Genomic DNA, 53,083 nt, shown 5'->3' on the forward strand with positions numbered 1-53,083 from the left:
GCTCACCGGGCGTGACAAGTACAAGATTTCGGGCAGCAGCGCCGGCAACGAGCCGATTGCCCCCGAGGCGCGTACCGCGCTGGTGATGCCGATCTGCAACGAAGACGTGCCGCGCGTGTTCGCCGGCCTGCGTGCAACGTTCGAGTCGGTGGCTGCCAGCGGCAACCTCGACCGTTTCGACTTCTTCGTGCTCAGCGACACCAACGACACCGACATCGCCGTGGCCGAGCAACAGGCCTGGCTGGACGTGTGCCGCGAAACCAAAGGCTTTGGCCGCATCTTCTACCGCCGCCGTCGGCGCCGGGTGAAGCGCAAGAGCGGCAACCTCGACGACTTCTGCCGTCGCTGGGGTGGCGAATACAAGTATATGGTCGTGCTCGACGCCGACAGCGTCATGAGCGGCGAATGCCTGAGCAGCCTGGTGCGCCTGATGGAGGCCAACCCGGACGCCGGCATCATCCAGACCGGGCCGAAAGCCTCGGGCATGGATACTCTGTATGCGCGCATGCAGCAGTTCGCCACCCGCGTATACGGCCCGCTGTTCACCGCCGGTCTGCACTTCTGGCAGCTGGGCGAGTCGCACTACTGGGGCCATAACGCGATCATCCGCATGAAGCCGTTCATCGAGCACTGCGCCCTGGCGCCGTTGCCGGGCAAGGGCGCGTTCGCCGGTGCAATCCTTTCTCACGACTTCGTCGAAGCCGCGCTGATGCGCCGTGCCGGCTGGGGCGTGTGGATCGCCTACGACCTCCCGGGCAGCTATGAAGAGCTGCCGCCAAACCTGCTGGACGAGCTCAAGCGCGACCGCCGCTGGTGCCACGGCAACTTGATGAACTTCCGCCTGTTCCTGGTCAAGGGCATGCACCCGGTGCACCGTGCGGTGTTCCTCACCGGGGTGATGTCGTACCTGTCGGCGCCGCTGTGGTTCCTGTTCCTGGTGTTGTCGACCGCGCTGCTGGCGACCAACACCCTGATGGAGCCTCAGTACTTCATCGAGCCGTATCAGCTGTACCCGCTGTGGCCGCAGTGGCACCCGGAGAAGGCCGTGGCGCTGTTCTCCACCACCATCGTGCTGCTGTTCCTGCCCAAGCTGCTCAGTGTCATCCTGATCTGGGCCAAAGGTGCCGTCGAGTTCGGCGGGCGGCTCAAGGTCACCTTGTCGATGCTGATGGAGATGCTGTTCTCCATGCTGCTGGCACCGGTACGCATGATCTTCCACACCCGCTTCGTGCTGGCCGCGTTCCTCGGCTGGGCCGCGACCTGGAATTCGCCGCAGCGTGACGACGACTCCACCCCGTGGGGCGAGGCTGTGCGCCGCCATGGTCCGCAAACCCTGCTGGGTATCGCCTGGGCTGGGCTGGTGGCGTGGTTGAACCCGAGCTTCCTGTGGTGGCTGGCGCCTATCGTTGGCTCACTGGTGCTGTCGATTCCGGTTTCGGTGATTTCCAGCCGTACCCGCCTGGGCCTGGCAGCCAAAGACGAGAAGCTGTTCCTCATTCCCGAGGAATACGCTACCCCGCAAGAGTTGCTGGCCACCGACCGTTACACCCACGAGAACCGCTGGCATGCCCTGCACGACGGCTTCGTGCGTGCTGTGGTCGACCCTCGGCAGAACGCCCTGGCGTGCGCCATGGCCACTGCCCGTCATGGCCAGGCGGCGCCGATCGAAGCGCTGCGTGCCGAGCGCGTGGCCAAGGCGATGGAAGTCGGGCCGAAAGGGCTGGACCTCAATACCCGCCTGGCCCTGCTCAGCGACCCGGTGGCGCTCACCCGCCTGCACGAGCAGGTGTGGGCCGAGCACAATACGGCGTGGATCGATGTGTGGCGTGCGTCGATCAAGAACGACCCGCATTCGCCGCTGTTGCCGCTGCACCCGGAGAATGAAGGCCAACCGGCACTCGTCGGCGCCTGATCGATTGCAATCGCGAGCTACGCTCGCTTCTACGATGAACACCCGTAGGAGCGAGCGTAGCTCGCGATGCGCCGCGCAAGCGGCGCTCGATTCTTCGGCCACAATCCGATTTTGGCCAACAAAGTCCCCCCCGGCTCTAGGTCCCCGAGCCGCCATGCGTTAGCATCCCATTCCGATACGACGCCTCGGCCAGTACGGCCGTGCCAATACAATAAGATTCGCTACTTTTCTTGCTAGGGGACTTGGTGATGATCAAGAAATACCTTTCGCGACTGCTGGTCGGTGTTACCGCCCTGGTCGCCGTGACAGCGGCCCAGGCCGGCGCCATCGATGATGCAGTCAAGCGCGGCACCCTGCGGGTGGGCATGGACCCGACCTACATGCCGTTCCAGATGACCAACAAGCGTGGCGAAATCATCGGCTTCGAAGTCGATATCCTCAAAGCCATGGCCAAGTCCATGGGCGTCAAGTTCGAGGCCGTATCCACCGCCTACGACGGCATCATCCCGGCCCTGCTGACCGACAAGTTCGACATGATCGGCAGCGGCATGACCCTGACCCAGGAACGCAACCTGCGTCTGAACTTCAGCGAACCCTTCATCGTGGTTGGTCAGACCCTGCTGATCCGCAAGGAACTGGCTGGGGAGATCAAGTCGTACAAGGACCTGAACAACGAGAAGTACCGCCTTACCTCCAAGCTCGGCACCACCGGCGAGATGGTTTCCAAGAAGCTGATCGGCAAAGCCAAGTACCACGGCTACGACAACGAGCAGGAAGCGGTGATGGACGTCGTCAACGGCAAGGCTGACGCCTTTGTCTATGATGCGCCGTATAACGTGGTGGCCGTAGAAAAAGCCGGCGCTGGCAAGCTGCTGTTCCTCGAAGAACCCTTCACCTACGAGCCGCTGGCCTTCGGCCTGAAGAAAGGCGACTACGACAGCATCAACTTCATCAACAACTTCCTGCACCAGATCAAGCATGACGGGACCTACGATCGTATTCACGACAAGTGGTTCAAGAACAAGGACTGGCTGAAGGAAATGGAATAAGGCCCAGGCCACAAGCCCGGCTTTATGACCCCGACGCGCAGGCAAACCCTGCGCGTTCGCATTTACGGAAGTACCCCACGTGATCAAACACAAGAAAGCCCAGTGGCCCTGGCATGGGCTGACGGCCCTGGTTTTGGTGGGCCTGGCGTTCAGCCTATATATGGCCACCTCGATGATTTCCTACGAGTGGCGCTGGAACCGCGTACCGCAGTACTTCGCCTACAAGGCCGAGGAAACGCAGCGCGCAGCCAATTACGGCACCGTGCAGGACATCGTCATCTCCGGCGATAACGCGCGCGTCACGCTGAAGGATGACAGCGGCGCGGAACAAGTACTCGATGTCGCCAAGGATAGCCTGCAACTGAGCCGTGGCGACGATGTTGCCGAAGGCGACGCGATAGGCGTAACCCGCCAGTGGGCAGCGGGCCCGCTGGCTTGGGGCCTGTGGACCACCTTGTGGATTTCGGTGGTGTCCGGGGCACTTGGGCTGGTGATCGGCCTGTTCGCCGGCCTGTGCCGGTTGTCGAACAACCCGACCCTGCGCGACCTGTCGACCGTGTATGTCGAACTGGTGCGCGGCACGCCGCTGCTGGTACAGATCTTCATCTTCTACTTCTTCATCGGCACCGTGCTCAACCTCTCCCGCGAGTTTGCCGGGGTGGCAGCGCTGGCGCTGTTCACTGGCGCCTATGTGGCCGAAATCGTCCGTGCCGGTGTGCAGTCCATTGCCAAGGGCCAGAACGAAGCGGCCCGCTCGCTGGGCCTGAACGCCGGCCAGTCGATGCGGCATGTCATCTTGCCGCAGGCGTTCAAACGCGTGCTGCCGCCGCTGGCCGGCCAGTTCATCAGCCTGGTCAAAGACACCTCGCTGGTGTCGGTAATTGCCATTACCGAACTGACCAAGAGCGGACGTGAGGCCATCACCACCTCGTTCTCGACGTTTGAGATCTGGTTCTGCGTGGCAGGCCTGTACCTGCTGATCAACCTGCCGCTGTCGCACATTGCCAGCCGGCTCGAGCGGAGGCTTGCGCAAAGTGATTGAAGTCCGTGACCTGCTGAAAGTCTTCGACACCCGTGGCCAGGTGGTACGGGCTGTGGATAACGTCACCACCCAGGTCGCCAAGGGCGAAGTGGTGGTGGTGCTCGGCCCATCGGGCTCGGGCAAGTCGACCTTCCTGCGCTGCCTGAATGGCCTGGAGCATTTCGACGAAGGCCATGTGGCCATCGACGGCCTGCAACTGGCCGACCCCAAGACCGACATCAACGCCTACCGTCGCGAAGTGGGCATGGTGTTCCAGCACTTCAACCTGTTCCCGCACATGACCGTGTTGGAAAACCTGTGCCTGGCGCAGAAGGTTGTGCGCAAGCGCAACAAGGCCGAGCGTGAAGCCAAGGCCCGTGCGCTGCTGGAAAAAGTGGGTATTGCGCAGAAGGCCAACGAATTCCCGTCGCGCCTGTCCGGTGGCCAGCAGCAGCGGGTAGCGATTGCCCGCGCCTTGGCGATGGACCCGAAAGTGATGCTGTTCGACGAGCCCACCTCGGCGCTCGACCCGGAAATGGTCGGCGAAGTGCTGGACGTAATGAAGACCCTGGCCCAAGAAGGCATGACCATGGTCTGCGTCACCCACGAAATGGGCTTCGCCCGCGAAGTGGCGGACCGGGTGCTGTTCTTCGACCATGGCAAGCTGCTGGAAGACTCGGCCCCGGCCGCCTTCTTTGCTGCGCCGAAAGACCCGCGTGCGCAGGCGTTCCTGCGCCAGGTATTGTGAAACTTAGTGAGCGGTAGAGTGTAGCCAACCCCGAAACTCGCTTCCTGCGGGTTGGCTATCTTGCTTACTCGTTGTTTGCAATGCAGCGGCTAAATGAATAATTGTGCACTCTGTGGCTTAAGTGATTTTTCTAATTGCTTTTGAAGCTACATGAGGATATTTATTTGTTAAATAGTCTAGGCGGTTGCGGGCTGCCTGGATTGCTATTTTATTCTGTTCAAGCTTCCACTTTGCATTCGAAACTTGAGACGTTGTTTGCTCTAGTTTTAAACGCGTGACCGTCAGCTCTTCAAGAGTGGACTCCAGCTTTCTTAATTTGGACGTATTATCGGCGTAGCCTGCGTACAAATAATTTGCCTTTAAGCCGTGTTTGCTGTGCTCGTAGGTGACTGTGCCGTCCATTTTGCTCATGGAGTCCATGAGTATTAACATTTCATCGCGTGTTGTATTAATATTGGTATTAACCGTTTCAATTTCCCTGGCTCTTTGAACATCTTTTCGTTTTTCGTTGCTGATGTTGAATTCTAAGTTTTCAGTGCTGTCTATGTGATATTTCAAGTTTTCTGAAGCCTTGACTAGCGCTTTTCCAGCTTTCCAATCCTTGTAGCGAGCTATAAGTCCACGGAAATTTCCTGAAGGATCATTATAGTTAATCGGGTCACCCGCAGTGTAAACGTATGCATTAAGGTTGCCGGCCACGAATATGCTGGCACGATCGGCTGAGATAAATCGCCTAAGATGGGGGCTGTACCCACGCTCGCCGCGGCCTAACAAGTACACGCCGAAAGCTTCAGGGTGCTCACCATTGAAGCCTAGTTCTATCGGTAACGATCCAATGGGGGTATTTCCATAAGCACAATACGTCACGCTGTTGATGGCTGAACTATTGCGTGAAGCCAGCACGGAGTTTGCTCTGTCGATAGCAATGAGATGGGGTTCGGCAGAAGGTGAGCTCCCTAGCTGGCACACCGGAGTGCTGGCCGCGTTAAGCATTCGTACTAAGCTACCAGGCACACCAATAACTGCGAGCCGATCATGCTCATAAAAGCGTAGCTGACGATTACCCATGAGATAACTTCCTATTGGAACTTGACCCCAAGGATGATGGCCGCAAGGTAGCCCCCGCAACTGGCAAAAATGCTAGGCTGACGTGAGGGTCGAGGGGCTGCAAAGCAGCCCCGTCCATCTCAAATGCTGAACCGCCCCACCATCCCCCGCAACTGCTGCCCCAACTGTTCCAACTCCCCACTCGAAGCCGCCGTCTGCTCACTGGCGGCACTGGTCTGATCTGATGCATCCCGCACACTGATGACGCTTCGGTTGATCTGCTCGGCCACCACGCTCTGTTCCTCGCTGGCCGTGGCGATCTGCTGGTTCATGCCCTGAATGCTCGACACCGTGTCGGTGATCTGGCTCAGTGCATCCCCGGCGCGGCGGCTCAGTTCCACGCTCTGCTCGGTCAGGTTCTTGCTGCTGTCCAGCAAGCGGGTCACTTCGTCGGTGCCGTTGTGCAGGCTGTCGATCAGCTGGCCAATCTCCTCGGTCGCTGTCGAGGTGCGTTGGGCCAGGCCGCGTACCTCGTCGGCCACCACGGCAAAGCCACGCCCGGCTTCACCGGCCCGTGCCGCTTCGATCGCCGCGTTCAGGGCCAGCAGGTTGGTCTGTTCGGACACCGACTTGATCACATCGAGGATGCTGCCAATCCGCTGGCTTTCGCCCGCCAGGTGCTGCATGGCCGTCAGGCAATGGTCCATTTGCATGGCCAGTTGCTCAATACGGCCGATGGCTTCGGCTACCACCTGGTCGCCCAGTTGCGCCTGCTGGTCGGCGTTGGTCGCGGCGAGCGAGGCCTGCTCGGCGTTCTGTGCCACTTCCTGCACGGTGGCACTCATCTGGTTCATGGCAGTGGCTACCTGGTCGGTTTCCTCACGCTGCTGGTTGATGCGCAGCTTGGTGTCCTCGCTGCTGGTCGCCAGCTGTGTGGCGGCCTGTGACAGCTGGCCGACACCTTGGTCGATGCCCCCGATCAGCTCGCGCAGGCTCAAGGTCATTTCGCGCATGCTGGTTTGCAGCTGGCCCATTTCGTCGCGGCGTTGCACGGTGTCAACCTGGCTCAGGTCACCCTTGGCGATGCGCGCGGCCACGGCCAGTGTCTGACGTAGTGGCTGGGTGATCTGCAGGGTAATCAGCCAGGCGGCTATCACCCCAAGCACCATGGCCAGCAATGCCACGCTGGTCAGCAGCGAGCGGGCAGCCAGGGCTTCGCTGTCCCGTTGTTCAACTTTGCGCCCGGCCAGTTCGACACTCGCCACGCCCAGCTCGTCGCTCATTTTTTCCATGTTGCCCTGCAGCTGCTCGGCGCGCACCGCTGCGCGGCGGTACTGATCCAGGCTGGCCCGGTACTTGGCCAACTCGACGCCGGGCTGCTCGGTCAGTGATCGTGGCAAGCTCAGCGGGGCCAAGGCCTTTAGCAGTTGCTCAAGGCTCTTGTCGGCGGCGTCCAGTGCATCGTCGCCGACCTTGGCGAACGCCTCGACGGGCGAGAAGGTGTAGGCCGGTACAAGGCTTTGCTGGTTGGCGCCTTCGACATAGTGACTGAGGCTTTCCATCAGGCCCAGCGCGCTGCCTTGTTGACTCTCAGACATTGTCAGCAAGGCCTGGGTCTGCAAGTCGTCGATGACATCGTCCAGTTTGAGCGCTTGCGCTTGCATGGCCTGGCGCAGTGTCGTGCGGCTGGCGACGGTGCTTTGCAGCTCGGTGAAGTCTTCGCGCAGCTGTTGCAGCAATTGCAGTTTTTGTGTGAGCAACTGACGGGATTCGTCAACGTTGCTGCGTTGCTGCAACGTGCTCAGCATGCGCTCCAGTTGCTCGATGGCCTGCTGGATACGTGCCTTGCTGGTGTCGTCGCTGAGTACGCGGTAGTTGATGCGCTCGGCACGCAGGTCTTTGACCAGATCGTTGATCTGGCCAATTTCACTGAGCTGTTGCGAGCGGTTGATGGCGCCATCAAGTGCACGCCAGCCGCTGATGGTGGTGGCCAGGGTGAGCAGCAGGACCACGGCGAAGCCGAGGGCCAGCTTGGCGGCGACATTGAGGTTGCCGAGCTTGCGGTTGAGGTAGCCGAGCATGGGAAGTCTCCGTGCGATTGGGGGAGGGCATGCAGGCGTATTGCCGGCATTACACCTCTGCCAATCGGCTGCGGAGCTGTAGGACTTGACCTGATAATCAGGTAGGAAATTTCGCCGCGGTATGTAGGAAGGCTCTTCCGGTCCTCGGTTTAGAGCCTGAACCGCCCCACCAACCCCTGCAGGTGGGTGCCCAGCCGCGCCAGCTCCACGCTGGAGCTGGCCGTCTCTTCACTGGCTGCTGAGGTCTGGTCGGAAATGTCCCGCACATTCATCACGCTGCGGTTGATCTCTTCGGCCACGGCCGTCTGTTCTTCTGCAGCCGTGGCAATCTGCTGGTTCATCGCCTGGATCGACGACACGGTACGGGTGATGGTTTCCAGCGAACTGCCGGCGCGGCGGGTCAGCTCGACGCTGCTGTCGGTCAGCTGGCGGCTGTTGTCCATCACAGTGGCCACCCGTTGGGTGCCACTTTGCAGGCCGGCAATCAGTTCTTCGATCTCTTCGGTCGACTGCTGTGTGCGCTGGGCCAGGCTGCGCACTTCGTCGGCCACCACGGCAAAGCCACGCCCGGCCTCGCCGGCACGGGCGGCTTCGATTGCCGCGTTCAGGGCCAACAGGTTGGTTTGCTGGGCCACCGACTTGATTACGTCGAGCACACTGCCGATCTTGTCACTCTCGGCCTTGAGCTGGTTCATCGCTTCGCTGGAGTTGACCACTTCGCCCGCTAGGCGCTCGATCTGCGCCACGGCCTCGCCCACCACCCGGTCACCTTCGCGGGCTTGCTGGTCGGCCATCAGGGCGGCTTCCGAGGCCTGCTCGGCGTTGCGCGCCACTTCATGCACAGTGGCGGTCATCTGGTTCATGGCGGTCGCCACTTGATCCGTCTCGACTTTCTGGTTGTTGACCCCGGCGCTGGTTTGCTCGGTGACGGCAGAGAGCTGTTCGGCGGCGCTGGCGATCTGCGTTACGCCGTCGCCAATGCCGCCGATCAACTCGCGCAGGCCTTGGGTCATGCGCTGCATGCTGGCCTGCAACTGGCCCAGTTCGTCGCGGCGCTGCACGGGCAGGCTCTGGGTCAGGTCGCCATTGGCCACACGTTCGGCGGCGCGCAGGGTCTGGCGCAGCGGGATGATGATCTGCCGGGTAATGGCCCAGGCGGCCACCAGGCCGAAGGCGAGGGCCAGCACGGTGGCAAGCGCGAGCAGGGTTTTGGCCTGGGCTGCAGCGGCGTCGCGCACCTCGGTTTGAGACGTGGACATCGCCTGGCTGGTCTGCAGCAGTACCGTGCCTTGTTCGGCCATGCGTTGCAGGGCTTGCTCGCTGGCGGTCTGGGCGTTGCCGAACTGGATGACTGCATCGCGGTAGCCAGCCATGGCTGTGGCGGCATCGTCCAGGCTGGCGGCATGTTCGGCAGGCACCTTGGACGGCAGCGCACGCAGCTCGACCAGTGCCTGGTCGATGGCCTTCAACGCCGTTTGCTGGAAGTCGGCGTTGCCGCTGTAGGTGTAGCCGCGCACCTGAAAACGTGCCTGCTGCAGCAGGGCGCTCACATCCACCGCATGCTGGTACTGGTTGATATCGCCACCTTGCTGCAGCCCTCGCTGCACGCGGCCGATCAGTTCCGCTGCCTTGTCGGCGCTGTCGCCGAGCACGTCACGGCTGGCTTCGCGGCGCTGGCCGGCCTGCTTCAGCTCGTTGAATGCCTGCTGGTAGGTGCGCACGGCTTCGCGCTGCTGCTCCAGGCGTTGGCGATCGGCGGGGTGCTCGATCAGCCCGAGCATCAGCTGTACCTGGCGGTCGAGGTTGGCCAAGGCCTTTTCAAGCTCGGCCACTGAGGCATCGTCACGCCGGCGCTCGTAGTGCTGGCGAGCAATGCGCAGTTCCTGGGTGTACTGCTGGATGACCGAGATGTTCCCCAGCTTGTCGCCACGGTCGATGATGCTGTCCATGCCGTGCCAGCCGGTCAGGGTAATAGCCAGGGTCAACAGCAGCACCAGGCCGAAGCCCAGCCCTAGTTTGCGATTGACGCTCACATTGCCCAGCGATTGGGCTAACCATTGATACATGTACGACTCCCTGGCGACTTGGCAGTACAAATAGTTGTTGTATTGCCAAGGCATCGGCCTGGGAGAGGGAAACTTGATGGGCTAAAAAACGGCGTTTGCGTCAGAAAATACGCGAAAGCAGCGCTGTTACCGCAGTCTCGACCCGCAAGATGCGCTCACCCAGCTGCACCGGCGCCAGCCCGGCCTTGCCCAGCAGGTCGACCTCGTAGGGGATCCAGCCGCCTTCGGGGCCGATGGCCAGGGTAACGGCTTGCTCCACGGCACGGGGGCAGGCGGGGTAGGGGCCAGGGTGGCCGACCAGGCCCAGGGTGCCAGCCGCGATGGCGGGCAGGCGGTCTTCGACGAAGGGCTTGAAGCGCTTTTCGATGATGACTTCGGGTAGCACGGTGTCGCGCGCCTGCTCCAGGCCAAGGATCAGGTTTTCGCGAATGCTTTCTGGCTGCAGGAAGGGCGTTTGCCAGAAGCTTTTCTCGACCTTGTAGCTGTTCACCAGGATCAGGCGTGGCACGCCCAGGGTGGCCACGGTCTGGAACAGCCGACGTAGCATTTTCGGCCGCGGCACCGCCAGCACCAGGGTCAGCGGCAGCTTGGCCGGCGGGGGCTGGTCAAACGCAACTTCCAGCTCGGCTTCGTGCTTTTCCAGGCGCAGCACCGTGGCCTTGCCCATCAGGCCGTTGATACGGCCCACGCGCAGGTTGTCGCCCACCGCCACGCGGTGGATGTCCTGCATGTGGGTGAAGCGCCGGTCAGCGAGAACGACGCGGTCGGCCGAAACGAAGTCGGCCTCTTCAAGAAGCAACAGGTTCACGGTTGGGTCGCAGGCGGCTGGTCGTTATGGTCGTCGGCAGTTTCGTCATGGGCGCTGCGTTTGCGGATCATGCTGCCGCACAGCACACCCACCTCGAACAGCAGCCACATGGGCACGGCCAGCAGGGTCTGGGAGAAGATATCCGGCGGGGTGAGCACCATGCCGACCACGAAGCAGCCGATGATCACGTAGGGGCGGATCTTCTTCAGGTACTTCACGTCGACCACGCCGATCCACACCAGCAGCACCACCGCTACCGGGATTTCGAAGGCCACGCCAAAGGCGAAGAACAGCGTCATCACGAAGTCGAGGTAGCTGGCGATGTCGGTCATCATCGACACACCTTCCGGCGTGGCGCTGGCGAAGAAGCCGAAGATCAGCGGGAACACCAGGAAATAGGCGAACGCCATGCCGGCGTAGAACAGAAAGATGCTCGACACCAGCAACGGAATGGCGATGCGCTTTTCATGGCGGTACAGCCCGGGTGCGATAAAGCCCCAGATCTGCTGCAGGATGAACGGAATCGCCAGGAACAGCGACACGATCATGGTCAGCTTGAACGGCGTGAGGAACGGCGAGGCCACATCGGTGGCGATCATCGTCGCATTGGCCGGCAAGTGCTCGCGCAGCGGCGCCGAGACCAGTGTGTAGATCTGCTGGGCGAAGGAGAACAGCCCGGCAAAGATCAGGAAAATGACGGCAACGCACCGCAGCAGGCGGGTGCGCAGTTCGGTCAGGTGCGAAACCAGCGGCATCGGCTGGTCGTGTTCCGGGATCTCGCTCATGGGGCTCGCGGCGGTTGAGGCGGTTCAGAAGGCGTGGCCGGGGCGGCAGGCGGCTCGACCGGCCTGGCTTCCAGCCCGGCAGGTGGCTGCACGCTGGCCGTGGTCACCGGCGGCTGTGCAGGTGGCGTCAGCGGGTTGAGGATGCGCTTGGCTTCCTCTTCCATCTGCAGGATGTGCTCGTTGTGCAGCTGGCGGCGGATGTCGTCGGCGCCGATTTCGCGCTCCACTTCCATCTTGATGCTGTTGAAGCTGCGCTTGAGCCGGCCGATCCAGAGGCCTGCCGTGCGCGCGGCACCCGGCAGGCGCTCGGGGCCGAGCACCAGCAGAGCGACCAGGCCGACGAGCAGCAGCTCGCTGAAACTGATGCCGAACATGGGTCAGTCTTTCCGCTGTGGCTCTTGGACCGGCTGGGCCTGGCCTTCGATGGTGTGGCCTTGCTGCGGCTGCGCGGTGCTCTGCTGGTGAGGCGCCTGCACTGGTGGCACCGGTTGGGCTGGCGGCGGGGTTTGCTCGGCCGGCTTGTTCTCTTCGTCGTTCATGGCTTTGCGGAAGCCCTTGATCGACTCGCCCAGGTCGCTGCCGAAGTTTTTCAGCTTTTTGGTGCCGAACACCAGGACCACGACGACCAGCAGGACGATCCAGTGTTTCCAGTCAAAAATACCCATGGTGCTCTCCTAGAATGCGTTGTGCTCAAGCCGAAGGCTGTCGCGCGGCCTTTTCATCGTGCCCGGACAGCCCGAAACGGCGCTCCAGCTCATCGAGCACGGCTTGAGGATGCTGTCCCAGCGCGCTGAGCATCACCAGGCTATGAAACCACAGGTCGGCGGTTTCGTAGATGACATCGCTGTAATCCTTGCTCACGGCAGCATCTTTGGCTGCAATGATGGTCTCGACCGACTCTTCGCCGAGCTTTTCGAGGATCTTGTTCAGGCCCTTGTGGTACAGGCTGGCCACGTAGGAGCTGTCAGGCGCCGCTTGCTTGCGTTCTTCAAGCACTTCGGCCAGGCGGTTGAGGGTGTCGCTCATGTCAGTGTCCTGCGCTGTAGATGGCATCCGGGTCCTTCAGGACCGGGTCGACGATTTTCCACTGGCCGTCTTCGTACACACGGTAGAAGCAGCTTTCACGGCCGGTATGGCAGGCGATATGACCCAGTTGCTCGACCATCAGGATGATCACGTCGGCGTCGCAGTCCAGGCGCAGCTCATGCAGCTTTTGCACATGCCCGGATTCCTCACCCTTGCGCCACAGCTTGCCACGCGAACGCGACCAGTAGATGGCGCGTTGCTCGGCGGCGGTAAGTGCCAGCGATTCGCGGTTCATCCAGGCCATCATCAGCACGCGTCCGGTCTTGTGGTCCTGGGCGATTGCCGGTACCAGGCCATCGCTGTTCCACTTGATCTCGTCCAGCCAGTCTTTCATCGTCGACTCCAAAACGGGCCCGCTCCTGTACCGGGCCCTTTGCGCTAGTGTGCCAGCCACGGGCGCGGCTGGCTATTGGCGTACAATCAGGTAAAGGCCTGCGGCCAGCATCAGCCAGGCCGGCCACGCAGCCGGGGCGGCCAGGCTGGCAGCTTCGGCGGCGCCAGCGGCCAGTACCGCACCACCACCGAGCAGGCCAGCGCCCAGCAGGCGCAGTGCCCAGCGGTCGCCCTGGCGGCGCCGTTCCGGCAGTTGCGGGTCGTGCAGGTGCGGCTGTGACAGGCGTTCTAGCAGGTCGCGGGCCATGTCGGCCAGGTGTGGCAGTTGCTCGACCTGGCTGTGGATGTTGCCGAACATCGCCTTGGGGCTGTAGCGGTCGCGCATCCAGCGTTCCAGATACGGCTTGGCGGTGCTCCACAGGTCCAGGTCGGGGTACAGCTGACGGCCCAGGCCTTCGATGTTGAGCAGGGTCTTTTGCAGCAGCACCAACTGCGGCTGCACTTCCATGTTGAAGCGCCGCGCGGTCTGGAACAGGCGCATCAGCACCTGACCGAAGGAAATATCCTTTAACGGTTTTTCGAAGATCGGCTCGCACACGGTGCGGATCGCCGCTTCGAACTCGTTGACCTTGGTGTGGGCCGGTACCCAGCCCGAGTCGATGTGCAGCTGGGCGACACGGCGATAGTCACGTTTGAAGAAGGCAATCAGGTTGCGCGCCAGGTAGTCCTGGTCCTCGGCGGTGAGGCTGCCGACAATGCCGCAGTCGATAGCGATGTACTGCGGGCTCCACGGCTTGACCGTGCTGACGAAGATGTTGCCGGGATGCATGTCGGCATGGAAGAAGCTGTCGCGGAACACCTGGGTGAAGAACACTTCCACCCCACGCTCGGCCAGCAGCTTCATGTCGGTGCGCTGGTCGGCCAGGGTGGCCATGTCGGTCACCGGCACGCCGTAGATGCGCTCCATCACCAGCACCTTGGGGCGGCACAGGTCCCAGTACACCTGGGGCACGTACATCAGATCGGAGCCTTCGAAGTTGCGCCGCAGCTGGCTGGCGTTGGCCGCTTCGCGCAGCAGGTCGAGCTCGTCGTAAATGGTTTTTTCGTAGTCGCCAACGATTTCCACCGGGTGCAGGCGGCGGGCATCGGCAGAGGCGCGTTCGGCGGCCTTGGCGATCAGGAACAGCCAGGCCAGGTCCTGGGCGATGACCGGCTTCAGGCCCGGGCGCACGACCTTGACCACCACTTCTTCGCCGGTCTTGAGACGTGCGGCATGTACCTGGGCCACCGAGGCCGAGGCCAGTGGCTCCACGTCGAAGCGGCTGAACAGCTGAGCCACCGGGGCGCCCAGCTGTGCCTCGATCAAGGCCACGGCCTGCTTGGGGTCGAACGGCGGCACACGGTCCTGCAACAGCATCAGCTCATCGGCGATGTCGTTGGGCAGCAGGTCGCGTCGGGTGGACAGCAACTGGCCGAACTTGATGAAGATCGGCCCCAGGTCCTGCAGTGCCAGGCGCAGGCGCGCGCCACGGCTCAGCTCGGACGGCTTGCGTGGCAGCCAGCGCCACGGCATCAGCAGGCGCAGGCTCATCAGCCACCAGGGCAGCGGCAGGTCGAACAGCAGGTCATCGAGACGGTAGCGGATCACCACACGCTGGATGCGAAAAAGACGGCGGACGGCGAGCAGCTTCATGCGTTATCGCTGGTATCAAGGGATCGGGAGAGGCGCTTGAGGCGCGCCTCGAGGCGTTCTGTGTCGAGCTTCAGGGCATCGAGTTCGCTGAAGGCGGCTTCGGCTTCGCGTTTGCCCACCAGGGTGCGGGACTCTTCGGCCAGGTACTCGGACAGGTTCTGGCTGAAGCGCGCCAGGCCCTGGCGGGTCCAGCGTGCACGCAGGCGGATATGGCCGGCCAGCATGGCCGTGGCGACCGGGCCAAGCCAGCGTTGCAGCTCGTGCTCCCAGTCCAGCTCAAGGTCTTGCAGCACGCCGAACAGGTCTAGCAGTACGGCGCTGTCGCCATGCAGCTCCACCTGCGGGCTGTGCAGCACGGCGGTCTTGTCTTTGGCCAGGGCCAGTTGCGCCAGGCTGCCAGCCGGGGCGCGCAGGCTGCAGTCGACCTCGCCCTGCCAATGGGCGGCGAGCATCAGGCCCTCTTCATCGGGCAGGATGAACACCTGCAGGGCCGGTTGGCGGCAGTCGATTTCGATGACCTTGCCTTCCAGCGCGGCCAGGCGCGGCAGGGCCGTGCTGTCCATGCGCAGGATGCGGTTCAGGCCATGTTCGACGCTGGCGAGCAGCCCGGCCAGCAGCATCAGGGTTTGATCCCCCGGTGTACGGCAACGATGCCGCTGGTCATGTTGTGGTAGGTGACGCGGTCGAAACCGGCCTCGACCATCATGCTCTTCAGGGTTTCCTGGTCCGGATGCATGCGGATCGATTCGGCCAGGTAACGGTAGCTTTCCGAGTCGTTGGTGATCAGCTTGCCGGCCAGCGGCATGAAGGCGAACGAGTAAGCGTCGTAGGCCTTGGACATCAGCTTGTTGGTCGGTTTGGAGAACTCCAGGATCAACAGGCGGCCGCCGGGCTTGAGCACGCGCAGCATCGAACGGATGGCTTCGTCCTTGTGGGTGACATTGCGCAGGCCGAAGGCGATGGTCACGCAATCGAAGTGGTTGTCCGGGAACGGCAGCTTTTCAGCGTCGGCCTGGACGAACTCAATGTTGCCGGCCACGCCACGGTCGAGCAGGCGGTCACGGCCGACCTTGAGCATCGAATCGTTGATGTCGGCCAGCACCACCTGGCCGGTCGGGCCTACAAGGCGCGAGAACTTGGCGGCCAGGTCGCCGGTACCACCGGCGATATCCAGCACGCGGTTGCCGCTGCGCACGCCCGACAGCTCGATGGTAAAGCGCTTCCACAGGCGGTGCATGCCGCCGGACAGCACGTCGTTCATCAGGTCGTACTTGGCGGCCACCGAATGGAACACTTCGGCGACTTTCTTCGCCTTCTGGCTTTCAGGGACGTCCTGGTAGCCGAAATGGGTGGTGGGTTCGGCGTGTTCGCCTTTGCGCTGGTCGTTCATATCGCTTCACCGGAAAAAATTACCGCCATTCTAGGGCGAACGGGCGGATTTGTCTTGGCGGGGTGTGCCAGTGGGCAGGGGCGGGCATAATGCCGATTATGTCTACATCTTCAGGAACACCCGCATGACCCAGATCAGCGTCGAACGCAAACACTCCCTCGGCCGCGATGCCGCCCGCGCCAAGGCCGAAGCCCTGGTCGACAAGCTCAGCCGCGAATACGACCTCAAGGCCACTTGGAACGGTGACCGGGTCGATGTGGCGCGCAGCGGCGCCAACGGTAGCGTGCACATTGGCGAGGACAGCATCCGTGTGGAGCTGAAGCTGGGCATGATGCTGTCGATGATGAGCGGCACCATCAAAGGTGAAATAGAGCGGGCGCTGGACAAGGCACTGGCCTAACGCCCGCTGCGCTCAGTTGTCGGGGAACGGGACGAGGTCCTCGATCTGCTCCAGGCGCAGGTCACCCCGATAGATCTGATAGCGCTCCGAGGGCGCCAGAACCCGTTGTAACCGCTCGTCGCGGCTCATGGCGTCCGGGAACTTCAAATGCCCTTTGGCAAACCGCCGGGCATTGGCAGTGGCGCTGGTGTAATGGAAATGCGCTTCCCAGAGCTTGGCTCTGGGCTGCAGCCGATGAATGTCATACACATCCAGAAAATCGTTGGCCTTGAGCCTCTTGCGGCTTCTGGTTAGCCTGACCTCGACTTCGCCGGCTTCTATCAGGAAACGCAACGCTTTGCTGTCCGGGTGCTGGGTGTCCAGGTAAGCCATGGTCAACAGGCGCTTTTTTTCTGCTTGTACCTCGGTTATTGCCTGTTCCAGCCTGGCGGCCAGTGAATGCTCTTGATCCGGGCCGGCACGCAAAGTAGCAGCGATGTCCGCCATGTCCTGAATATAGAAGTCGAGTTGGTCCGCCAGGCTGTTGGGACCTTCCAGATGGCGGGCAGCGTAAGCGACCCTGGCGGTTTTCTGGGCCAGCAGGTCGTTACCGGTGCGGCGAAGGCGAGCGTAGTCCGTTACCGGCGCAACTTGCGCCACGGCCTCCCAGTGATCGGCTTGTTGCTGATAGCGCGCAACGGTCTGTTCGGTCAGCGGGTCGATCTGCACGGCTTCGCTGTTTTCATCAGCCTGCTCGACAACCAGGGATCTGCCCCGGTTGGTGCGGATCACCTTGCGTCTGACGGGGCGCACCCTATGTGTCACAGGCTGTTCGGGCACTGCATCCTGCGTGTCAGCGCTAGCAGAGATCAAGCCCAGGTCATTCTCGGTCAGGTCTATCAGTGCATGCAGTTCAGCGATGTATTCATTGAGCTTGCCGCTGTCCACTGCCGGCAAGTTGCGCGAAAGCAGATACTCGGCATTGCCCAGTGACAGTTTGTATTCGCTCAACGCGCTTTCCAGCGGCTCTTTCTGCTCATCGGGCTTTAGGCCGGCTGCAGCCAGGCTGTCATGGCTCAGCAGCGCTTCATGCAGATGTTTGCTGCGCAGCGTTTTCTGTGACAGCAGGGTGCTTTCAAAGCTCTCAGCGGTCAGCCGGTCTCTGTTCACGACCAGCTGATACAGGTCGCTGAGGATCTGGGCTCGGATAATCAGCGTCGAATAGCGCCGGTTGTTGATAATGGCATCAAGTTTCTTGCGCTTGCCAGAGAACTGGATCTGCCCATCTGTCAGCGCTTCGCTGAGGTTTTGGTCGAGGCGTTGGCTGACGTTGAAGAGGCGTCTATGTGTTGCCAGTGCTGCCTCGACGTTCTTGCTGTAATCCAGGTACAGCTGGGCCTGCTCGTGGCCAAAAGGCAGCTGTACGAGCCGGCGCGATTGGTCTTTGAGTGCCCCATAGTCATTCATTTCGAGCAGGCGGCGGAACTGCTGCACGTCGGCGGTGAGCAACTGCTCCCACCACTGCCCACGGGCATAGGAGGCTGTTGCCTTTGGGTCGAACCTGGCATATTTCGGGTCACTCATGCTGGCGAAGAGCTGCGCTTGATCCCTTATCAGGGCGGCCTGTTTTTCGTAGGTAAGGGCCAACACATCAAAGTTCGCACGCGCCTCGTTGCGCAGGGCCTGTAGTGCCTGTCGTTGTACCTGCAGTTCCTCTGGCAGGTCGCCAAGGTCTACGCCGGGGTTGGCATCCAGGGATTGCTGGAATGCCAGGTGTGCCTCGTCATACGGTTTTACCCGTTCCAGATAGCCATTGAGGAACGTTTCCATGCTGGTGAGTTTTTTGTCATTTGCCGCGCGGCTTTCCAGCATTTTCGTGAAAGCTTGTTTCTTCTCATCAATCAGCACCTTGGTCGCTTTCGGCATCCCTCCCGGCAGGTGCAGGTCGAGCATCCATTCGCCGTTCCAGCGCGTCAGCCAAGGTCCACGGCTGCGTTCGCGGCCGACAATGTAGTAACCGTCAGGTTCTGCGCCCCACGTCTGTGACCATTCACTCTGGCTGACTTCCGGTCCGATGATGCGCATGCCGCTATAGGTCTCTTCAACCTCATAGGCAACATCCTGCAGTTTCACATAGTAGCGGTCGTCAACATTGTACAGGCCTCGCATTCGGCCGTTGGCCACTGCATTTAGCCCGTTGAGGTTGACCTTGGCGCGTAAGGTGTTGAGTGCCGCACGGGCTTCACGCGGCAGGTTGCCGAGCCGCTGGTCGCGGCCCCATTGGCTGACGTTGAGCGCAGCAGGCCCGGGTTGCTCGGTTGCAGGGGCCCAGGCTGATTCCTCGGGTGGCTGTGGTGCAGTTCGGCTGGAAACTCGGCGCGGTCCGGGCTGAACGGGCAGTTCCGGCTCGGGGCTGGCGGTAGCGGGCCCATGGGCTAGCAACATGGCCAGGTTCAGCAGGATGTCGGCACCGGCGAGCCACTTTTCGTCGTTGCTGCCTTGGGTCAATGCGACCAGGTCGTCCTTGATACTGAGCAAGGCTGTGACCAGCCAGGCCAGCAAACCTGCAGGCCCTCGCAGCAATGGCGTGGCCGTATTGAACGCCAGCCATGCGAACTGCTTGACCAGGGCCCAGCGTTGCTGGGCGTTGGAGATGCTCTGCCATGAGGCCAGCAACACGAGCATGTCAGCCCTGGCTTGATACATCGAATTGTCCAGGTTGCCCGACCATGGAGTGAAGGCCAAGGTGACAGGCGCCCTCAAGCGCTCAATCGCGTCAGCGGTCATTGCCGATCCTGGCCCCACCAGATGCGCCAGTTCAGTGAGGCCCTCATGCAGATGCGGATGGGTAAAACCATGGTTGGCATAAATAGGGCGGGCGTCGTCATCCAGCCAGGTGAGGATGTCCTGCTGCAGGGCTTGTTCGGTCCGGATGGTGTTCATCAATTGATTGCGGCTGCTGAACTGTCTGATGGCCTGCGTTGCGTACATGGGCCGGTAGAGTATCCAGGCCCCGGTGGCGGATACCTCGATGACGAACATGGCATGCACCCGGTTTGCCTTTGGACCACCCGGCACGCTGCTGAACGACAGTGGCCCCATCTTCAGCGATGTGCTCGAGTGGGCGTCACGGTGGCAAAAATCTGCGACGACCTGCCAGTTGCGTTCGCTCAGCTGCCCCGCGATCTTGGCGTGTAATGCGCTCAGCAGTAAGGCATTGCGCCATTCTTCGGCAAAGCGCTGGCGCCGCTTGTCGGTGTCAGTGCTCGTCTGCAACTGGTCGTGGACAAACTGCGGATACTGGCCACCGACATCCACGGCAACGATCAGTGCGTTGACATAGTCAAGGTCCATCCAGCGACTTGTCGGCTGTTGCCCGGCCAATTGAATAGCCGAGGCCACCTGGTCGCTACCCAATTGCAGGCGTGAGATGGCCAGCTCGGTCAGGCTGATGGTTTTCAGATACTCAAGCTTTGCGGGCCCCACGGAGGACACCTGTACAACTTGTGAAATTGTGATCAGCACCTGGTCTGGGTTGCACGGTTGCTGGTTCGGGTGGTCATCGCGCATTTGCTCACGCAGGCGACGAACCGTGTATTGCTGCAGGGTTTCGATCCCGTCCAGGGAGGTTTCACCTTGCGCCAGCATTTGCCCTGCCGACAGCTTCAGCAGTGCCGTGTGGTACTGGAAACGGTCAGTCACGGTGGCGCTCTCGAGCCAGTCAGGCAGCGGGATCGCGGGTGTCGATTGCACGAGGTGGAAGCACGCCGGGAATATCGATGAGGGGTCGCTCAGCGTGTTGAAGAGCGCTTCCAGATCTGCAACGTGTTCGATGGCGCCAAGCTGCACCCGGTCAATTTTTTGCAGCAGGCCGTTGAGCAATTGCCGAGCCTGATAGCTGAACGGGTCTTCGGTCAATGCCGTGCAGGCCCAGGACATCGTGTCGAACGTATGATGCTCTGAAAGCTCGTCGCGCAGGGCGGTGGCGAACGCAGTGATCCCGTTGAAGCCGCGCACGGTGCCAGAGGGCTTGCACCACAAGACCAGATCGCGCGCATTTTGATTGCCAGTGATGAGCAGGTCCGGTATTACCTCGTGAACCGTGCAGCCTGGGCTGGCGAGTGAAACCTGCAACCCCTGGACGTTTGCCTCTGTGCCGGCTTGAGCGAGAATGGCGTACACCAGGGCCTTCTGATCGCTGTCCAGGCCCTGGCGTTCAAGGGTGCCGAGCAGTGCGGCCTTGAGAACCTCCTGCATCCAACGCAGGCGGGTTACATCTGAATCACCGTCGCGGCTGTTCCAGAAACTGACCTGCGCCTGTTGAAAGGTCTCGGAAAGGGTTGCAAGCACATCGTCGTAGTCAGTGTTCAGGTCGGCCATGCGGATATCGATGGCTGGCGCAACATGCTGGGGACGAAAGATGGCGGGTGGGTTCAGGCTGAGTTGGTCCGTGGGCTTGAGCGCCATGGGTTGGCCGCTGAGGAAATGTTCGAGCAATGTATCCACCAGGTTGCCTGGCGGTGTCAGTGGTCCTTCATCCAGATCATGCAGGATGCTGAAACCGGTCAGGGATTGCAGCTGCGGGTGGTTCTTGCGGGTCCAGGGGTAGCGTGCTGCGAGTGCGTCGAAACCAGCGCTGGCCACGACTTCGCGCAGGCCGGGGCGGCTGGCGAACTGCGTCGCTACCAGATGCTTGAAGGACACAGATGGCGAGGGCAGTGATTGGGGCATGGCATCAGGCTCCGGTCAAAGGGGAGCCGAATGCTGAAGCGTTAACCTGAAGCCGCTGCGGTAGATAAGTCAGCGCGGCCATCTTAGGGTGAAGATTCTAATTCCAAACCCTACCTTATGCTCAAGCCCAACCTCCATGGGCGGTTCCTCCTCCACTCATGAGCATGAGGTACAGAGCATGGCCAAAGCGACTGTGAAGAAAAAGGACGATGCCCCGGGCACGCTGGGCGAGGTGCGCGGTTACGCGCGCAAGATCTGGCTGGCTGGCATCGGCGCTTATGCGCGGGTGGGCCAGGAAGGCTCCGACTACTTTCAGGAACTGGTCAAGGCCGGCGAAGGCGTCGAGAAGCGTGGCAAGAAACGCATCGACAAAGAGCTCGATGCTGCCAACAACCAGATCGACGAAGCGGCTGAGGAAGTCAGTCGCGTACGCGGCAAGGTAGAAATTCAACTCGACAAGATCGAAAAAGCTTTCGACGCACGGGTAGGGCGCGCCTTGAATCGCCTGGGCATTCCGTCTAAACATGACGTTGAGGCGCTGTCGATCAAGCTTGAACAGTTGCACGAGCTGCTTGAGCGCGTCGCGCACAAACCATAAGGAGAGCAGGATGGCTGGCAAGAAGAACACCGAAAAAGAAGGCAGCTCCTGGGTCGGCGGGATCGAGAAATACTCCCGCAAGATCTGGCTGGCGGGGCTGGGTATCTATTCGAAGATCGACCAGGACGGCCCGAAGCTGTTCGACTCGCTGGTGAAGGATGGCGAGAAGGCCGAGAAGCAGGCGAAGAAAACCGCTGAAGATGTGGCCGAAACCGCCAAGTCCTCCACCACTTCGCGCGTGTCTGGCGTGAAGGACCGTGCATTGGGCAAATGGAGCGAACTCGAAGAGGCTTTTGACAAGCGCCTGAACAGCGCCATCTCGCGCCTGGGTGTGCCGAGCCGCAACGAGATCAAGGCCCTGCACCAGCAGGTGGACAGCCTGACCAAGCAGATCGAGAAGCTGACCGGTGCTTCGGTTACGCCGATTTCGTCGCGCACCGCTGCTGCCAAGCCGGCTGCGAGCAAGGCGGCGGCCAAGCCACTGGCCAAAGCGGCAGCTAAACCTGCGGCAAAAACCGCAGCGGCCAAGCCGGCAGCTAAAACCACAGCGGCAAAACCGGCTGCCAAGCCTGCAGCCAAGGTTGCTGCGGCCAAGCCAGCCGCCAAACCGGCACCGGCCAAGCCTGCTGCGGCGAAGAAACCTGCGGTGAAAAAGGCCCCGGCCAAACCGGCAGCCGCCAAGCCAGCAGCCCCAACGGCCAGCGCCGCCCCGGCCGCGACCGCCGCACCGGCACCTGTTGCAGCCCCGGCCAGCAGCACGCCGTCGGCACCAACGGGCACCGGTACCCTGATCTGATACCGCGTCGCCTGCTTCGCGGGCTTGCCCGCTCCCACAGGTTTATCGCAGAACCCTTGGTTTGTGCGATCCCTGTGGGAGCGGGCGAGCCCGCGAAGGGCTGTAAAGCAGCCCCAGTCAAACTGGAGGACTCAGTTGGCTGGCATCATTGTTACCCCTCCAGATACCGCACCGCCAACTGCTCCGCTGCCGCTCGCGCCTGTGCCTGTAAATGCGGCGCAACCAGCATCATGACCTGATACACCACAATCCCCACATCCCCCTCGCGCCCCAGTACTCGTTGGTAATCCAGCGAGAACATCAGCGTCAGGGTGATCTGCTCCACCAACTGTCCCAGCGCCTGGGTCTCACTCTCCACCAGCCCCTGGCCCTTGAGGCTGGCCAGCAACGCCGCCAGCGTACGCTTGAGCGCGTTGATCAGGCTGCGCATGCCGCGCGCCAGCTTGGGCAGGCGCCCGGTCAGGTTGGACAGGTCCTGGAACAGGAAGCGGTACTGGGCCATGTGCTCGACGATCAGGTGCAGGAACAGCCAGTAATCCTCGGCATCCAGGCGCACCTCCAGCGGCGGGTCGAGCAGGGGCATCAGCGCTTCCTCAAAGCGCTCGAACAGGCCCAGCACCAAGGGCTCCTTGCCGTGGAAGTGGTAATACAGGTTGCCGGGGCTGATGCCCAGTTCGTTGGCAATCTCCAAGGTGGAAACGTTCGGTTCGCCCTGCTGGTTGAACAGCTGCAGGGCGCATTCGAGGATACGGTCGCGGGTCTTCATCCAGTCGTCAGGCTCATCGGGTCAGGACATAGGTGCCTGGCGCCGGGCCGAGCGGTGGATACGTGCTGTTGCCCAGTTCGGTACGGGGCGCCTTGAGCGGGCCGGAACGTGGCGTGATCCATTCCAGCCACAACGGCCACCAGCTGCCGTCGCTGCGTTTGGCTTCATAGAACCAGGCGCGCGGGTCGCCCGTAAGCTTGGGGTTTTCCAGGTAGTAAGCCTTGGGGTTGCCCGGCGGGTTGATGATGCTCTGGATGTGCCCGCTATTGGCCAGCACGAAGCGCCGGTCACCACCGAGCAGCAAGGCCGAGCGATACACGGCATCCCACGGGGTGATGTGATCGTTGCTGCCGGCTACGGTGAAACTGTCCAGATCGACCTGCTTGAGGTCGATGGGCGTGCCGCACACTTCAAGGCCTGCGGGGTGGGTCAGCGGGTTGTGCTTGAAGAAGTCCAGCAAGTCGCCGTGCAGGGCTGCCGGCAGGCGTGTGTTGTCGGCGTTCCAGTAAAGGATGTCGAACGCTGGCGGCGTCTTGCCCAGCAGGTAGTTGTTGACCCAGTAATTCCAGATCAGGTCGTTGGGGCGCATCCAGGCGAAAATCCTGGCCACCTCGCCGCCGTCCAGCACCCCCCGTTGATACGAGCGACGCTTGGCGGCCTCGACGGTCTGCTCGTCGGCGAACAGGCTGGCCGGGCTGTCGAACTTGCTGTCCAGCAGGCTGACAAGGTACGTGGCGCTACGCACCCTGCGCAGTTGGCGCTTGGCCTGCAGATGCCCCTGCAGCGCGGCCATGGTCAGCCCGCCGGCGCAGGCGCCCATCAGGTTGGGGTCGCGGTTGCCACTGATGCTGCGGCAGGCGTTGAGCGCTTCTTCCAAGGCCTGCACATACGAGGACAACCCCCACTCGCGGTGACGAGGGTCGGGGTTGCGCCAACTGACCATGAACACCTGCAGGCCGTTCTTGAGCATGTACTGGACGAAGCTGTTGTGTGCCTGCAAGTCGAAGATATAGAACTTGTTGATCTGCGGCGGCACCACCAGCAAGGGCCGGGCGTGCTGTTTTTCACTCATCGGCTTGTACTGGATCAGTTCCAGCAGCTCGTTGCGAAACACCACTGCGCCGGGCGTAGCAGCGACGTTGCCACCGACCTCGAAAGCGCGTTCGTCCACCTGGCGCGGCAGGCCGTCGTTATGGCGCAGGTCGTCGAGCAGGTGGGCCACGCCACGCACCAGGCTTTGCCCGCCGGTATTGAGCAGTTCCTTTACCGCCAGCGGGTTGAGCAGCGAGTTGCTAGGCGCCAGGGCGTCATTGATCAAGCCAAACAGAAAGTGCGCGCGGGCCCGGTCATCGTCGTCCAGGTGGCTTTCGTCGATCCATTGGCGGGTCTGCTTCTGCCAGGCCAGGTAGGCCTGCAGGCCACGGCGGTAAAACGGGTTCTGGCTCCAGGTCGGATCGCTGAAGCGGGCGTCGCGGGGGTTGGGCTGGTAGGGCGAGTCGCCCAGCATCACGCGGCCCAGCTGGCCGCCGAGTGCCAGCAGGTGCCGCGCCGTATGCAGCGGGTTGGTCAAGCCGTGGCGACCCACCCTGCGCAGGGTCGATACCAGGTCGCGCCCGCGCAGGCCGAGTATGGCGTTCTGTACGTTCATGCTGGTGGCGGGGAGCGTTTTCGTTCCTTTGGCCGGTTTGTCTGTCATGGCAACACTCCCTCGTCTTACCCGTTTTCCGGGCAGCGACAATCAACCGCCGGAGGCGGGGCGCGGGTGCATGACCGCGCGCTGACGTTCTTCCTGGAGAAACTTCATGATGATCGGTGCGACGGCCTCGGCCCGGGTAATCAGGAACAGGTGACCATCGTCGATTATGTGTAGCTGGGCGTTGGGAATCCGCCAGGCCAGCAGGCGCATGTTGATCAGCGGAATAAGCGGGTCGTCATCACCGGCCAGCACCAAGGTCGGCTGGTGGATCTTGTGCAGCCAGTGGATGCTCGTCCAGCCCAGGCCAGCGAACAGTTGCCAGTAGTAACCCATCTTGCCGCCAGAGCGGACCTTGGACGCATGGTGCATGGCCAGGTCCGGGTCGCGACGGAAAGCGCCGCCATAGATCATCGGCGCGATGCGGATGACATGGGAGGGCTGCACGTAGCGCCTGGGGCTGGCCATCATCCACAACACTTTGGGCTTGCCTGGCACCATGACTGAGCCGGCGGCAGTGGCGGCCAGCACCAGCTTCTTGCAGCGCTCCGGGTAGTCATGGGCGAACTGCTGGGCCAAGGCGCCGCCCCAGGACACGCCGATGGCGCTGACCTGGCCGTAGTTCAGGTAATCGAGCATGCGCGCGGTCAGCTTGGCCAGCCCCGGAAAGCGATAGGGATGACGCGGTGTGGACGAACCGCCCACCCCGGGCACATCGAAGGCGATGACCTCAAGGTCCGGGTCCAGTGCTTCGATGAACGGGAACACCAGCTCCAGGTTGGCGCCGATGCCGTTGAAAATCAGCAACGGTGTCAGGTGCGGCTTGCCCGGGCGGACGGCAGTGCGAATGGATTGGTCGTCCAGTTCGACGGTCCTGAAGATGTAGGGTTCCGGCATGCGTTCGACTCTTCGGTGAAAAAAAACACCGTGGCGCGCCTTGGCGGCCACGGCAAGGCCACTCAACGCTCGTGAACGTAGGTACCCGGTGAGGCTTCGCCAGCGGCATAGGCGCGGTTGCCCAGGCGGGTCGGCGCCTTTTTGAGCTCCCCGGCACGTTCGCTCAGCCAGCTTTGCCAGTGCAGCCACCAGGAGTCGGCATGCTTGGTGGCGTTTTCCTGCCAGGCCACCGGGTCACCCGGGCGATCGGCACCGGTCATGAAGCGTGCCTTGGGGTTGCCTGGCGGGTTGAGGATGCTCTGGATATGGCCACTGTTGGACAGCACGAACTCGATCTTGCCGCCGAACAGGTGCGCCGAGCGGTAGCACGACTGCCACGGGGTGATGTGGTCGGCGGTGCCGGCAACGCTGAAGATGTCGCACTGCACTTTCTTCAGGTCGATCGGGGTGCCGCACACTTCAAGGGCGTCCGGGCGGGTCAGCGGGTTGCTCTTGAACATTTCGATCAGGTCGCCGTGGAAGGCGGCCGGCAGGCGCGTGGTGTCGTTGTTCCAGAACAGGATGTCGAACACGGGCGGCTCGTTGCCGAGCAGGTAGTTGTTGACCCAGTAGTTCCAGATCAGGTCGTTGGGGCGCATCCAGGCGAACACCTTGGCCATGTCGCTGCCTTCCAGTACGCCGGCCTGATAGGAGTGGCGCTTGGCAGACTCCAGGGTCTGCTCGTCGACGAACAGTGCAACCTGGGTATCCATGGTGGTGTCCAGCACGCTGACCAGCAGGGTCAGGGCGTTGACCTTGTTCTCACCGAGGGCGGCATAGTGGCCTACCAGTGCGGTGCAGGTGATGCCGCCGGAGCAGGCACCGAGCATGTTCAGGTCCTTGCTGCCGGTAATGGCCAGCACGGCATCGACCGCTTCCTTGAGCGCATCGATGTAAGTGGACAGGCCCCACTCGCGCTGGGCCTTGGTCGGGTTGCGCCAGCTGATGATGAAGGTTTGCTGCTGCGAGCGCAGGCAGTAGCGCGCCAGGCTCTTCTCCGGGCTCAGGTCGAACACGTAGAACTTGTTGATCTGCGGTGGTACCACCAGCAGCGGGCGGGCATGCACCTGTTCGGTGATGGGGCTGTACTGGATCAGCTCCAGTACATCGTTGCGGTACACCACGGCACCTTCACTGGTGCCCAGGTTCTTGCCCACTTCGAAGGCGTCCATGTTCACCTGGCTGGGCATGCCGCCGTTGTTGACCATGTCCTTGGCCAGGTTGGACAGGCCGTCGAGCAGGCTCTTGCCTCCGGTTTCGAAGAAGCGTTTGACCGCTGCCGGGTTGGACAGGGTGTTGGTCGGTGCCATGGCTTCGGTCATCAGGTTGATGACGAACTGGCCGCGGCTGATGTCTTGCGGTGACAGGTCGCTGCTGCCAATCCAGTCCTGCAGCTCCTTGCGCCAGGCCAGGTAGGTTTGCAGGTAGCGGCGGTACAGCGGGTTGTTGCTCCAGGCCGGGTCATTGAAGCGACGGTCGTCGCTTTCCGGGGCCAGGCTGGATTTACCCAGCAGCACGTTCTTCAGCTCCAGGCCAAAGTGGGCCACATGCTTGGCGCTGTGCAGCGGTTGGCGCACGGCCTGGCGCAGCACGGTACGTGCCGAGCTCAACAGGTCCTTGCGGCGAATGCCGATGACCGGGTTCAGCCCCAGGGTATTGTCCGAGGCCTGCCGCTGCAGCTCATCGTTGTTCTTGTTACTCATCTACGACGCTCCGTTGTCCTGAGACGAGTACCGGTTGCTGTGGCAGGAGCACAGCCCTGAGCCCGGTACTGCTACTCGGGTGACCAGTGATAAGGAACAGCGGTGCTGCGGGGGTTCTGACTGCCTGCAAAATGATGCAGGGAACTTGCCATGCCCATTGGTTACCCGACTTTCATGTAATGCGCAAGACAGCCCTTCACTGGGCTGTCTGCAAGTCATTCAAACAGATGAATTTAGAAAATGCGCTCTAAACCCTGCAGCCCTTGCGCTAGAGCATGAGTTTCACCACCGATTCGGCCGGGTCGCGGGATTTCCCGGCCTTGTGCAGTTCGTCGAGGTACTCGGCCCACAACTGTTCCTGGCGCAGGCACAGCTGTTCGAGGTACTCCCAGGTGAACAGGCCGCTGTCATGGCCGTCGTCGAAGGTCAGTTTCAGTGCATATTGGCCGGCAGGTTCCAGGCCGACGAGGCCGACGTTGATCTTGCCAAATTGCAGGATGGGGTTGCCGTGGCCCTGGACCTCGGCAGAGGGGGAATGCACGCGCAGAAATTCGGCAGGCAGGTTGTAGGCCTCGCCGGGGGCGTAGGTGAGGGTGAGGGTTTTCGAGGCTTTGTGCAGGTTGATGGCGGTAGGTAGACGGGCCATGGGGGGATCTCTCGGGAGCTGATGAAGTACAGCTTCTGGAGATTTGGAGGAATGTGCAAGGGGCCGCAAAGCGGCCCCGTGCGGACTTACAGGATGTAACGCGACAGGTCTTCGTTCTGCGCCAGCTCACCCAGGTGGCTGTTCACATACGCAGCGTCGATCTGGATCGGCGTTTCGTCGTGGGCGCTCGCCAGATCGCCAGCACTGAACGACACCTCTTCGAGCAGGCGTTCAAGCAGGGTGTGCAGGCGGCGGGCACCGATGTTCTCGGTCTTCTCGTTCACCTGGTAGGCAATCTCGGCCAGGCGCTTGATGCCGTCAGCCTGGAACGCGATGTTCAGGCCTTCGGTTTTCAACAGGGCCTGGTACTGCTCGGTCAGCGAGGCATGCGGCTCTTGCAGGATGCGTTCGAAGTCTTCCGGGGTCAGTGCCTTCAGTTCCACGCGAATCGGCAGACGGCCTTGCAGCTCGGGCACCAGGTCGCTTGGCTTGCTCAGGTGGAATGCACCCGAGGCAATGAACAGAATGTGGTCGGTCTTGACCATGCCCAGCTTGGTGTTGACGGTGCAGCCTTCGATCAGCGGCAGCAGGTCGCGCTGCACGCCTTCACGGGACACGTCAGCGCCGCCCACGTTGCCGCGCTTGGCAACCTTGTCGATTTCGTCGATGAACACGATGCCATGCTGCTCGACCGCTTCCAGGGCCTTGGCCTTGAGCTCTTCCTCGTTGACCAGGCGGCTCGCTTCTTCATCGCGCACCATCTTCAGCGCTTCTTTCACCTTCAGCTTGCGCGCCTTGCGCTTGCCTTTGCCCATATTGGCAAACAGGCTTTGCAGCTGGTTGGTCATTTCTTCCATGCCGGGTGGCGCGGCAATTTCGACGCCCACGGCATCGGCCACTTCGATTTCGATTTCCTTGTCGTCCAGCTGGCCTTCACGCAGGCGCTTGCGGAACAGCTGGCGGGTGTTGGAGTCGGTGCTGGTCTGTGCTGCTTCCTCGGCGAAGCTGCTCACCCGTGCCTGCGGCAGCAGGGCATCGAGGATGCGGTCTTCGGCGGCATCTTCGGCGCGGTGGCGCACGCGGATGATCTCCTGCTCGCGCAGCATCTTCAGCGCGGCATCGGCCAGGTCACGGATGATCGACTCGACGTCACGGCCCACGTAGCCCACTTCGGTGAACTTGGTCGCTTCCACCTTGAGGAAGGGCGCGTTGGCCAGCTTGGCCAGGCGACGGGCGATTTCGGTTTTGCCGACGCCGGTAGGGCCGATCATCAGGATGTTCTTCGGGGTCACTTCGGCGCGCAGCTCGGCAGGCAGCTGCATCCGGCGCCAGCGGTTGCGCAGGGCAATGGCCACGGCGCGTTTGGCGTCGTCCTGGCCGATGATGTGGCGGTTGAGTTCGTGGACGATCTCGCGGGGGGTCATGGACATGGTCAATACGGTCCTTGGGCAGATGAATCAGCGTGGAAAAGCCCCGTCACCGGGAAGGGGCGCCAGAACAGCTGATTCAGTCGGCCAGGTCCTGCTCCTCGATGGTCAGGTTGTGGTTGGTGAACACGCAGATGTCACCGGCGATGTTCAGGGCGGTTTCGGCGATTTCACGGGCCGAGAGGTCGGTCTTGTTCAGCAGGGCGCGGGCTGCGGCCTGGGCGTAGGCGCCACCGGAACCCATGGCGATCAGGCCGTCTTCGGGTTCGACCACGTCGCCGTTGCCGGTGATGATCAGGGAAGCGTCCTTGTTGGCCACGGCCAGCATGGCTTCCAGGCGGCTCAGGGAACGGTCGGTACGCCATTCCTTGGCCAGCTCGACGGCGGCACGTACTAGGTGGCCTTGGTGTTTTTCCAGCTGGCCTTCAAAGCGTTCGAACAGGGTGAAGGCGTCGGCGGTGGCACCGGCGAAGCCCGCAATGACCTGGCCGTGGTACAGGCGGCGCACCTTCTTGGCGTTGCCTTTCATCACGGTGTTGCCGAGGGATACCTGGCCGTCGCCACCCATGACGACTTTGCCGTTACGGCGGACAGAAACGATGGTGGTCAAGGGGAGAGTCTCCACGCAGCGGGGCGAAAGTGCCTGATGCAGACTCATATGGGGGTGGGGGGAAGGATTTCAACCGTGGGGGATGAATGGTCGCGCTTGGCAGGATGAACAGCGTTGGGGCATTCGCGGGCACGCCCGCTCCCACAGGATCACCACGAGCCTTGGGATAGTGGTGATCCTGTGGGAGCGGGCGTGCCCGCGAAAAGTGTTACTCAGGCCTCGTGGCAAACGTGCCCATCGACCAAGGTATAACGCACTGCACCCGGCAGGCAGTGGCCGATGAACGGGCAGTTCTCGCCGCGCGAGAACCATTGCTCGCCGGCAACGGTGGAGGCTTGCGGGTCGAACAGCACCAGGTCGGCCGCGCCACCCACCTTCAGCTCACCAGCCGGCAGGCGCAGGGCAGCCGCCGGGCCGCTGCTCAGGCGGGCCAGCAGGGTCGGCAGGTCGAGCAGGCCGTCCTGCACCAGCGTCATGGCCAGTGGCAGCAGCAATTCAACGCTGCTGATGCCCGGCTCGGTGGCGCCGAACGGGGCCAGCTTGGCGTCGCGTTCGTGCGGCTGGTGGTGGCTGGAAATCGCCTGGATCACGCCCGACTTCACCGCCTCCCGCAGGCCATCGCGGTCAGCAGCGGTGCGCAGTGGCGGCTGCACGTGGTACAGGCTGGAGAACTCGCGCAGCGACTCATCGGTGAGGATCAGTTGGTACAGCGCCACATCGGCGGTTACCGGCAGGCCTAGGGCCTGGGCCTGGGCGATCAACCGTGCGCCACGGGCGCTGGTGATCTGGGTGAAGTGCGCACGCACGCCGGTCTGTTCCACCAGCAGCAGGTTGCGCGCCAGGGCCACGGTTTCGGCGGTTTCCGGGATGCCCGGCAGGCCGAGGAAGCTGGCCATGGCCCCTTCATGGGCCAAGCCGCCTTGGGCCAGGTCGCGGTCCTGGGAGTGGAACACCACGGTCAGGTCGAAGGTGGCGGCGTATTCCAGGGCACGGGCCAGGGTACGGTTGTTGGGGATTTCCTTCAGGCCGTTGCCGAAGGCCACGCAACCGGTGTCGCGCAGGGCTACCAGCTCCGCCAGTTGTTCGCCTTCCAGGCCCTTGGTCAGGGCGCCGATCGGGTAGACCTTGCTGTTGGCGGCTTCGCGGGCGCGGTCGAGGATCAGCTCGGCCACGGCCGAGGTGTCCAGTACCGGCTTGGTTTGCGGCGGGCAGCACAGGCTGGTGACACCACCCGCCACGGCCGCGCGGGTTTCACTGGCGATGTTGCCTTTACGGCTGTAGCCCGGCTCGCGCAGGGACACGCCAAGGTCGACCAGGCCAGGCGCGGCAACCAGGCCATCGGCCTGGATCGTGCGGCTGGCGCTGAAGCCGGCCGGGGCGGTGCCAACGGCGGCAATGCGGCCGCCGTCCAGGTGCAGGTCGGTAACCTTGTCCAGGCCTGTCTTGGGGTCGATGACCCGGGCGCCGAGAATACTGAGGGTCACTGGGCGTTCTCCTGGTCGAATTGACGTTGCGCGTTCTGCCCGCTCATGGCCATGGACAGCACGGCCATGCGCACGGCGATGCCGTAGGTGACCTGGTTGAGGATCACCGAGTGCTTGCCGTCGGCCACCGCCGACTCGATTTCCACGCCCCGGTTGATCGGGCCCGGGTGCATGACGATGGCGTCGGGCTTGGCCCCGGCCAGGCGTGCGGTGGTCAGGCCGAACAGGCGGTAGAACTCGCCCTCGCTGGGCAGCAGGCCGCCGGCCATGCGCTCGCGCTGCAGGCGCAGCATGATCACCACATCGACGTCTTTCAGGCCTTCGGCGAGGTCGGTGTACACCTTCACGCCGTACTGCTCGATGCCGATCGGGATCAGGGTTTTCGGGCCGATCACACGGATGTCCGGACAACCTAGCGCCTTGAGCGCCAGCATGTCGGAGCGGGCCACGCGCGAGTGCAGGATGTCGCCGACGATAGCCACCGAGAGGTTCTCGAAGCTGCCCTTGTGGCGGCGGATGGTGAGCATGTCGAGCATGCCCTGTGTCGGGTGCGCATGGCGGCCGTCACCGCCGTTGATCACGGCAACATCTGGGCACACGTGCTCAGCGATGAAGTGTGCGGCGCCGGAGTCGGAGTGGCGCACGACGAACATGTCGGCGGCCATGGCTTCGAGGTTGCGCAGGGTGTCGAACAGGGTCTCGCCCTTGCTGGTCGAGGAGGTCGACACGTTCAGGCTGATCACGTCGGCCGACAGGCGCTGGGCTGCCAGCTCGAAAGTAGTGCGGGTACGGGTGGAGTTCTCGAAGAACACGTTGCACACGGTCTTGCCGCGCAGCAACGGGACTTTTTTCACGGCCCGGGCACCGACTTCCAGGAAGGAGTCGGCGGTGTCGAGGATTTCGGTGAGCAGTTCGCGGGGCAAACCGTCCAGCGAGAGGAAGTGGCGCAGCTGGCCCTGATCATTGAGCTGCAGCGGGCGCTTGGCGTCGAATGGCGTCATCGCGGGGGACTCTTAAAGGGCGGAAGCGGAGGCGAGGTCCTGGCGCTCGAGGGCGAGCGGTGCGGGTCCGGTCAATTTTACCCGTTCATGGGCGGCCAGCGACAGGGTGGCACCCAGCACATTCGGGCGGATCGGCAGTTCGCCGGCATCCAGGTCCAGCAGGCAGACCAGGGTGACGCTGGCCGGGCGGCCATAATCGAACAGTTCGTTGAGTGCAGCGCGTACGGTGCGACCGCTCATCAGCACGTCATCTACCAGCACCAGGTGCTGGCCTTCCACTTCGAATGGCAGCTCGGACGGGCGCACTTGCGGGTGCAGGCCGTTCTGGCTGAAGTCGTCGCGGTAGAACGAAACGTCCAGGGTGCCCATGGGGCTGGTATCACCCATGGCTTCCTGCAGGGCCTGGGCAACCCAGACACCGCCGGTGCGGATGCCGATGTAACGTGGCTCGCTGATGTCGCGGCGGGCCAGGTGGGCGCGAAGGTCGACAGCCATCTGCCGGATCAGCTCGGCGGGATTGGGTAGGCTCATTGCGGGCTCCTCGGAAGGGTGCGCCGGGCGGGTCCGGCGGCAAAGATGATCAGGTATTGGCCTCCAGCCAGCCTTGTAGCAACAGGGCGGCGGCGATGGCATCGACCGGGTTGTCGCGGTAGCTGCCGCGCTGGCCGCCACGGGCCATGCGCTCGCCCTTGGCCTCGAAGGTGGTCAGGCGCTCGTCGTGGGTGTGCACGGGCAGGTTGAAGCGGCCATTCAGGCGGCGGGCGAACTTTTCGGCGCGGGCGCTCATTTCGCTGGGCGTGCCGTCCATGTTCAGCGGCAGGCCGACGACGATGGCGTCGGGTTTCCACTCATTGATGAGCTTTTCCACCTGAGCCCAGTCCGGTACGCCATTTTGTGCCTTAAGGGTGCACAGTTCGCGGGCCTGGCCGGTGACCACCTGGCCAACGGCCACGCCGATCTGTTTGCTGCCGTAGTCGAAGCCCAGCAGCAGGCGTAGTTCGGCCATCAGGCGTGGCCCGCCTGGCTGGTCAGCAGGTTCAGGTTGATCCCCAGGCTGGCGGCGGCCGCGTCCAGGCGCAGGTCGCTGGCCAGGCCAAAGATGATTTCCGGGTCGAACGGGCAGTTGAGCCAGGCGTTGTCGGCCAGTTCGGCTTCCAGCTGTCCGGCTTCCCAGCCGGCATAACCCAGGGTGATCAGGCTTTGTTTCGGGCCTACCCCGGCAGCGATGGCCAGCAAGATGTCCTGCGACGTGGTCAGCGCCAGCCCTTCCAGTGCCACGGTGGCCTGGAAGCTGCACTCGCTGCTGTGCAACACGAAGCCGCGGTCGGTCTGCACCGGCCCACCCTGGTAGATCGGCACCTGCAAGGTGCTGGCCGGTGGTGTTTCATCCGGGCGCAGCTGCTCGAGGATGTCGGCCAGGCTCAGCTCCTGCGGCCGGTTGACCACCAGGCCCATGGCGCCATGCTCGTTGTGCTCGACGATGTAGGTGAGGGTCTGGGCGAAGTTCGGATCGGCCATGTGTGGCATGGCGATCAGGAACTGATGCTTGAGGTAGCTCGGGGCGAGGGTTTTCATGAGGGATAGTGTGGCGCCAGGTGGCGGGGCTGACAAGGTGCGGATTTGTGTCGTTTGGTTGGCGCCTGTCTTGAGGGGTTTGGTGCCTGTGAGATCGAGCGCCACCGCATATAGCAAGCCCTATACCGAGGCCCGAGATCAGTTACTGGACAAACGGTCCCCTCGCGCAAAACGCCAGGTACGAATGATCTCCAGCCGGTCAAATTCGGCCAGATCCCCGGTAAACGGCGCAAAAGGCGCCGCCAGTCGCACAATACGTTGTGCCGCCTGGTCCAGCACCGGCTGCCCGGACGATTCCAGCACCAGCACCTCATACAACGAACCATCGCGGTTGATCGACACCATCATCCGCAAATTGCCGTAAATCTGTTGCCGGCGCGCTTCGTCGGGGTAGTTCAGGTTGCCCACCCGCTCGACCTTCTTGCGCCACTCTTCCTTGTACCAGGCACCCTTGTCGCGCATGGTCGATGCAGCATTCAGGCGGTGAATCTTCGGCCGCTTGGCGTACATCTGCTGTTCGTTGGACAGCTCCGCCTCCAGGCTGGCGATCTGGCTGGACAGCTGCGAGCTGTCGAAGTCTGGCGCTGGCGCCGCCGGCTTGGGCTGTGGCTTGCTTTCCTTGGGTTTGGGCTCGAGCTTCTGCGGCTTGGGCGCCGTGGTCACCACCGCCGACTTTTGTGGGGTAGGGGGCGGCACCACCTCGGGCTTGGCGGCAGGCGGTGGGGTGATCTTGTTGATCTTGCTGTCCTGGAACGGCGCCAATTCAGTGGTTGTAGGCACCGCTTTCTTGTCCAGGGTGCCGCTGCCCTGCTGGTTGTCCTGGGCCTGGAAATCGGCCTTCTCGGGCGGTTTCTCGCTCTTGAAGGTGGCCAGGGTGATGTCCATGGTGTGGCGGATTTCGGCAGGCTTGACCACGCTGAAGCCGACGCCAAGGATCAGCGCCAGGTGCACCAGGGCAGCCAGGAACAGGGTAAAGCCGAGCCGGTCCACCGGGCGAACACGGGGAGGCAGCAGGGTGGCGGGGATGTCAGCGGGCAGCGTCATCAGGTATCCAGCAACCGCAGGGCGGGGCAGCAGCTCAGTCGAATAGGACCGGCATCATACCCCACTCTACGCGTTTGCTTCGCGTTGGCTGTCAGCGCGCCTTCAGCTTGCGATCAATGGCATCCATCAGCTTGCCACCGATGTCGGTGTTGTAGGCAGCATCGATTTCGCGGATGCAGGTAGGGCTGGTGACGTTGATTTCGGTGAGGTAATCGCCGATCACGTCCAGGCCCACGAACAGCAGGCCCTTTTCGCGCAGGGTCGGGCCGACCTGGGCGGCAATCCAGCGGTCGCGGTCGGTCAATGGGCGGGCCTCGCCACGGCCGCCGGCGGCCAGGTTGCCACGGGTTTCGCCACTGGCCGGGATGCGCGCCAGGCAGTAGTCCACCGGCTCGCCATCGATCATCAGGATGCGCTTGTCACCGTCCTTGATGGCCGGCAGGTAGGCCTGGGCCATGATCTGCTGGGTGCCCAGCGCGGTCAGGGTTTCCAGGATCACCGACAGGTTGGGGTCGCCAGCCCGGTGACGGAAGATCGACGTACCGCCCATGCCATCCAGCGGCTTGAGGATCACGTCAACATGCTTGGCCGCGAACTCACGAATGATGTCCGGGCGGCGGCTGACCAAGGTCGGCGTGGTGCATTGCGGGAACAGCGTGGCGAACATCTTCTCGTTGCAGTCGCGCAGGCTTTGCGCGCGGTTGACCACCAGCACGCCATCATTCTCGGCCTGTTCCAGCAGGTAGGTGCTGTAGACGAATTCCATGTCGAACGGCGGGTCCTTGCGCATCAGGATCACGTCCAGCTCGGCCAGGGGGCTGTCCTGCTCTTCGCCCAGTTCGAACCAGTGCGCCGGGTCGGCAAACACCTTCAGCGGGCGCATGCGGGCGCGTGCCTTGCTTTCGCCCTGGTACAGGTCTTGCTGTTCCATGTAGAACAGGTTCCAGCCGCGTGCCTGGGCGGCCAGCAGCATGGCCAGCGAGCTGTCCTTCTTGTAGGAGATGGACGCGATGGGGTCCATGACAATGCCGAGGCGTACGCTCATGGGGTGGTTCCTCTTGGCGGCAGGTGCCGCGATGGCTCGAAAGAAAAGTGGCTCAGGGTGGCGCCGCGAACGCCGCCGGTCAAGGGGCGGCGCAGATGGAATGGCCACCCGGAGTGTGCTAAAAATGCAGCTAATTTCCATTGGTAGGCGTCTATGGAACAACCCCTGAAGGTGATGGTGATCGACGATTCCCGCACGATCCGCCGCACCGCACAGATGTTGCTCGGTGAAGCGGGCTGCGAGGTGATCACTGCCAGCGATGGCTTCGATGCCCTGGCCAAGATCGTCGACCACCAGCCCGGTATCATCTTCGTCGATGTGCTGATGCCGCGCCTGGACGGCTACCAGACCTGCGCCGTGATCAAGCACAACAGTGCTTTCAAGGACACGCCGGTCATCCTGCTGTCGTCGCGCGACGGCCTGTTCGACAAAGCCCGCGGCCGGGTGGTCGGTTCTGATCAGTTTCTGACCAAGCCGTTCAGCAAAGAAGAACTGCTCGATGCGATCCGCGCCCACGTGCCCGGTTTTGTCGCAACCCAACAACCCGCACCCTGACCGTGCCCCGCCATGGCACGGTCTTACTTTCCTGATGGGGAAACAGCATGGCCCGAGTTCTGATTGTCGACGACTCGCCGACAGAGATGTACCGCTTGACCGAGTGGCTGGAAAAGCACGGCTACCAGGTGCTCAAGGCCAGCAACGGTGCCGATGGCGTGGCCCTGGCCCGGCAGGACAAGCCGGACGCGGTGCTGATGGACATCGTCATGCCCGGCATGAACGGCTTTCAGGCCACCCGCCAGCTCAGCAAGGACCCGGAAACCGCCGCCATCCCCGTGATCGTGGTCACCACCAAGGACCAGGAAACCGACCGCATCTGGGCCACGCGCCAGGGCGCCCGTGACTTCCTGACCAAACCGGTGGAAGAAGACGCGCTGATCGCCAAGCTCAAAGAAGTGCTGGGGGCTTGACCACCCGCCCACAAGGCGCGTCGCTGACCGCCTTCGAGTTGTTGCTGGACATCGACCGGCGCTGCCGCCTGCTGGTCGCCGACCAGCCCCCGCAGGACAACCGCCTGCAACAGTGGAGCGGTATAGGCTTTCGCATCGCCGGGCAGTGGTTCGTCGCGCCCATGGGTGAGGTGGCCGAGGTACTGCGCGAACCGCGCAGCAGCCGCGTCCCGGGTGTGCAACCGTGGGTATGCGGGGTTGCCAATCTGCGTGGCCGGCTGTTGCCGGTGATGGACCTGAGCAGTTTCTTCGGCCTGGGCCACGCCGCTCCGGGCAAGCAGCGGCGGGTGCTGGTACTGGACCACGACGACCTGTTCGTCGGTTTGCTGGTGGACGAGGTACTTGGCCTGCAACACTTCGCCCTCGACAGCCTGCAGCTGTCGCCGCCGCAGCCATTGATCCGCGCCGCTGCACGCTTCGTGCAGGGGCATTTCCCGCGTGAACGCAACTGGGCAATCTTCAGCCCCTTCGCCCTGGCCCAGGCGCCGGGCTTTCTTGATGTGGCGTTATAGGACCTGCGAACGTGAACAAGCCTGCCGCCCCCGTCACAGCCACCACCGTGACCCCACGTACCCGCAGCATCGCGCAGATCACCGTGCTGTTTCTGATCCTGATCCTGTCGATCATCCTGCTGTTCGCCAACTTTGCCTACCTGAACACCCAGTCCAACTACGACAAGCAGTACATCGGCCATGCCGGCGAGCTGCGGGTGCTGTCACAGCGCATTGCCAAGAACGCCACCGAAGCCGCCGCCGGTAAGGCCCTGGCCTTCAAGCTGCTGTCGGATGCACGCAACGACTTCGAGCGGCGCTGGGGCTACCTGCGCCAGGGTGACAAGTCCACCGGGTTGCCGGCTGCGCCGCCTACGGTGCGAGACGAGATGGAGGCGGTACGCCGCGACTGGGAAAACCTGCGCAAGAACACCGACACCATCCTGGCCAGTGAACAGACCGTGCTGTCGCTGCACCAGGTGGCGGCGACGCTGGCCGAAACCGTGCCGCAGTTGCAGGTGGAATATGAAAAAGTGGTCGAGATTCTGCTGCAAAGCGGCGCTCCGGCCAACCAGGTGGCGGTGGCGCAGCGCCAGCTGTTGCTGGCCGAGCGCATCCTCGGTTCGGTCAACACCGTGCTGGCGGGTGATGATACCGCCGCTCAGGCGGCTGATGCCTTTGGCCGCGATGCCGGGCGCTTTGGTCAGGTGCTGGAGGGGATGCTCAGTGGTAACGCGGCCATCCAGGTAACCCGTGTCGAGGACGCCGACGCCCGTGCGCGGCTGGCCGAAATCGCCGAACTGTTCCAGTTCGTCGCGGGTTCGGTCGACGAAATTCTCGAAACCTCGCCCGAACTGTTCCGCGTGCGTGAGGCTGCGGGCAACATTTTCAGCCTGTCGCAAACCCTGCTGGACGAGGCATCCCACCTGGCCAATGGTTTCGAGAACCTGGCCGGTGGGCGCACCCTCGATACCGTTGGCGGCTATGCCTTGGGCCTGCTGGCGCTGGCTTCGATCATCCTCATCGGCCTGGTCATGGTGCGCACCACCAACCGTCAGTTGCGCGAAACCGCGGAAAAGAACGAACGCAACCAGCAGGCAATCATGCGTCTGCTGGATGAAATCGAAGAGCTGGCCGACGGCGACCTGACCGTGACCGTATCGGTGACCGAAGACTTCACTGGCGCCATTGCTGACTCGATCAACTATTCCGTGGACCAGCTGCGCGACCTGGTCGCTACCATCAACCATAGCGCCGTGCAGGTTGCCGCTGCCGTACAGGACACCCAGAACACCGCCCGCCAGCTGGCGAAGGCTTCCGAACACCAGGCCGAGCAGATCAGCGAGGCCTCCGAGGCGGTCGGCGACATGGTCGAGTCGATCGACCGGGTTTCGGCGCATGCCTACGAATCGGCCAAGGTGGCCGAGCGCTCGGTAGCCATTGCCAACAAGGGCAACGAGGTGGTGCATAACACCATCAACGGCATGGACAACATTCGCGAGCAGATCCAGGACACCGCCAAGCGGATCAAACGCCTGGGCGAGTCCTCTCAGGAAATCGGCGACATCGTCAGCCTGATCGACGACATTGCCGACCAGACCAACATCCTTGCCCTCAACGCGGCGATCCAGGCCTCGCTGGCCGGCGAGGCTGGCCGTGGTTTTGCCGTGGTGGCCGACGAAGTGCAGCGCCTGGCAGAGCGCTCGTCGTCGGCCACCCGGCAGATCGAGGCGCTGGTGCGTACCATTCAGGCCGACACCAACGAGGCAGTCATCTCCATGGAGCAGACCACCGCCGAAGTGGTGCGTGGCGCTCGCCTGGCGCAGGATGCCGGGGTGGCGCTGGCCGAGATCGAAGGGGTATCGCAGAACCTGGCCGATCTTATCCACAGCATTTCTGACGCTGCCCAGTTGCAGACCTCGTCGGCCGGGCAGATTTCCCACACCATGGCGGTGATCCAGCAGATTACCGCACAAACCTCCGCCGGCTCCGGTGCCACCGCCGACAGCATCCGCCACTTGGCCCGCATGGCCAGCGAGATGCGCCGTTCGGTGTCCGGTTTCACCCTGCCGCCACCTGCACAAAGCCCCACCGATGCGCCGCGCTGAGGAGTGCCCATGGCTTCTGCTGCTGTAAGTCCCGAGCGCCACGACACGGTAGCGCTGGCCTGGACCAAGGCTGCCATCCTCGACTGCCTGGGCCAGGCGCGCCAGGCGCTGGAGCGTTTTGCCGGCGAACCGGGCGACCTGTCGATGCTGGCCTTCGTGGTCGACAACCTGCATCAGGTACATGGTTGCCTGCGCATGCTTGAACTGCGCGGAGCGACGCGCCTGGCCGAAGAGCTGGAACTGTTCGCCAAGGCGCTGGCCGACGGCCAGGTCAGCCCACGGGGCGATTGCCTGGGGGCGTTGTTCCGTGGCCTGGAGCAATTGCCCTCGTACCTTGAGCGCTTGCGCGGTGCCCGCCACGATCTGCCCTTGGTGATGCTGCCGCTGCTCAATCAGTTACGTGCCTGCCGAGGTATCGAGCCCTTGGCCCAAGCCAGCCTGATCAGCGGTGCAGCACAGCGTTTTGCCGGCGCCGACGACCTGGCCAACCTTGACCTGTCGTTGGGCAATTGGCGTGAACAATTGCAGGCCGGGCCGGGCCGCGATGCCCTGCGCTCGGTGGTGACCGCGCTGTGCGACGACCTGATGCGCATCAAGGAGCGCCTAGACCAGTTCGTGCGCAGCGACCGCCAGCACAGCGAGCAGCTCGATGCCCTGCTGGCGCCGCTGCGCCATGTGGCCGATACCCTGGCTGTGCTGGGCTTCCAGCAACCACGGCGGGTCATCATCGACCAGGTGCTGGCGCTGCAGGCCCTGGCCCAGGGCGAGCGCGTGGTGGACGACGCGGTACTGATGGATGTGGCGGGCGCCTTGCTGTACGTGGAGGCTTCGCTGAACGGCATGGTCGGTCCGCTGGAAGAAAACGGGCAGGGCGGGCTGCCAGGCTCGGACCTGGCCGAGATACGCCAACTGGTGCTGAACGAATCGCTGAACGTACTGCAGCAGGCCAAGGACCTGATCGGCGACTACCTGGAGTCCGACTGGCCGCGCCAACGCCTGCAACCGTTGCCGGGGCTGTTGCAGCAGATTCGCGGCGCGCTGGCCATGTTGATGCTGCCCGCCGTAGCCGAGCTGTTCGCCGGCTGCGCCAGCTATGTGCAGCGCTGGTTGCAGCACCTGGATGTAGAGCCGCCCGCCGATGAGCTGGCCCACTTGGGTGAGGCCATGAGTGCCGCTGAATGCTACCTGCAATGGCGGGTGGCCGACCCGCTGGCGGATGCTCAGCCGTTCATCGACATGGCCCGTGCAAGCCTGGCAGCGCTGGGCGTGTATTGTGCGCAGGCCGACACCCGTGCAGGCCTGGATGCCAATGGCGACGGCATCGATGACGAGTTGCGCGAGGTGTTTCTCGATGAAGCCGGCGAGTTGCTGCCGGAGATCGAGCGGCACTGGCTGCGCTGGCGTGCCGACAACCAGCAGCGCGAGGCGCTGGGGGAAGTGCGCCGTGCGCTGCATACGCTCAAGGGCAGCGGCCGCATGGTGCATGCCGAAGCGGTGGCCGAGCTGGCCTGGGGCGCCGAGCACCTGCTGAACCGGGTGCTGGAGGGCCGTAGCGTGCTGAGCCCGGAAGGCGTGGTGGCCCTGCAGCAAGTGTTCGTCCACCTACCCGATTTGCTGGCCGACTTTGCGGCTGGCCAATTGCCGCAACTGACCGAAATCGAACAGTTGGCTGGGCACCTGCATGCCCTGGCAGAAAACGACGCACCGGGTGCTGCCGATATCGATGGCCTCGACCCGCAGCTGCTGGATATTTTCCGCACGGAGGCGCAAGGCCACCTGGCCAGCCTCGATGTATTTCTGCAGGGCGCAGACGGCCACGATACGCCGGTCAGCGATGGCCTGCAGCGCGCCTTGCATACGCTCAAGGGTAGTGCTGCCATGGCCGGGGTGATGCCGGTCGCCGAGCTGGCCACTGCCTTCGACCGCCTGGCCCGTGAGTACAAGGGCCACCAACTCCCCCTGCAAATGGCCGAGATCGAATGTCTGGAAGCCGCACGCTCGCTGTTCCACCTGGGCCTGGCGCAACTCGACAGCACTCCGTTGGCCGCCATCGCTGGTGCTGCGGAGCTGATCGAACAGGTTGGCCAGGCCGTAGACGCACGCCTGGCCAGCTTGCATGACGACCCGCAGCATGTCCGGCGCGGCAAGCGCGATCCGCAGTTGGTCGCCAGTTTCCTGGCCCAGGCCATGGATATCCTGCTCGATGCCGAGGCGTTGCTGTCGCGCTGGCAGCAACAGCCTGGGCAGCGTGATGCGCTGGACACCCTGCTCGACCAGCTGACCACCCTGGGCCACGCCGCGCACCTGGCCGACATGTGGCAGATGGATGATGTGTGCGAGGCCTTGCTGGACCTGTATGGCGCCGTGGAAGAGGGCAGCCTGCCTGCCAATGCACGCTTCTTCGCCCATGCCCGGCGCGCCCATGAAGCCCTGCTGGACATGCTCGATGAAGTGGCGGCCGGGCAGGACGTCGCGCCACGGTCAGAAACGGTCGACGGTCTACGCAACTTGCTGGACCAAGCCTTGGCGCCAGAGGCCACTGGCCTGGTGGGCATCGACACGGTCACGCCGTTGCACCCGGACATGGACGTGGCCGATACCCTGGGCCTGGGGCTGCCCCATCAGCCGCAGCTGCCTGACGTGACCGAGCCTTTGGTTGAGGAACCGGAAAGCCCAGGCGAAGAGCTGCTGGAAGTGTTCCTCGAAGAAAGCTCGGACATCGTCGAAAGCGCCGCCGCAGCCTTGGCGCGCTGGCAGGCCGACCCGCGCAGCAGCGTCGAGGTAGACAACCTGATGCGCGACCTGCACACCCTCAAGGGTGTGGCGCGCATGGTCGAAATTGCCCCCATTGGTGACCTGGCTCACGAACTGGAGTTCCTGTACGAACTGCTGGCTGCCGGCCGCTTGCCGCCGAGCGCGCCTTTGTTCGCGCTGTTGCAGAACTGCCACGACCGATTGGCGCACATGCTCGATGCCGTGCGCCTGGGGCAGCCACTGCATGCCGCCACGGCGCTGATCGACTATATCCGCAACTTCAGCAGCGCGGCCCTGACCGACAGTGCTGCCGGCCAGGGGCCGGTCGAAGCCGCCGCTAGCGAGGTGCCGACAGCAGCGCCAGAGCGGGCGCCAGGCGACATGGTCAAGGTCGATGCCGAGTTGCTCGACGACCTGGGTAACCTGGCGGGTGAGCATTCGATCATTCGTGGGCGCATCGAGCAGCAAGTCAACGATGCACAGTTCACCCTCAACGAGATGGAAACCACCCTTGAGCGCATGCGCGACCAGCTGTTGCGCCTGGACATCGAGACCCAAGGGCGAATCTCCAGCCGCCAGCAGTTCGAAGGCGATGCCTATGATGATTTCGACCCGCTGGAAATGGACCGCCATTCACAGTTGCAGCAGTTGTCGCGGGCCTTGTTCGAGTCCGCCTCGGACTTGCTCGACCTGAAGGAAACCCTGGCTCAGCGTGCCCAGGAGGCCTACAGCCTGCTGCAGCAGCAGGCGCGGGTGAACAGCCAGTTGCAGGAAGGCTTGACCGCAACCTTGATGGTGCCGTTCGAGCGCCTTGTGCCGCGCTTGCAGCGCGTGGTGCGGCAGGTGGCCAGCGAGCTGGGCAAGCAGGTCGAACTGGTGGTCGGCAACGCCGAAGGTGAACTGGACCGCAGTGTGCTTGAGCGCATGGTGGCACCGCTTGAGCACATGCTGCGCAACGCCGTCGACCATGGCCTGGAAAGCCGCGAAGCACGCCTGGCCGCCGGCAAACCGGAGCAGGGCACCATCCACCTGAATTTGCTGCACGAAGGCGCCGATATCGTGATCGAAATGACCGACGACGGTGCTGGCGTTCCGCTTGAGGCGGTGCGGCGCAAGGCCATCAAGCGCGGCTTGCTGGACCCGCAGGCGCAGTTGAGCGATCACGAGATCCTGCAGTTCATCCTGCGCCCGGGTTTTTCCACCGCCGAGAAGATCACCCAGATCTCCGGGCGCGGCCTGGGCATGGACGTGGTGCACGAGGAGGTCAAGCAACTGGGGGGCTCGATGAGCATCGAGTCCGCTCAGGGCAAGGGCGCGCGCTTCCTGATCCGCTTGCCGTTCACCGTGTCGATCAACCGGGCACTGATGGTGCACCTGGGTGAGGAGCAGTACGCCATCCCGCTCAATACCATCGAGGGCATCGTCCGTGTGCCGCCGGCAGAGCTGGCGGCGTGCTATCAACTGGACCCGCCCCGCTATGTTTATGCCGGCCATGAATACGAGCTGCGTTACCTGGGCGAGTTGCTGCAAGGCCTGCCGCGCCCGGCCTTGCTGGGGCAGAGTGTGCCGTTGCCAGTGCTGCTGGTGCATGCCAAGGAGCAATCGTTCGCCATTCAAGCCGATAGCCTGTCGCCCAGCCGCGAAATCGTGGTGAAGAGCCTGGGGCCGCAGTTTGCTGCCGTTGCCGGGCTGTCGGGGGCGACGCTGCTGGGCGATGGCCGGGTCGTGCTGATTCTCGACCTGCTTGGCCAGCTGCGCGGCCAGCAGCGGCGCCTGGCTCGTTTGCCCGGTGGCGGCACCCCACGCCAGTTGCTCGGCCCGGTGCCGCGCCGCGCATTGTTGGTGATGGTGGTGGACGACTCGGTGACTGTGCGCAAGGTTACCAGTCGCTTGCTGGAACGCCACGGCATGAGCGTGCTGACGGCCAAGGACGGGGTCGATGCCATGGCCTTGCTGGAAGAGCACCGTCCGGACGTGTTGCTGCTGGATATCGAGATGCCGCGCATGGACGGGTTCGAGGTGGCCACTCGCATTCGCCGTGACGCGCGGCTGAAAGACCTGCCGATCATCATGATTACCTCGCGTACCGGGCAGAAGCACCGGGACCGCGCCATGGCCATCGGCGTCAACGAATACCTGGGCAAGCCGTATCAGGAGTCGTTGTTGCTGCAGAGCATTGCACACTGGAGCCAGCCTCATGCTTGAACTGATTGCCGGCCAGCGCAGCAGCCTGACCGGGCTGTTGCTGCCCTTGGGCGACCGCACCCTGGTATTGCCCAACGTGGCGGTGGCCGAGTTGAGCGGCCAGCGCAATTTGGTGTGCCAACGCGGTGAGCCGGCCTGGCACCTGGGCTGGATCGACTGGAGAAAGCAGCGCCTGCCGCTGATCGGGTTCGAAGCGGCGTGTGGTGGCGAGACGCCGTGCGGCGAGCGGGCGCGGGTTGTGGTGCTCAATGCTTTGGGCGACACCGGCCTGCGCTATTTGGCGCTGTTGCTGCAGGACATTCCGCGTTCGTGCAAGCTCGACAGCCAGCTGAATTATGTGGATGTGGCGCTGGGGCGCCTGGAGCTGGCGGCGGTGCAGGTGGGCGAGCAGGTGGCGCGGGTGCCTGACCTGGCCGGGCTGGAAAGGCTGGTGCGTGACGCGGAACTGCAACCTGAGTTTGGGTAAGATTCAGGGCCGTCACTGACGGAATGAGGAACCCAGCCCACCTCAGGAGGTCTGTGTTTGCATGTATTACGGTGAACGCTTCAACGCCTGGACCCACCTGGTCGGTGCTGTCCTGGCCTGTATCGGTGCCATCTGGCTGATCGTGGTCGCGGGCCTGCAAGGCGACCCGTGGAAGATTGTCAGTTTCTCCATCTACGGCAGCACGCTGCTGTTGCTGTACAGCATCTCCACCCTGTACCACAGCACCCGCGGGCGGGCGAAGGTGATCATGCGCAAGCTCGATCACCTGTCGATCTACCTGCTGATCGCTGGCAGCTACACACCCTTCTGCCTGGTCAGCCTGCGCGGCCCCTGGGGCTGGAGCCTGTTTGGCGTGGTCTGGGGGCTGGCGGTAATCGGCATGCTGCAAGAGATCAAACCGCGCTCCGAGGCGCGGGTTCTGTCGATCATCATCTATGCGGTGATGGGCTGGATCGTGCTGGTGGCGGTCAAGCCATTGCTCCACTCGCTGGGCACTGCCGGTTTTGCCTGGCTGGCTGCCGGCGGGGTGTTCTACACCGTCGGCATCATCTTCTTCGCCTTGGATAGCCGCTTGCGCCATGGGCACGGCATCTGGCACCTGTTCGTGATCGCCGGCAGCCTCATGCACTTCGTGGCGGTGTCGTTCTACGTACGCTAGTTAAAAATCGCCCCAAAGCTGTTGTGCCACCGACAGCGCCACCACTGGCGCGGTCTCGGTGCGTAGCACCCGTGGGCCGAGGCGTGCGGCATGAAAGCCGGATGCTTTGGCGTGCTCGACTTCGCCTTCGCTCAGGCCGCCTTCGGGGCCGATCAGGAAGGCCAGGTTGGCAGGCTTGTCGTGGCTGGTGAGCGGCTCGGCCACCGGGTGCAGTACCAGTTTCAGGTCGGCCTTGGTGCTGTTCAGCCACTCGGCCAGCGTGATCGGCGGGTGAATGACGGGCAAGGTCGAGCGACCGCATTGTTCACAAGCGCTGATTGCCACTTGGCGCCAGTGGGTCAGGCGTTTGTCGGCGCGTTCGTCCTTCAGCCGCACTTCGCAGCGCTCGCTGACGATCGGGGTGATTTCGTTGGCGCCCAGTTCGGTGGCTTTCTGGATCGCCCAGTCCATGCGCTCGCCACGGGACAGGCCCTGGCCGAGGTGTACATGCAGTGGCGAATCGGCCTGGCCAGGCAGTGCCTGGTCGAGGTTGACGCGTACGGTTTTCTTGCCCACTTCGAGCAACTGGCCGAGGTATTCCTGGCCGCTGCCGTCGAACAGCTGCACGGCGTCGCCGGGGGCCATGCGCAGTACGCGGCCGATGTAGTGGGCCTGGGCTTCGGGCAGGTCGTGCTCGCCAAGGCTCAGGGGGGCGTCGATGAAGAAGCGGGACAGTCTCATGGATTTGCTCGGTAGAAGAGAGACGCAGATCCCCTGTGGGAGCGGGCATGCCCGCGAAGCAGGCAGCGCGCTCGCTCCCACAGGAAAAGTGATGTGGCGAACTGCCGGGCCTAGCCCGGGTCGCGGAAGTCGGGGTGGAAGTTGGCCGGCACCGCAACGCTGACGCTTTCCCGGGTAGCGATGTCGATGCCTTCACTGGCCACTTCCGCCAGGAAGTCGATCTGCTCGGGTGTGATCACGTAAGGCGGCAGGAAGTAGACCACGCTGCCCAGCGGGCGCAGCAGGGCACCGCGGGTCAGGGCATGCTCGAACACCTTCAGGCCACGCCGCTCCTGCCACGGGTAGGCAACCTTGCCAGCCTTGTCCTTGACCATCTCGATGGCCAGGGCCATGCCGGTCTGGCGAATTTCGGCAACGTGAGCATGATCGGCCAGGTGTGCAGTCGCCGTTGCCATGCGCGTAGCCAAGGCCTTGTTGGCCTCGATCACGTTGTCCTGTTCAAAGATGTCCAGGGTCGCCAGCGCTGCAGCACATGCCAGCGGGTTGCCGGTGTAGCTGTGCGAGTGCAGGAACGCGCGCAGGGTCGGGTAGTCGTCGTAGAACGCCTGGTACACCTTGTCGGTGGTCAGGCAGGCGGCCAACGGCAGGTAACCACCGGTCAGCGCCTTGGACAGGCACAGGAAGTCCGGGCGGATGCCCGCCTGTTCACAGGCGAACATCGTGCCGGTGCGGCCAAAGCCCACGGCGATCTCGTCGTGGATCAGGTGCACGTCGTAGCGGTCGCAGGCCTCACGCAGCAGCTTGAGGTACACCGGGTGGTACATGCGCATGCCGCCAGCGCCCTGGATCAGTGGCTCGACGATCACGGCGCTGATGGAGGCGTGATGCTCGGCCAGGGTCTGTTCCATGGCCTGGAACATGTTGCGCGAGTGCTCTTCCCAGCCCATGCCCTCGGGGCGCAGGTAGCAGTCGGGGCTGGGCACCTTGAGAGTGTCCAGCAGCAGCGCCTTGTAGGTTTCGGTGAACAACGGCACATCGCCCACCGACATGGCGGCAATGGTTTCGCCGTGGTAGCTGTTGGTCAGGGTCACGAAGCGCTTCTTGCCTGGCTTGCCGACGTTCTGCCAGTAGTGGAAGCTCATCTTCAGCGCCACTTCGATGCACGACGAGCCATTGTCGGCGTAGAACACCCGGTCGAGCCCGGCTGGGGTCATGGCCACCAGGCGCTCGGACAGCTCGATCACAGGCTGGTGGCTGAAACCGGCCAGAATCACATGTTCCAGCTGGTCGACCTGGTCCTTGATGCGCTGGTTTATGCGCGGGTTGGCATGGCCGAACACGTTGACCCACCAGCTGCTCACCGCGTCCAGGTAGCGCTTGCCTTCGAAGTCCTCCAGCCACACGCCTTCGCCGCGCTTGATCGGGATCAGCGGCAGCTGCTCGTGGTCTTTCATCTGGGTGCAGGGGTGCCACAGGACCTTGAGGTCGCGTTGCATCCACTGATCATTGAGGCCCATGGGCACTTCTCCTGGCTTTGCGGCGTGGTTCGACCGCGTAAGCCTAAGCAATGCCGCAGGGCACGACAACCGCTTGCGTTCAATGGCGGTGGGTGCCGGTCCATTCAAGCTTGCGGATGTGTACGGTCCCTGCCTGCGAGGTGGAGATGGTCAGCCGCCGGAAAGGCCCATCGATCACCTGGTGATAGGGAGACGTCGCAATAGGCCCGGGGCGCAGGTCACGGACGCCGTAGCCTTCCAGGGTGAGCCAGTAGAAGTGGCGCGGCGCCGGAGCAATCAGGTCGTAGTCATTATTGTCGGCATCGAACAGCATGTTCAGGTCGTCACAGAGGAAATCGCTGACCACATAGTACTCCAGCCGCAGGCATGCGACTTCCTGAGCGAAGGTGATCTCCACATCGCTGTGCTCACCAATGACCAGTTCGGTGCCGTCTTCGCCCTTGAACGCTTCATGAAAGCCGGTCCATGAGGTGCTGTTGGAGCGGATACTCAGGCCAGAGGCTGTTCGAAGCGTTTGCTTGTGCCACAAAAACTGCCGTTCGACGTGTTGAAAGTGCTCCTCGAAGATCATGTTCGTGCCCTCCTGGCGGGGCTCTGGCCACCTTCGTCAGTTTCACTTGCCGCTGTGTGACCGGGCTACTGGCAAAAATGTCAGTTGCCAAAAGCACTTGATGTCACTGCGCTGGCAGGGTTGGCGGAGGTGACGTATTCTTAACGCATCTCTCTCGGGGCATTCCTGCCTCTTCCCGTATCTGTAACCTCTGACTCGGAGTTCGCCGACATGGCTGCTGCTTGGGTGCGCCTGTGCGCGTTGGTATTGATTGGTGTGTCCAGCGGCGCCGCGCTGGCAAAGGACAAGACGCCCACGGCAATTGTGGTGGGCGGCGGCCTGGCAGGCCTGACGGCAGCCTACGAGCTGCAGAACAAAGGCTGGCAGGTGACTCTGCTGGAAGCCAAGTCGGGCATGGGCGGGCGTTCGGGCCTGGCCACCAGCGAATGGATCGGCAACGCCAAGGCGCAGCCGGTGCTTAACCAGTACCTGGACCGTTTCAAGCTTGAAACACTGCCGGCGCCGGAGTTCGTGCGTACCCCCGGTTACCTGATCGACGGCGAGTATTTCAGCGCCACCGACCTGGCCACCAAGCAGCCTGCTACCGCCGAAGCACTCAAGCGCTACGAGAAAACCCTCGACGACCTGGCCCGCTCCATCGACGACCCGCTGAACCCGCAGGCAACCAGCACATTGTTTGCCCTCGACCAGATCAACGTCTCCACCTGGCTCGACAAGTTGCAGTTGCCGGCCACGGCCCGTCAGTTGGTCAACCAGCAGATCCGTACCCGCTACGATGAGCCGTCACGCCTCTCGCTGCTGTACTTCGCCCAGCAGAACCGCGTGTACCGTGGCGTCAGCGACCGCGACCTGCGTGCCGCACGCCTGCCGGGTGGCAGCCCGGTGCTGGCCCAGGCTTTCGTCAAACAGCTGAAAACCATCAAGACCAGCTCGCCGGTCACCGCCATTGTCCAGGACAAGGACGGGGTAACGGTAAAAGTCGGCAGCGTGGGCTACCAGGCCGATTACCTGGTCATGGCCGTGCCGCTGCGCGCCCTGGCCAAGATCCAGATGACCCCGGGCCTGGACAACCAGCACCTGGCAGCGTTGAAGGGCACCAACTATGGCTGGCGCGACCAGCTGATGCTCAAGTTCAAGAAGCCCGTGTGGGAAAGCCGCGCACGCATGTCGGGCGAAATCTTCAGTAACGCCGGCCTCGGCATGCTGTGGATCGAGCCTGCGCTCAAGGGCGGCGCCAACGTGGTGATCAACCTGTCCGGCGACAACGCCCGCCTGCTGCAGGCATTTGGCGACAAGCAGATGGTCGACCAGGTGCTGATCCGCCTGCATGCGTTCTACCCACAGGCCCGTGGTGCGTTTACCGGTTACGAGCTCAAGCGCTACAGCACCGACGCCGGCACCGGCGGCGCCTACCTGGCTTATGGCCCAGGGCAGATCAGCAAGTACTGGCGCTTGTGGGAGCGCCCGGTGCAACGCATCACCTTTGCCGGTGAGCATACCGATGCCCTGTACCCTGGCACCCTGGAAGGCGCCCTGCGCAGCGGCCAGCGTGCGGCCAGCCAGGTGCAGGACCTGTTGGCCGGCAAGTCGTTCGACCCGGCCAAAGCGGCGCCGGTTGCGGCGGCAGCGGCAGCTGGTGCGGTGGCCGCCAAGCAAAGCAAGGGTGGTTTCTTCTCCAATCTGTTCGGTGGTTCGTCCGACAAGGCTGACAAGGCGCCAGTGAAAGAGGAGCCGAAAAAGGTCGAAGAGGCCAAGCAGGACAAGCCGGGCTTCTTCAAGCGCCTGTTTGGCGGGGCGGACAAGCCGCAAGCGAAGGCAGAGCCGATCGCCAAGGCTGAGGAAGTGGCGCCGGCACCCGCGCCAGCTCCACAAGCCGCGCCGGCACCGGTTGCGCCTGCACCTGTGGTCAAGGAGGCGGCTGCCAAGCCAGCAGCGACCAAGGCGGCCCCGGCCAAGCATGCGCCGGCGCACAAGCCCGCGCACAAGCCTGCCGAGACCAAGAAGGCAACGGCCAAGTCCGAACCGACCAAGAAACCTGTGGCCAATACCCAGGCCAAGGCGGGTTGATTTATTGCCAGTGCCGCCCCTTTCGCGGGTAAACCCGCGAACAGGCCGGCACTGGCAACCTTGAACACCCCGGCTATCGTTAATGTTTCCTTAATGGGAAGGTTACAGAATAACTATCGGATTTATCGATAATCCGAAGCAATTTTTTCCGCTTTTCTTCGATACATTTCGCGTTAGTCTGTGCACAGCTTTCACGGGGAAACACGCCAACATGCAACTGCGCAATTCATCTTCTCGCTACGGCGTGGTCAGCATACTCCTGCACTGGGGTGTGGCGCTGGCAGTCTTCGGCCTGTTTGGCCTGGGCTTGTGGATGGTCGGCCTCGACTATTACAGCCCTTGGCGCAAAGCCGGCCCGGACCTGCACAAGAGCATCGGCCTGGTGCTGTTGGCGGTGATGTTGCTGCGCGTAGTCTGGCGTTTCGTCAGCCCGCCACCTCCGGCGCCGGCCAACCATGGCGCCTTCACCCGCCTGGCGGCCAAGCTGGGGCATCTGGCCCTGTACCTTGGGCTGTTTGCGGTGATGGCGGCCGGTTACCTGATTTCCACCGCCGACGGCGTCGGCATTCCGGTGTTCGGCCTGTTCGAAGTGCCGGCATTGATCAGCGACTTGCCCGATCAGGCAGACGTGGCGGGTGTGATTCACCTGTGGCTGGCCTGGGGCCTGGTCATTTTTGCCGTGCTGCATGCCCTGGCAGCGCTCAAGCACCATTTCATCGACCGTGACGCGACCCTGACCCGCATGCTGGGCCGCAAAGCTTGACCCTCAACCTCAATTGCATAGGAAGGAACAGGATGTTGAAAAAGACTTTTGCCGCTCTGGCGCTCGGTACCGCACTGCTCTGCGCTGGCCAGGCCATGGCTGCCGAGTACAAGATCGACAAGGAAGGCCAGCACGCGTTCGTTGACTGGAAAATCAGCCACCTGGGCTACAGCTTCATCCACGGTACCTTCAAGGACTTCGACGGTAATTTCACTTGGGACAGCGCCAAGCCTGAAGCCAGCAAGATCAACGTCGACCTGAAAACCGCCAGCCTGTGGTCGAACCACGCCGAGCGTGACAAGCACATCGCCAGTGCCGATTTCCTCGACGTGAAGAAGTACCCGGAAGCCAAGTTTGTCTCCACCAGCGTCAAGTCGACTGGCGACAAGACGGCTGACGTGACCGGCGACCTGACCCTGCACGGCGTGACCAAGCCGGTCACCTTCAAGGCTACCTTCAACGGTGAAGGCAAGGACCCATGGGGCGGCGAGCGTGCTGGCTTTAACGCCACCACCACCCTGAACCTGAACGACTTCGGTATCAAAGGCCCGGGTGCTACTTCGCAGACCCTGGACCTTGATATCAGTGTTGAAGGTGTGAAGCAGAAGTAAGTGATGCTTCGGCAATAAAAAACGCCGCCCATTGGGCGGCGTTTTCGTTTCTTAGCCTTTTCGGGTCAACAAGGCTGGGCGCTCACCGCGCGGGCGGCTTGGCAGGTCATCCAGCTGCTCAGGCGTTGGGTAACGGTCGAGCTTGGATTCCTTGCGGATGATGACCGGCTGTTTTTCCGGCTGGCGCGGGTTGCGCACGGCCGGCTCTTGCCGGGCGGCATCGTCACGGGCAGGGCGGCCACGGCCTGCGCCGCCGCCATCGCGACGGGCACCGCTACCGTTGTTGGCGCGAGGCGGGCGTTTTTCGCCGCCGCTACCGCTGCGCTGCTGGCCACCACTGCGAGCCTGGCCCTGGCCACCGGCATTGCTGCGCTGGCCATTGCCCTGGCCCTGACCTTGGCTGGCACCACCACCTGGGCGGCGGTTGCGGCCCTGGTTCTTGCCCTGGTAGGGGCTGACGTAGTCAGCGCGGTTACCGAAGTTGTCGATATCGTCGTCCAGGAACTCTTCCGGGTCACGGTCAGCTGGCGCTTTCGGTACGCTGCTGTTGCTGGCCTGTTGCTGTTGCTGGCGCGGCTTCTTGTCACGCGGCTTGCGCGGCAGTTGTTGCTTGTCGCCGCTCTTTTCCTTGTCGGCTGGCTTGTCCGCAGCCTGCTGCTTGGCCTTGCCTT

47 protein-coding genes and 2 pseudogenes (1 of these 49 running past the window's edge) are annotated in these 53,083 nt (G+C 63.0%); 17 read left to right on the forward strand and 32 right to left on the reverse strand.

Annotated elements, in window-relative coordinates; genetic code table 11:
* The 4 genes from mdoH to PM2_RS09375 form a co-directional block, all read left to right on the forward strand.
* Nucleotides 1-1,912, forward strand: the 3' portion of a protein-coding gene (gene mdoH, locus PM2_RS09360; RefSeq protein ID WP_028698459.1) for a glucans biosynthesis glucosyltransferase MdoH. It extends 662 nt beyond the left edge of the window; 1,912 of the gene's 2,574 nt are visible here — the last part of the coding sequence; the start codon falls outside the window, past its left edge; the stop codon is at nt 1,910-1,912.
* A gap of 251 nt (nt 1,913-2,163) precedes the next feature.
* Nucleotides 2,164-2,961: a transporter substrate-binding domain-containing protein gene (locus PM2_RS09365; protein ID WP_025752328.1), complete on the forward strand. Its 798-nt coding sequence runs from the start codon at nt 2,164-2,166 to the stop codon at nt 2,959-2,961.
* 79 nt (nt 2,962-3,040) lie between these two features.
* A complete protein-coding gene (locus tag PM2_RS09370; RefSeq protein ID WP_028698460.1) occupies nt 3,041-4,003 on the forward strand; it encodes an amino acid ABC transporter permease in 963 nt (320 codons plus the stop codon).
* Nucleotides 3,996-4,730, forward strand: a complete 735-nt coding sequence (locus tag PM2_RS09375; protein ID WP_025752329.1) for an amino acid ABC transporter ATP-binding protein — start codon at nt 3,996-3,998, stop codon at nt 4,728-4,730. Before PM2_RS09370 ends, PM2_RS09375 begins: the two co-directional genes overlap by 8 nt.
* A gap of 117 nt (nt 4,731-4,847) precedes the next feature.
* Here the strand turns inward: PM2_RS09375 and PM2_RS29900 are convergent, their stop codons facing one another.
* The 13 genes and pseudogenes from PM2_RS29900 to ubiE form a co-directional block, all read right to left on the reverse strand.
* Nucleotides 4,848-5,798: an RHS repeat-associated core domain-containing protein gene (locus tag PM2_RS29900; RefSeq protein WP_080578089.1), complete on the reverse strand. Its 951-nt coding sequence runs from the start codon at nt 5,796-5,798 to the stop codon at nt 4,848-4,850.
* Nucleotides 5,799-5,917: 119 nt separating this feature from the next.
* Complete coding sequence (locus PM2_RS09380; RefSeq protein WP_016712439.1) at nt 5,918-7,858, reverse strand: methyl-accepting chemotaxis protein; 1,941 nt, start codon at nt 7,856-7,858, stop codon at nt 5,918-5,920.
* A gap of 149 nt (nt 7,859-8,007) precedes the next feature.
* Entirely contained in the window at nt 8,008-8,880 is an 873-nt protein-coding gene (locus tag PM2_RS32040; protein WP_371058789.1) for a methyl-accepting chemotaxis protein, read from the reverse strand.
* Nucleotides 8,863-9,978, reverse strand: a pseudogene (locus PM2_RS32045) (methyl-accepting chemotaxis protein); the annotation flags it as partial. The pseudogene PM2_RS32045 and the gene PM2_RS32040, both read right to left, overlap by 18 nt.
* A gap of 46 nt (nt 9,979-10,024) precedes the next feature.
* Nucleotides 10,025-10,732, reverse strand: coding sequence for a 16S rRNA (uracil(1498)-N(3))-methyltransferase (locus tag PM2_RS09390; RefSeq protein ID WP_016712437.1), 708 nt, complete (start codon nt 10,730-10,732; stop codon nt 10,025-10,027).
* Complete coding sequence (gene tatC, locus PM2_RS09395) at nt 10,729-11,517, reverse strand: twin-arginine translocase subunit TatC (protein ID WP_016712436.1); 789 nt, start codon at nt 11,515-11,517, stop codon at nt 10,729-10,731. Before tatC ends, PM2_RS09390 begins: the two co-directional genes overlap by 4 nt.
* Nucleotides 11,514-11,891: a Sec-independent protein translocase protein TatB gene (tatB, locus tag PM2_RS09400; RefSeq protein ID WP_016712435.1), complete on the reverse strand. Its 378-nt coding sequence runs from the start codon at nt 11,889-11,891 to the stop codon at nt 11,514-11,516. The genes tatC and tatB overlap by 4 nt, the downstream gene beginning before the upstream one ends.
* A gap of 3 nt (nt 11,892-11,894) precedes the next feature.
* Nucleotides 11,895-12,182 (reverse strand): twin-arginine translocase TatA/TatE family subunit, encoded by a 288-nt coding sequence (locus tag PM2_RS09405; RefSeq protein WP_016712434.1) that lies wholly within the window; start codon nt 12,180-12,182, stop codon nt 11,895-11,897.
* Between the two features lie 25 nt (nt 12,183-12,207).
* Nucleotides 12,208-12,543, reverse strand: coding sequence for a phosphoribosyl-ATP diphosphatase (locus PM2_RS09410; protein WP_013974545.1), 336 nt, complete (start codon nt 12,541-12,543; stop codon nt 12,208-12,210).
* Nucleotide 12,544: 1 nt separating this feature from the next.
* A complete protein-coding gene (gene hisI, locus PM2_RS09415; RefSeq protein ID WP_003249284.1) occupies nt 12,545-12,937 on the reverse strand; it encodes a phosphoribosyl-AMP cyclohydrolase in 393 nt (130 codons plus the stop codon).
* A 72-nt stretch (nt 12,938-13,009) separates the two neighbouring features.
* Entirely contained in the window at nt 13,010-14,629 is a 1,620-nt protein-coding gene (ubiB, locus tag PM2_RS09420; protein ID WP_016712433.1) for a ubiquinone biosynthesis regulatory protein kinase UbiB, read from the reverse strand.
* A complete protein-coding gene (locus PM2_RS09425) occupies nt 14,626-15,249 on the reverse strand; it encodes a ubiquinone biosynthesis accessory factor UbiJ (RefSeq protein ID WP_028698463.1) in 624 nt (207 codons plus the stop codon). Before PM2_RS09425 ends, ubiB begins: the two co-directional genes overlap by 4 nt.
* A complete protein-coding gene (gene ubiE, locus PM2_RS09430; RefSeq protein ID WP_016712431.1) occupies nt 15,249-16,019 on the reverse strand; it encodes a bifunctional demethylmenaquinone methyltransferase/2-methoxy-6-polyprenyl-1,4-benzoquinol methylase UbiE in 771 nt (256 codons plus the stop codon). The genes PM2_RS09425 and ubiE overlap by 1 nt, the downstream gene beginning before the upstream one ends.
* A 124-nt stretch (nt 16,020-16,143) precedes the next feature.
* Here ubiE and PM2_RS09435 point away from each other — a divergent pair, with 124 nt between their 5' ends.
* Complete coding sequence (locus PM2_RS09435) at nt 16,144-16,419, forward strand: polyhydroxyalkanoic acid system family protein (protein WP_016712430.1); 276 nt, start codon at nt 16,144-16,146, stop codon at nt 16,417-16,419.
* Between the two features lie 12 nt (nt 16,420-16,431).
* On the opposite strand, the gene PM2_RS09440 is transcribed toward PM2_RS09435, so the two are convergent.
* Nucleotides 16,432-21,129, reverse strand: coding sequence for a DUF6543 domain-containing protein (locus PM2_RS09440; protein ID WP_028698464.1), 4,698 nt, complete (start codon nt 21,127-21,129; stop codon nt 16,432-16,434).
* Between the two features lie 178 nt (nt 21,130-21,307).
* On the opposite strand from PM2_RS09440, the gene PM2_RS09445 reads away from it, so the two are divergent.
* Both PM2_RS09445 and PM2_RS09450 read left to right on the forward strand, forming a co-directional pair.
* Nucleotides 21,308-21,727 (forward strand): phasin family protein, encoded by a 420-nt coding sequence (locus PM2_RS09445; protein WP_016712427.1) that lies wholly within the window; start codon nt 21,308-21,310, stop codon nt 21,725-21,727.
* 10 nt (nt 21,728-21,737) lie between these two features.
* Nucleotides 21,738-22,523 carry a phasin family protein gene (locus PM2_RS09450; RefSeq protein ID WP_016712426.1) on the forward strand — a complete coding sequence of 262 codons (786 nt, stop codon included), beginning with the start codon at nt 21,738-21,740 and terminating at the stop codon, nt 22,521-22,523.
* A 151-nt stretch (nt 22,524-22,674) separates the two neighbouring features.
* On the opposite strand, the gene PM2_RS09455 is transcribed toward PM2_RS09450, so the two are convergent.
* The 14 genes from PM2_RS09455 to gshB all read right to left on the reverse strand — a co-directional run bounded on the left by PM2_RS09455 (nt 22,675) and on the right by gshB (nt 36,453).
* A complete protein-coding gene (locus tag PM2_RS09455; RefSeq protein WP_016712425.1) occupies nt 22,675-23,289 on the reverse strand; it encodes a TetR/AcrR family transcriptional regulator in 615 nt (204 codons plus the stop codon).
* Nucleotides 23,290-23,302: 13 nt separating this feature from the next.
* Nucleotides 23,303-24,985, reverse strand: a complete 1,683-nt coding sequence (phaC, locus tag PM2_RS09460) for a class II poly(R)-hydroxyalkanoic acid synthase (protein ID WP_025752348.1) — start codon at nt 24,983-24,985, stop codon at nt 23,303-23,305.
* Between the two features lie 42 nt (nt 24,986-25,027).
* Nucleotides 25,028-25,879 carry a poly(3-hydroxyalkanoate) depolymerase gene (gene phaZ / locus PM2_RS09465; protein ID WP_016712423.1) on the reverse strand — a complete coding sequence of 284 codons (852 nt, stop codon included), beginning with the start codon at nt 25,877-25,879 and terminating at the stop codon, nt 25,028-25,030.
* Nucleotides 25,880-25,941: 62 nt separating this feature from the next.
* A complete protein-coding gene (phaC, locus tag PM2_RS09470) occupies nt 25,942-27,621 on the reverse strand; it encodes a class II poly(R)-hydroxyalkanoic acid synthase (RefSeq protein WP_016712422.1) in 1,680 nt (559 codons plus the stop codon).
* Nucleotides 27,622-27,889: 268 nt separating this feature from the next.
* A complete protein-coding gene (locus PM2_RS09475; RefSeq protein WP_016712421.1) occupies nt 27,890-28,267 on the reverse strand; it encodes a gamma-butyrobetaine hydroxylase family protein in 378 nt (125 codons plus the stop codon).
* 86 nt (nt 28,268-28,353) lie between these two features.
* Nucleotides 28,354-29,697 (reverse strand): ATP-dependent protease ATPase subunit HslU, encoded by a 1,344-nt coding sequence (hslU, locus tag PM2_RS09480; protein ID WP_016712420.1) that lies wholly within the window; start codon nt 29,695-29,697, stop codon nt 28,354-28,356.
* Nucleotides 29,698-29,773: 76 nt separating this feature from the next.
* Nucleotides 29,774-30,304 (reverse strand): ATP-dependent protease subunit HslV, encoded by a 531-nt coding sequence (gene hslV, locus PM2_RS09485; protein WP_003249309.1) that lies wholly within the window; start codon nt 30,302-30,304, stop codon nt 29,774-29,776.
* A gap of 212 nt (nt 30,305-30,516) precedes the next feature.
* Nucleotides 30,517-31,788 carry a dihydroorotase gene (locus tag PM2_RS09490; RefSeq protein WP_016712419.1) on the reverse strand — a complete coding sequence of 424 codons (1,272 nt, stop codon included), beginning with the start codon at nt 31,786-31,788 and terminating at the stop codon, nt 30,517-30,519.
* Nucleotides 31,785-32,789: an aspartate carbamoyltransferase catalytic subunit gene (locus PM2_RS09495; RefSeq protein ID WP_011536054.1), complete on the reverse strand. Its 1,005-nt coding sequence runs from the start codon at nt 32,787-32,789 to the stop codon at nt 31,785-31,787. Before PM2_RS09495 ends, PM2_RS09490 begins: the two co-directional genes overlap by 4 nt.
* A gap of 12 nt (nt 32,790-32,801) precedes the next feature.
* The gene (gene pyrR, locus PM2_RS09500; RefSeq protein WP_028698465.1) at nt 32,802-33,320 is read right to left on the reverse strand and encodes a bifunctional pyr operon transcriptional regulator/uracil phosphoribosyltransferase PyrR; all 519 of its coding nucleotides are present in this window, start codon (nt 33,318-33,320) and stop codon (nt 32,802-32,804) included.
* Between the two features lie 49 nt (nt 33,321-33,369).
* Complete coding sequence (gene ruvX, locus PM2_RS09505; protein ID WP_012312410.1) at nt 33,370-33,795, reverse strand: Holliday junction resolvase RuvX; 426 nt, start codon at nt 33,793-33,795, stop codon at nt 33,370-33,372.
* Nucleotides 33,795-34,364 (reverse strand): YqgE/AlgH family protein, encoded by a 570-nt coding sequence (locus PM2_RS09510; protein ID WP_016712417.1) that lies wholly within the window; start codon nt 34,362-34,364, stop codon nt 33,795-33,797. Before PM2_RS09510 ends, ruvX begins: the two co-directional genes overlap by 1 nt.
* Before the next feature lie 138 nt (nt 34,365-34,502).
* Nucleotides 34,503-35,408 carry an energy transducer TonB gene (locus tag PM2_RS09515; RefSeq protein WP_019099363.1) on the reverse strand — a complete coding sequence of 302 codons (906 nt, stop codon included), beginning with the start codon at nt 35,406-35,408 and terminating at the stop codon, nt 34,503-34,505.
* A gap of 91 nt (nt 35,409-35,499) precedes the next feature.
* Nucleotides 35,500-36,453 (reverse strand): glutathione synthase, encoded by a 954-nt coding sequence (gene gshB, locus PM2_RS09520; protein WP_028698466.1) that lies wholly within the window; start codon nt 36,451-36,453, stop codon nt 35,500-35,502.
* A gap of 153 nt (nt 36,454-36,606) precedes the next feature.
* Between gshB and PM2_RS09525 the strand changes: the two genes are divergently transcribed.
* The 7 genes from PM2_RS09525 (at nt 36,607) to trhA (ending at nt 46,163) form a co-directional block, all read left to right on the forward strand.
* A complete protein-coding gene (locus PM2_RS09525) occupies nt 36,607-37,008 on the forward strand; it encodes a response regulator (protein ID WP_016712414.1) in 402 nt (133 codons plus the stop codon).
* 47 nt (nt 37,009-37,055) lie between these two features.
* On the forward strand, nt 37,056-37,421 hold the full coding sequence (gene pilH / locus PM2_RS09530) for a twitching motility response regulator PilH (protein ID WP_016712413.1): 366 nt from the start codon (nt 37,056-37,058) through the stop codon (nt 37,419-37,421).
* The gene (locus PM2_RS09535) at nt 37,418-37,972 is read left to right on the forward strand and encodes a chemotaxis protein CheW (protein ID WP_012274550.1); all 555 of its coding nucleotides are present in this window, start codon (nt 37,418-37,420) and stop codon (nt 37,970-37,972) included. Before pilH ends, PM2_RS09535 begins: the two co-directional genes overlap by 4 nt.
* A 47-nt stretch (nt 37,973-38,019) precedes the next feature.
* Nucleotides 38,020-40,059, forward strand: a complete 2,040-nt coding sequence (locus PM2_RS09540) for a methyl-accepting chemotaxis protein (RefSeq protein WP_223623663.1) — start codon at nt 38,020-38,022, stop codon at nt 40,057-40,059.
* Between the two features lie 9 nt (nt 40,060-40,068).
* Nucleotides 40,069-45,018, forward strand: coding sequence for a hybrid sensor histidine kinase/response regulator (locus PM2_RS09545; RefSeq protein ID WP_028698467.1), 4,950 nt, complete (start codon nt 40,069-40,071; stop codon nt 45,016-45,018).
* Nucleotides 45,011-45,484, forward strand: a complete 474-nt coding sequence (locus PM2_RS09550) for a chemotaxis protein CheW (RefSeq protein WP_019096623.1) — start codon at nt 45,011-45,013, stop codon at nt 45,482-45,484. Before PM2_RS09545 ends, PM2_RS09550 begins: the two co-directional genes overlap by 8 nt.
* A 61-nt stretch (nt 45,485-45,545) precedes the next feature.
* Nucleotides 45,546-46,163 carry a PAQR family membrane homeostasis protein TrhA gene (gene trhA / locus PM2_RS09555; RefSeq protein ID WP_016712409.1) on the forward strand — a complete coding sequence of 206 codons (618 nt, stop codon included), beginning with the start codon at nt 45,546-45,548 and terminating at the stop codon, nt 46,161-46,163.
* On the opposite strand, the gene PM2_RS09560 is transcribed toward trhA, so the two are convergent.
* From PM2_RS09560 to PM2_RS09570, 3 genes are all read right to left on the reverse strand, one after another.
* Nucleotides 46,164-46,883: a 16S rRNA (uracil(1498)-N(3))-methyltransferase gene (locus tag PM2_RS09560; RefSeq protein ID WP_028698468.1), complete on the reverse strand. Its 720-nt coding sequence runs from the start codon at nt 46,881-46,883 to the stop codon at nt 46,164-46,166.
* Between the two features lie 110 nt (nt 46,884-46,993).
* Entirely contained in the window at nt 46,994-48,400 is a 1,407-nt protein-coding gene (locus PM2_RS09565; RefSeq protein WP_016712407.1) for an adenosylmethionine--8-amino-7-oxononanoate transaminase, read from the reverse strand.
* Nucleotides 48,401-48,479: 79 nt separating this feature from the next.
* Entirely contained in the window at nt 48,480-48,971 is a 492-nt protein-coding gene (locus PM2_RS09570; RefSeq protein ID WP_016712406.1) for a hypothetical protein, read from the reverse strand.
* 210 nt (nt 48,972-49,181) lie between these two features.
* On the opposite strand from PM2_RS09570, the gene PM2_RS09575 reads away from it, so the two are divergent.
* The 3 genes from PM2_RS09575 (at nt 49,182) to PM2_RS09585 (ending at nt 52,412) form a co-directional block, all read left to right on the forward strand.
* On the forward strand, nt 49,182-51,038 hold the full coding sequence (locus tag PM2_RS09575) for a flavin monoamine oxidase family protein (protein WP_016712405.1): 1,857 nt from the start codon (nt 49,182-49,184) through the stop codon (nt 51,036-51,038).
* A 211-nt stretch (nt 51,039-51,249) separates the two neighbouring features.
* On the forward strand, nt 51,250-51,801 hold the full coding sequence (locus PM2_RS09580; protein WP_028698469.1) for a cytochrome b: 552 nt from the start codon (nt 51,250-51,252) through the stop codon (nt 51,799-51,801).
* 32 nt (nt 51,802-51,833) lie between these two features.
* Nucleotides 51,834-52,412 (forward strand): YceI family protein, encoded by a 579-nt coding sequence (locus PM2_RS09585; protein ID WP_016712403.1) that lies wholly within the window; start codon nt 51,834-51,836, stop codon nt 52,410-52,412.
* A gap of 51 nt (nt 52,413-52,463) precedes the next feature.
* Here the strand turns inward: PM2_RS09585 and PM2_RS30970 are convergent.
* Nucleotides 52,464-53,083 (reverse strand): annotated as a pseudogene (locus PM2_RS30970) (DEAD/DEAH box helicase); the annotation flags it as partial.

Source organism: Pseudomonas monteilii NBRC 103158 = DSM 14164 (genome assembly GCF_000730605.1).
Lineage (GTDB): Bacteria > Pseudomonadota > Gammaproteobacteria > Pseudomonadales > Pseudomonadaceae > Aquipseudomonas > Aquipseudomonas monteilii.

Bases quoted from the DNA above. Each gene is read 5' to 3' on its own strand.
- PM2_RS29900 (WP_080578089.1), bottom strand. From the start codon at position 5,798: ATGGGTAATCGTCAGCTACGCTTTTATGAGCATGATCGGCTCGCAGTT.
- PM2_RS09380 (WP_016712439.1), bottom strand. From the start codon at position 7,858: ATGCTCGGCTACCTCAACCGCAAGCTCGGCAACCTCAATGTCGCCGCC.
- PM2_RS32040 (WP_371058789.1), bottom strand. From the start codon at position 8,880: ATGCAGCGCATGACCCAAGGCCTGCGCGAGTTGATCGGCGGCATTGGC.
- tatC (WP_016712436.1), bottom strand. From the start codon at position 11,517: ATGAGCGAGATCCCGGAACACGACCAGCCGATGCCGCTGGTTTCGCAC.
- tatB (WP_016712435.1), bottom strand. From the start codon at position 11,891: ATGTTCGGCATCAGTTTCAGCGAGCTGCTGCTCGTCGGCCTGGTCGCT.
- PM2_RS09405 (WP_016712434.1), bottom strand. From the start codon at position 12,182: ATGGGTATTTTTGACTGGAAACACTGGATCGTCCTGCTGGTCGTCGTG.
- PM2_RS09410 (WP_013974545.1), bottom strand. From the start codon at position 12,543: ATGAGCGACACCCTCAACCGCCTGGCCGAAGTGCTTGAAGAACGCAAG.
- hisI (WP_003249284.1), bottom strand. From the start codon at position 12,937: ATGAAAGACTGGCTGGACGAGATCAAGTGGAACAGCGATGGCCTGGTA.
- ubiB (WP_016712433.1), bottom strand. From the start codon at position 14,629: ATGAAGCTGCTCGCCGTCCGCCGTCTTTTTCGCATCCAGCGTGTGGTG.
- PM2_RS09425 (WP_028698463.1), bottom strand. From the start codon at position 15,249: ATGCTGCTGGCCGGGCTGCTCGCCAGCGTCGAACATGGCCTGAACCGC.
- ubiE (WP_016712431.1), bottom strand. From the start codon at position 16,019: ATGAACGACCAGCGCAAAGGCGAACACGCCGAACCCACCACCCATTTC.
- PM2_RS09435 (WP_016712430.1), top strand. From the start codon at position 16,144: ATGACCCAGATCAGCGTCGAACGCAAACACTCCCTCGGCCGCGATGCC.
- PM2_RS09440 (WP_028698464.1), bottom strand. From the start codon at position 21,129: ATGCCCCAATCACTGCCCTCGCCATCTGTGTCCTTCAAGCATCTGGTA.
- PM2_RS09445 (WP_016712427.1), top strand. From the start codon at position 21,308: ATGGCCAAAGCGACTGTGAAGAAAAAGGACGATGCCCCGGGCACGCTG.
- PM2_RS09450 (WP_016712426.1), top strand. From the start codon at position 21,738: ATGGCTGGCAAGAAGAACACCGAAAAAGAAGGCAGCTCCTGGGTCGGC.
- PM2_RS09455 (WP_016712425.1), bottom strand. From the start codon at position 23,289: ATGAAGACCCGCGACCGTATCCTCGAATGCGCCCTGCAGCTGTTCAAC.
- phaC (WP_025752348.1), bottom strand. From the start codon at position 24,985: ATGACAGACAAACCGGCCAAAGGAACGAAAACGCTCCCCGCCACCAGC.
- phaZ (WP_016712423.1), bottom strand. From the start codon at position 25,879: ATGCCGGAACCCTACATCTTCAGGACCGTCGAACTGGACGACCAATCC.
- phaC (WP_016712422.1), bottom strand. From the start codon at position 27,621: ATGAGTAACAAGAACAACGATGAGCTGCAGCGGCAGGCCTCGGACAAT.
- PM2_RS09475 (WP_016712421.1), bottom strand. From the start codon at position 28,267: ATGGCCCGTCTACCTACCGCCATCAACCTGCACAAAGCCTCGAAAACC.
- hslU (WP_016712420.1), bottom strand. From the start codon at position 29,697: ATGTCCATGACCCCCCGCGAGATCGTCCACGAACTCAACCGCCACATC.
- PM2_RS09495 (WP_011536054.1), bottom strand. From the start codon at position 32,789: ATGACGCCATTCGACGCCAAGCGCCCGCTGCAGCTCAATGATCAGGGC.
- pyrR (WP_028698465.1), bottom strand. From the start codon at position 33,320: ATGAGCCTACCCAATCCCGCCGAGCTGATCCGGCAGATGGCTGTCGAC.
- ruvX (WP_012312410.1), bottom strand. From the start codon at position 33,795: ATGGCCGAACTACGCCTGCTGCTGGGCTTCGACTACGGCAGCAAACAG.
- PM2_RS09510 (WP_016712417.1), bottom strand. From the start codon at position 34,364: ATGAAAACCCTCGCCCCGAGCTACCTCAAGCATCAGTTCCTGATCGCC.
- PM2_RS09515 (WP_019099363.1), bottom strand. From the start codon at position 35,408: ATGACGCTGCCCGCTGACATCCCCGCCACCCTGCTGCCTCCCCGTGTT.
- gshB (WP_028698466.1), bottom strand. From the start codon at position 36,453: ATGAGCGTACGCCTCGGCATTGTCATGGACCCCATCGCGTCCATCTCC.
- PM2_RS09525 (WP_016712414.1), top strand. From the start codon at position 36,607: ATGGAACAACCCCTGAAGGTGATGGTGATCGACGATTCCCGCACGATC.
- pilH (WP_016712413.1), top strand. From the start codon at position 37,056: ATGGCCCGAGTTCTGATTGTCGACGACTCGCCGACAGAGATGTACCGC.
- PM2_RS09545 (WP_028698467.1), top strand. From the start codon at position 40,069: ATGGCTTCTGCTGCTGTAAGTCCCGAGCGCCACGACACGGTAGCGCTG.
- PM2_RS09550 (WP_019096623.1), top strand. From the start codon at position 45,011: ATGCTTGAACTGATTGCCGGCCAGCGCAGCAGCCTGACCGGGCTGTTG.
- trhA (WP_016712409.1), top strand. From the start codon at position 45,546: ATGTATTACGGTGAACGCTTCAACGCCTGGACCCACCTGGTCGGTGCT.
- PM2_RS09560 (WP_028698468.1), bottom strand. From the start codon at position 46,883: ATGAGACTGTCCCGCTTCTTCATCGACGCCCCCCTGAGCCTTGGCGAG.
- PM2_RS09565 (WP_016712407.1), bottom strand. From the start codon at position 48,400: ATGGGCCTCAATGATCAGTGGATGCAACGCGACCTCAAGGTCCTGTGG.
- PM2_RS09570 (WP_016712406.1), bottom strand. From the start codon at position 48,971: ATGATCTTCGAGGAGCACTTTCAACACGTCGAACGGCAGTTTTTGTGG.
- PM2_RS09575 (WP_016712405.1), top strand. From the start codon at position 49,182: ATGGCTGCTGCTTGGGTGCGCCTGTGCGCGTTGGTATTGATTGGTGTG.
- PM2_RS09580 (WP_028698469.1), top strand. From the start codon at position 51,250: ATGCAACTGCGCAATTCATCTTCTCGCTACGGCGTGGTCAGCATACTC.
- PM2_RS09585 (WP_016712403.1), top strand. From the start codon at position 51,834: ATGTTGAAAAAGACTTTTGCCGCTCTGGCGCTCGGTACCGCACTGCTC.